Genomic DNA, 55,918 nt, shown 5'->3' with positions numbered 1-55,918 from the left:
CAGCGTTCCGCCTCGTCCATGACGTGGGACGACACGAGGATCGTGGTGCCTCTGTCGGTGGCGATGGTGTGGAAGAGGTTCCACAGGTCCCGGCGCAGTACGGGGTCCAGGCCGACTGTGGGCTCGTCGAGGACCAGGAGTTCGGGGGTGCCCAGGAGGGCTACCGCCAGGGAGACGCGGCTGCGTTGGCCGCCGGAGAGGTTTGCCGCGAGGGCGTCCGCGTGGGTGGTCAGGTCCACCTCCGCGATGGCTCGGGTCACGTCCTCGTGGCGGCGGGTCGCTGTGGGGCCGCGGCCCGGGGAGAGGATCGCGGCGAAGTACTCCAGGTTTTGGCGGACTGTCAGGTCGTCGTAGATCGACGGGTCCTGGGTCACGTAGCCGATTCGGGAGCGGAGGGCGGGGGTTCCTGCCGGGTGGTTCAGGACGTTCAGAGTGCCTGTGACTTGTGCCTGGGTGCCGACGATTGCTCGCATCAGGGTGGATTTGCCGCAGCCTGAGGGGCCCAGGAGGCCGGTGATTTGGCCTCGAGGGACGGTGAAGGTGAGGTCTTTCAGGACTGTTCGGTGGCCTCGGGTGGTGGTGAGGGAGGTGGCTTCGATTGCGGGGGTGGGGGGTGGGGTTTGGGGTGGTGGTTGAGGTGGGGGCTCGTTATTCATCATGTGATGATTATGTGGGGTGGGGGATGGGCTTCGTCAAGGGGTGGGGGGTGGGGGTGCGGGTGGGGGCGTCCGTGTGGGGCCCTGCGGGGCGTTCCCCAGTCCCGCCCCTTCCCGAAACCGGGGCTCCGCCCCGGGCCCCGGAGGTAGGTGTCCGCTTCGGGTGGGACGGGCCGCTGCCGAATCGGCGCTTCGCGCCTCGTCCTCAAACGCCGGACGGGCTGGAAGGGTGGTCCGGGGCAGGACGGAAAGGTCCTCGTGGGACGGGCCAAGGTCCCCACGGGACGAGCCAAGGCGCCCCCGGGACGGGCCAACGCGCCCCGGGACAGGCCAAGGTGCTCCTGGACGGGCCAAGGCCCCCGCGGGACGAGCCAAGGTGCCCCCGGGACGGGCATCCGTCGATCGGTGGAAGCCCGGCCCTCGTCCTCAAGCTGCGGACGGGCTGATTGCTTGCCCGACGCGGGCGTCAGTGGGGGGCGGGTGGGTTGCGTACGACGGTGATGTCTACGGCGTAGGCCTCTTCCACCTCGGTGTTGGGGAAGAGGCTGGTCAGGTGGGCCCGTTCTGCCGACAGGATCGGGGCCGACTGTTCTGGGCCCAGGTTTGCGAAGTACGAGCGGCTGCCCAGGTGGGCCAGGTGTACGGACAGAGGGATTCGGCGGGTCCAGTGCAGGCGGCGGTGGGTCGGGGCCAGGCCCGGGGCCACCGCTTCGATCGCCGCTGCCGCGTCGCTGCTGATGCCGCTCGCGTGGTAGCCGGGCAGCCGGGACTTCAGGCGGGCCTCCTGCTCCGCCGCCCAGGCGACGTCCGGGTCCGGCGTGTTCCACCACACCGCGAGGGCGCCGCCGGGGCGCAGTACGCGCAGGGCCTCCGGTATCGAGGTCGCCGGGTCCGTCCAGTGGAAGGCCTGGGCGTACGTGATGAAGTCCGCCGACGCGTCGGCCAGGGGCAACGCGTCCCCCACCGCACGCAGCAGCGGGGCGTCCGGCAGCCCCGCCCGCAGCTGTGCGCCCATGCCCGGGCCCGGCTCCACCGCGATCACACTCGCCCCACGGTCCCGCAGCAGGCGGGTGGCGATGCCCGTGCCCGCCCCCACGTCCACCACCGTGGCCCCTGCCAGGGGGCGTCCCGCCAGTTCTTCGAGCGTGGTGAGGAGTTCGGGTGGGTAGCCGGGGCGGGCCGCCGCGTACTGGGCCGCCACCGTGTCGAAGGAGAGGGCGGGGGGAAGGGGTCCGCTCTTGTTCGGGGGACCGCTCTTGTTTGAGGGGGCGCTCTTGTTCGGGGGCGCGTCCGGGCCCAGGTGCGGGCTCGGGTCCCGGCTCAGGTCCCGGCTCAGGTTCACGCGGTCGTCGTCGCTCGGCATGGCGTCATCCTCGCCTCGCCGCCCGGCCCTTCGCCGGGGTTCGGGCGGCTTCGTCCGGCTGTCGCTCCGCGAGTGCCCCCCGGCCCGCTACTTCCGGCGCTTCCGCTTCGACGGGTTCTTCGTCCTGCGTGACGTCCGCTTCTCGTACTGCTCCCGCGCCGTCTCGTACTCCTGGCGGTGCAGCTTCTCGCCGGGGGCTTCCTTCAGGGCGCGGAAGAAGTACGCGAGGAGGGAGCCGACGAAGCCGATCATCATCAGGCTGCGCATCGACGCCACCGACTGCGGGTCGTGGCGCTTGGCGAAGCCCTCCCACGTACGCCGGAACGCGATCGCGCTGCAGATCGCGAACATGATCACGACGAGGAGGTTCACGAACGCGCCCACGTCCGCGATCTCCAGGCCCTGGTAGGCGAAGCGCAGCACGAGGCAGCCCGCGACGGCCGCGGCCAGCGAGCCGACCGCGACACCGGCGCGGCGCAGGCCGTAGCGGTCCGTGTGGTCGACCCAGCTGGTGCCGAAGAAGCGGATGGGCTCGGGCCGGGGCCCCGGCGCGGTGCCCTCGGACGACGGCTCGATACGCGGTTCGGCACGCGATTCGTCACGCGGTTGGTCACTCACGCGTCGATTATCGCCCGGTCGGGCAGGCAAACGGTCAGCCGGAGCCGCACGGGAGCGATCAAAGCCCGTCCGGCGATGGAGGACGAGCGCGAAGCGCGAATGGCGGGGAGAGGGGCGCAGCCCCATAGTCACCCCCCGAGCCGCCCCACGTCCCCCGGGGCCCAGGGGCCAGGCCACGCCGAAGACGTCCCCCGCCTTGCCCCGCCCACGCCCCCGGCCGCTAGTTTGTGCGGACAGGCATGACGCACGGGGGACGACCGGAACGGAGGTCGAAAGGTGTCGCTCCGCTCAGGGGATCCTGAGGAGATCGGTGGCTATGCGCTCGAGGCCCGCCTGGGCGCGGGCGGCATGGGCACCGTGTTCCTCGGGCGTACGGCGTCGGGGCGACCGGTCGCGATCAAGCTGATCCACCAGCAGTTCGCGGACGACGACGAGTTCCGCATCCGGTTCCGGCAGGAGGTCGCCGCGGCGCGCCGGGTGAGCGGCGCGTTCACCGCCGCCGTCGTCGACGCCGACCCCGAGGGGCCGCACCCGTGGATGGCCACCTCGTACATAGACGGCCCGACGCTCGCGCAGCGCATCGCGCGGCGCGGGCCGATCGGCGGGGCCGAGCTGCGTTCGCTCGCCATCGGGCTCGCCGAGGCGCTGCGCGACATCCACCGCGCCGATGTCGTCCACCGTGATCTGAAGCCGTCCAACGTGGTCCTCTCGCCGGAGGGGCCGCGCGTCATCGACTTCGGCATCTCGCGCGCGGCCGACCAGCAGACGCTGACGATGACGGGGCGCGTGATCGGTACGCCGCCGTTCATGTCGCCGGAGCAGTTGCAGAACCCGCGCGGGGTCGGGCCGTCCTCGGACGTCTTCTCGCTGGCCACGCTGCTGGTGTACGCGTCCACGGGGCAGGGGCCCTTCGACGCGGACTCCCCCTATATGACGGCCTACCAGGTCGTCCACGAGCCGCCCGCCCTCGGCGACGTACCGCACGCCCTGCGCACCGCCGTCGAGCCGTGCCTCACCAAGGACCCGGCCGCCCGGCCCTCCGTCGACGAACTCCTCGTCCTGCTGCGCGACCTGCCCGCCGACCTGGAGGTCGTCGTGGGCGGCGGGCGCACCCGGGACACCCGGACCCAGCATCATCTGTCCCGGGACACGGGCGGGGGGCGGAACACCGGCCGCTCGGACGGCACCGCGGCGACGGCCTCCGGCGAGGGCATCGGCGTGGGCACGGACGGGGACGAGGACGCCGCCGCGTCCCCCTCCCCCGACCCGGAAGCCGCCTCGTCCTCCTCCCCCGTCCACCGTCGCCGCTGGCGCCCCGCCCTCGCGGCCGTCGCCGCCATCGCCGTCCTCGGCGCGGGCCTCGCCCTCCTCGCCCGGTCCTCCGACGACAGCCCGGACGCCAAGGAGGAGGACAAGGGCCGCAACGTGGCCGCGACCGGCCCGGCCCTGCCCGACGGCTTCCGGCCGTGGCGGCAGGACGTGCCGGCCGGAACGGCGAAGATCCCCGACGAGGTGCGCTGTCTTCCGCACGGCGACTCCGTGTACTGCGGGGGCGGCGGCTCCGTCGCCACCCGCGTCCGGGTCGCCGACGGCAAGCGGCTGTGGAGCGTGGGCGGGCCGGGCGTACCGGTCCAGGACACCTCGCTCGCCGGGCTCGCGGGCGGCGGCCGTACCGTCGTCGGCTACCGCTTCGCCGCCGAGGGGTCGGGGCCCGACGAGGTGGTCGCCCTCGACGCCGCGCGCGGCAAGGAGCTGTGGTCCGCGCCGTTCGGCGCCCGGTCCTCGTCCGTCGTGGGCCCCGGCGCCGCGGACGCCGTGGTGGCCGGGTCGACCGTGCTCACGGCCGACGCGGACGGCACCCGGATCGAGGGCAGGGACGCGCGGTCCGGCAGGAGTCTGTGGACGGTCCCGTTCCCCGCGGGCAGCCAGTGCGCGCCGCTCGACGCGGGCGGCCACGCGTACGTGATGTGCGTGCCGAAGGCGGAGCTCGCCGACGGCCCGGCGCGGCGGGCCACGGTCCGTGGTGTCGACCCGGCATCGGGCGAGCCCGGGCGGGCCGTCGCGCTGGACGGTCCGGTGCAGCCGCTCGGCGCGCTGGACGGGCGGCTCGTCCTGGTACGGCAGCGGGCGGGCGAGGAGATCGGCGTCATCACGTACGACGCGGTGCTGCGCGTGGACGCGGCGCGCGGCAAGGCGACGACGACCCGGCTGTCCAAGACGTACGGCGGGACGCCCGCGCTCGTCGGCGGCTCGGTGTACTTCACGGAGCAGAGCGGCCGGGTCAGCGCGGTCGACGCCGGTTCCGGCCGGTTCCGGTGGGCCCGGCACACGGGTGTCGAGGGTGCGGCGGGGCCGACCGCCGGTCCTGGCGCGCTGTACTTCGGTTCGAGCGGCGGCCGGGTCGCCGCACTCGTCCCGCGCGACGGCCGCCGCCTCTGGTCCACCGACCCGAAGGTCAACGGCGACGGCGGCCTGCGCACGGGCTCCCGCGTGACGCTCGCGGGCCGGGTGGCGGTGGTGTCGGGGTCGGGCAACCTGCTGTACGCGTTCGACACGGCGAAGCCGCCGAATTCGGACTGAGGGGGCCTCGCCCGGGAGCGGGGCCCGCACGAAGAAGCCGCCGAAGCCCGGATGCCCGGACCTCGGCGGCCTCATGTCGTCGGTGGCCGTGGCGCCTCAGCCCCGCGCGGCGCACCGCCGGGCTGAGCCGGCCTCACTCGTCACTGCCGCCCCGCCCTCGCCTCTCAGCACCGCGGCGCCACGTACCCGTTGCTCCCCGTCCGCACATACGTGTCGGACACATACCGGCTGTTGCCGATCTTGTCCCATATCTGTGAGGTGCCGGTCGGGCCCGTGACCGTCTCGCCGGGACGCTGGCAGCTGATGGAGACGCGGCTGCCCGCCTGGACGCGGCCGACCTTGGCGTAGGAAGTGCCGGGGCCGGAGCGGACGTTGACGTCCGCGACGACGGGGTAGCTGCGGGCCGCCGCCTCGGCGCTCACCTCGGCGATGTCGGTCCCGTCGAGCTCGGCAGCCCCTGCTGCCCCAGCCGTCACCGTGAGTTCCTCACTGCTCATCCTGCTACCCCATATCCCCCGTGAAACGGGCGGCGCGGGCCGCCCATGGCATGTACCTCACACCATAGACGCGCCCGCGCATCACACCAGTTGCAGGACAAAGCGGGACAGTCTCCACCAGCCCGCGGAGGGGGTGCGTCAGCCCAGCTTCGACACGTCCCGCACCGCGCCCTTGTCCGCGCTGGTCGCCATCGCCGCGTACGCCCGCAGCGCCTGCGAGACCTTGCGCTCGCGGGACTTGGGGGCGTACACGCCGCCCAGGGCCTCGCGGCGGCGGTCCAGTTCGGCGTCGTCCACGAGGAGCTCGATCGAGCGGTTCGGGATGTCGATGCGGATGCGGTCGCCGTCCTCGACGAGGGCGATCGTGCCGCCGGAGGCCGCCTCCGGGGACGCGTGGCCGATGGACAGGCCCGACGTGCCGCCGGAGAAGCGGCCGTCGGTGACGAGCGCGCAGGCCTTGCCGAGGCCGCGGCCCTTCAGGAAGGACGTGGGGTAGAGCATCTCCTGCATGCCGGGGCCGCCCTTGGGGCCCTCGTAGCGGATGACGACGACGTCGCCCTCGACGACCTGCTTGTTGAGGATCTTCTCGACGGCTTCTTCCTGCGACTCGCAGACGACTGCGGGGCCTTCGAAGGTCCAGATCGACTCGTCCACGCCCGCCGTCTTCACGACGCAGCCGTCGACCGCCAGGTTGCCCTTGAGGACGCCGAGGCCGCCGTCCTGGGAGTAGGCGTGCGCGACGTCGCGGATGCAGCCGTTCGCGGCGTCCGTGTCGAGGGTGTCCCAGCGCTCGGACTGCGAGAAGGCCTCGGCGGAGCGCACGCAGCCGGGGGCCGCGTGCCACAGCTCGACGGCCTCGGCGGAGGCCGAGCCGCCGCGGATGTCCCAGGCGTCCAGCCACTCCTTGACGGAGGCGGAGTGGACGGTGTGCACGTCCTCGTTGAGCAGGCCGCCGCGGTACAGCTCGCCGAGGATCGCGGGGATGCCGCCCGCGCGGTGCACGTCCTCCATGTAGTACGTCGTGGTCGGCGCGACGTTCGGCGCGACCTTCGCCAGGCACGGGACGCGGCGCGAGACGGCGTCGATGTCCGACAGGTCGTACCCGGCCTCGGCCTCCTGGGCGGCGGCGAGCAGGTGCAGGATCGTGTTCGTGGAGCCGCCCATGGCGATGTCGAGCGCCATGGCGTTCTCGAAGGCCGCGTGGGTGGCGATGTTGCGCGGCAGGACGGAGGCGTCGTCCCCCTCGTAGTACCGCTTGGTCAGCTCGACGACCGTGGCGCCCGCGCGCTCGTACAGCGCCTTGCGGGCCGTGTGCGTGGCGAGGACCGAGCCGTTGCCCGGCAGGGACAGGCCGATGGCCTCGGTCAGGCAGTTCATGGAGTTGGCGGTGAACATGCCGGAACAGGAGCCGCAGGTCGGGCAGGCATTCTCCTCGATGCGGAGGATGTCCTCGTCCGAGACGTTCTCGTTCACCGCGTCGCTGATCGCGTTGATCAGGTCGAGCTTTCGGACCGTGCCGTCGACCAGCGTGGTCTTGCCGGCCTCCATGGGGCCGCCGGAGACGAAGACCGTCGGGATGTTCAGGCGCAGGGCCGCCATCAGCATGCCGGGGGTGATCTTGTCGCAGTTGGAGATGCAGATCAGCGCGTCCGCGCAGTGCGCCTCCACCATGTACTCGACGGAGTCCGCGATCAGGTCGCGGGACGGCAGCGAGTACAGCATGCCGCCGTGGCCCATCGCGATGCCGTCGTCCACGGCGATCGTGTTGAACTCGCGCGGGATGCCGCCCGCCTCCTGGATGGCCTCGCTCACGATGCGGCCGACGGGGGCCAGGTGCGTGTGGCCCGGCACGAACTCGGTGAAGGAGTTGGCGACGGCGATGATCGGCTTCCGGCCGATGTCCGCGCCCGGTACCCCGGAGGCCCGCATAAGGGCGCGCGCGCCCGCCATGTTGCGGCCGTGGGTGACTGTGCGGGACCTCAGCTCGGGCATCGTCGCTCGCTCCTCAAGAGTCATGCTTCGGGGCATGTGTGACTTACGGCCGAGCGTACGCCGCTGATCCAAGATCCGGACAGGGTGTCCGGATGGCGGGACGGCCGTCTCACCGGCGGAACCCCCTCGCCGCGACGGCCACGACCGGCCGCACCCGCGCGGCTACGGCCCGGTCAGATGCCCCTGCACCACCGGCGCCACCCGCACCACGATCTGTTCCACGTCCGCCGACGCCAGCGGCTCGACCTGGATGACGTACCGCAGCATCGCCGTCCCCACCAGCTGAGCCGCCGCCAGCTCGGCGCGCAGCTCGGCGTCGGGCAGGTCGAGGCGCTCGGCGATGCGGGCCAGGAGCTGGGTGGAGATCAGGCGGCGGAAGACCGTGGCGGCCGTTTCGTTGTTGACGGCGGAGCGGACGATCGCGAGCAGCGGCGTACGGGTCTTCGGGTCCTCCCAGACGCCGAGGATGAAGCGGGTCAGGCGCTCGCCGACGTCGTCGAGCGGGCCCTCCGCCACGGCGGCCGGCGCCCCGAGGGCGGGTGCGAAGGCCACCTCGATGGCGGCGGCGAAGACCTGCTCCTTCGTGCCGAAGTAGTGGTGCACGAGCGCCGAGTCCACGCCCGCCGCCTTGGCGATGGAGCGCACGGACGCCTTCTCGTACCCGCGCTCGGAGAACTGTTCGCGGGCCGCGTCCAGGATCACCTCGCGCATGGCGGGGCCCTGCTCGGCCTGGGTGCGGGAGGGGCGGCCCCGGCGCCGGGGCGCGGGGGCGGGGCTCTCGCCGGTCACGACCGCGGCACCTGCACCGCCGACGCCAGGTGCAGGCGGGTGAAGGCGAGCGCCTCGGCGAGGTCGGCCTCGCGCTCCGCGCTGGACATGGCGCGCCGGGTGTTGACCTCGATGACGACGTGGCCGTCGAAGCCGCTGGTCGCGAGGCGTTCGAGCAGTTCGGCGCAGGGCTGGGTGCCGCGCCCTGGCACCAGGTGCTCGTCCTTCGCGGAGCCCTTGCCGTCGGCGAGGTGGACGTGGCCGAGGCGGTCGCCCATGCGGTCGACCATCTGGAGGGCGTCGACGCGGGAGGTCGCGGTGTGCGACAGGTCGATCGTGAAGTGGCGGTAGTCGTCCTTGGTGACGTCCCAGTCGGGGGCGTACGCGAGCATCTCGCGGTCGCGGTACCGCCAGGGGTACATGTTCTCCACGGCGAAGCGCACGTCGGTCTCGTCGGCCATCCGCCAGATGCCCTCGACGAACTCGCGGGCGTAGCCGCGCTGCCAGCGGAACGGCGGGTGCACGACGACCGTCGACGCGTCCAGCTTCTCGGCGGCGGCGCGGGCGCGCTGGAGCTTCACCCAGGGGTCGGTGGACCAGACGCGCTGGGTGATCAGCAGGCACGGCGCGTGCACGGCGAGGACCGGGATCCGGTGGTAGTCGCTGAGGCGGCGCAGGGCCTCGATGTCCTGGCTGACGGGGTCCGTCCACACCATGACCTCGACGCCGTCGTAGCCGAGGCGCGCCGCTATCTCGAAGGCCGTCGCCGTCGACTCCGGGTACACGGAGGCCGTCGACAGGGCGACCTTCGCATCCGGGATGCGCACGACTGGTTCCACCACGGGGACAGCGTACGGGGTGCGTTTGTCGGGTGGTCCTGGCATGGGGGCCTATTCGCCGTGGGGTTCTTCACCATGGGCGGGTGCGGGTGGTCGGTGACTGGTTCGCGCGGTTCCCCGCACCCCTGAAGGGGCAGCTCGCCCCTTCAGGTCGTCGGCATGTGGTCCAGGCGGCGCAGGATCACGCCCTCCCGCAGCGCCCACGGGCAGACCTCCACGGACTCCACGCCGAAGAGGTCCATCACGCCCTCGGCGACGAGCGCCCCGGCGAGCAGCTGTCCGGCGCGTCCCTCGGACACTCCGGGCAGCTCGGCCCGCTCGGCGGTGGTCATGGCGGCGAGCTGCGGCACCCAGTCCTCCAGGGACTTGCGCTTCAGCTCCCGCTGTACGTAGAGGCCTTCCGTGGAGCGCGCGGCGCCCGCGAGCCGGGCCAGTTGCTTGAACGTCTTCGAGGTGGCGACGACGTGGTCGGGGTTGCCGAAGCGGCTGAACTCGCCGACGGTGCGGGCGATCTGGGCGCGGACGTGGCGGCGCAGGGCTCGCACGTCGGCCGGGTCGGCCGGGTCGGTGGGCAGCCAGGCGGCGGTCAGGCGGCCGGCGCCGAGCGGCAGGCTGGCCGCGGCGTCGGGCTCCTCGTCGATGCCGTACGCGATCTCCAGGGAGCCGCCGCCGATGTCCAGGACGAGCAGCTTGCCCGCGGACCAGCCGAACCAGCGCCTGGCGGCCAGAAAGGTCAGCCGCGCCTCCTCCGCTCCGGTGAGGACCTGCAGGTCGACGCCCGTCTCGGCGCGGACGCGGGCGAGCACGTCGTCGGCGTTGGTCGCCTCCCGCACGGCCGAGGTGGCGAACGGAAGGAGGTCTTCGACGCCCTTGTCCTCCGCGGCCTGGAGCGCGTCACGCACCGTGGCGATGAGCAGGTCGACGCCTTCGGGGCCGATGGCGCCCGCCTCGTCGAGGAGTTGGGCAAGGCGCAGGTCGGCCTTGTGGGAGTGCGCGGGCAGCGGTCGCGCGCCGGGGTGGGCGTCCACCACCAGCAGATGCACCGTGTTCGAACCCACGTCGAGGACACCGAGTCTCATGTACGGAACGCTACTGCGCCCACGACCGTTCCCGGCGTCCGGGCGGGCGTCACTGGTCTCCGGGGACACACGGGCGCGCATACCCTGGAGACGTGCCAAAGACGAAAAAGGCGAAGTCCGACAAATCGAAGCCGTCGCAGTCATCGGAGTCCTCGAAGTCGGAGAAGGCCGAGCGGGCGGAGAAGGCCGAGCGGAAGGCCAAGGAGGCCAGGAAGGCCGAGAAGGCGAAGAAGGCCGGGAAAGCCGCGAAGGCCGCCAAGGCCGGGGCGGCCGCAGGCGGCGCGGTCCAGGACGAGCAGGGTCTGGACTTCGCGCGCGCCTGGGTGGAGTTCCCGGACCCGGCGGACGACGAGCAGGTCTTCCGCTGCGACCTGACGTGGCTCACCTCCCGCTGGAACTGCGTCTTCGGCAGCGGCTGCCAGGGCATCAAGGCCGGCCGCGCCGACGACGGCTGCTGCACGCTGGGCGCGCACTTCTCCGACGAGGACGACGAGAAGCGGGTCGCGGGTTACGTGGCGCGGCTCACTCCGGACATCTGGCAGCACCACGACGTGGGCACCGCGTCGGGCTGGGTCTCGCAGGACGAGGACGGCGAGCGCCAGACCCGGCCGTACAACGGCTCGTGCATCTTCCAGAACCGGCCCGGGTTCGCGGGCGGCGCGGGCTGCTCGCTGCACATCCTGGCGCTGAAGGAGGGACGCGAGCCGCTGGAGACCAAGCCGGACGTCTGCTGGCAGCTGCCCGTCCGGCGGACTTTCGACTGGATCGAGCGGCCCGACGACACGAAGGTCCTTCAGGTGTCCATCGGGGAGTACGACCGCCGGGGCTGGGGTCCTGGAGGACATGACCTGCACTGGTGGTGCACGTCGGCCACCTCGGCGCACGGCGCCGGGGACCCGGTGTACGTCTCCTATCGGCCCGAGCTGATCGAGCTCATGGGCAAGGAAGGCTATGGCCGCCTGGTTGAGCTGTGTGAGGAGCGGCTCGCCTCGCAGCTGCCGCTGCTCGCGCCGCATCCCGCGGATCCCGTCCGGGGCTCCTAGTCGCCGTCGGGCGGTTCGCCGGTGGGCGGGTGCGGGACGGTTCCGCGCTGAGCGCGCCCACGCGGCGGAGCCGCAAAATGTCGCAGCCCCGCGCCCCTCTGCTGCCGCCGCCCACCTCAGACCTGGCCCAGGCTCAGCCCTGGCCGGGGTCACCGCCTGAGGGTGGTGTCGTCGGGGCCGGGTCCGACGGGGTCGGGGTGGGGTCCGTGGGTGGTGTGCTCGTCGGGGTGGGGTCCGGGTCGGGCGGGGTGGGCGTGGGGTTGCCCTGGGTGGGGGTCGGGTCGGGGTCGGAGGGGCCCGGGCGGGTTGCCGTGGGGCGGGGGCCCGGGTTGCCGGGGCGGGGCGGTGGGGTGGAACTGCCGTAGCCCTCCAGGGAGATGACCGCTCCGGTGGGGGCGATGGTGACGCGGGCGCTCCAGTGGCCCGCGGGCTCGCGGTCGGCGTCCACGTACACCCTGATCGTCACGGACTCGCCGGGCGAGAGTGTGCCCGAGGACTGGCTGAGGGCGAGCCAGGACGCTCCGGTGCTCGCGGACCAGCGGACCGGTGAACTGCCGCCGCCGGTCAGCGTGATGAGCGTGACGCCGCCGTGCGAGCGGGCCTGGACGCCGATGCGTCCGGCGCCGGGGGCCGCGGGCCCGCCGGGGCTGATGACCTCCACGGAGACACCGGGTCCGCCGCGGCCGTCGCGGAAGCGGTCGGGGGTGGTGCGGGCGTTGCCCGCGTTCTCGTAGTCCTCCCTGCCCCGGGGGCCGTCGCCGGGGCCGTCGTCGGCCTCGGCTGCGCTGGCGGAGCGGCCGTCGCGGCCCTCGCCGGTGAGCGGCGCGCCGCGATAGGCCGCCCAGAGGGCGAGGACGGGGGCGGCCACGACGGTGGCGACGACCGTGGTGGTGACGGCACGCGCGCGCAGGCGTTCGCGGCGGGCGGCGTGGTCCTTGGGGTCCATCGGGAAGCCGCGCCGGTCGAAGCGCGGGCCGCCGCCGCGGGGCCTGCCCTTGGCGCGCGGGGTGTGGGCCATGGCGTGGTGCAAGGCGGTGCGCGGGGCGGCGATGACGGGCAGCGCGGCCGGGGTGACGGCGGTGCCGGGCCAGGCGCTTGAGGCCGTGCGCTCGGCGGTGCGGCGGCACTGCGGGCAGTCGTCGACGTGCCGGACGAGCTCGCGGCGCAGGGCGGTGCCGAGCAGGACCTGGTTGTCGCCGGTGAGGCGGGCCACGATCGGGCAGGTGCCGGTCTCGACGACGGCGAGGGCCGCGCGGGTGCGCTCCACCTCGCAGGCGGCGGAGGCGAGCAGGTCACGGGCGGCGGCCGGGTCGAGGCCGAGGACGGCGGCGACCTCCTTGGCCGAGAGCCGGTGCCGGACGGCGAGCTCCAGGGCCTCGCGCTGCTCGGGCGTGGTCCCGGCGGCCTCGGGCCAGGCGAGCTGGGCCAACTCGCGGCGGCGGGCGCGGGCGGTCTCGTCGACGGGGGTGGCGGGGGCTCCGGGGGCGGCGGAGGCCTGGCCGCCGGGCCCGGCGGAGGCCTGGGCTGCCTGGGCGGCGGGGGACTCGGGGCTGGGCGCCGGGGCGGACGCGCTCGCCCCGGACGGGTCGCCCCCGGACGAGCCGCCCCCCGGCGAGCCGCCCCCGGACTGCGCTCCATGGCGGCCGCGCTGCTTCGCCTCGGCGAGGGCGCGCAGGCACATCCAGCGGGCGAGCGCGTAGAGCCACGCACGGGTGTCGCCGTCGGGCCGGGCGCCGCGCCGCTCGGCCAGCACGAGGACGTCACCGAGCGCGGCGGTCGCCGCGTCGTGGTCGCACAGCACCGACAGGCAGTACGTGAACAGGCCGTCCAGGAACGGTTCGTAGTGCGCGGGCGGCGACTGGGTGACCGTGCGCGGCACCACCCGCTTGCGGGCGCCCGGATGCGCCCGGTGCGCGCCGGTGGTGTACGTGGGAGTTTCCGGGCTGCTGCTCATCACCCGTGCGAAGTTAGGCGCATGATGCAGGCGCCTTCTGCCCCCTTGAGCACATTTAATCCTTACGGGTGAACAGATCGCTCAAAAGGGGACAGGAAGACATGATTCCTTTGTCCGTTCGAGAGGTAAGGGCTCGGGAGGTCGGGCGGCGCCCGGAGCCGTCGGCGAGCATGGCCCGCGGCCACTGTCCGGTGCCGCTCACAGCCGCCGTCCGGTGCCGCCCACGGCCGGTCGCCGGTGCCGCCCGCGTTGTCAGTGGTGGCGGCTACGGTTCGTGCATGGCTGCCCGTACGAAATCCAGTAAGGACCGGCCGTCCTACCGCTGCACGGAGTGCGGCTGGCAGACGGCCAAGTGGCTCGGCCGCTGCCCCGAGTGCCAGGCTTGGGGGACGGTCGAGGAGTACGGCGCGCCCGCGGTGCGCACGACGACCCCCGGCCGGGTCACCTCCTCCGCGGTGCCCATCGGCGAGGTCGACGTCCGCCGCGCCACCGCACGCTCCACCGGCGTGCCCGAGCTGGACCGCGTCCTCGGCGGCGGCCTGGTGCCGGGCGCCGTGGTGCTGCTCGCGGGCGAGCCGGGCGTCGGCAAGTCCACGCTGCTGCTCGACGTCGCGGCGAAGGCGGCCACGGACGACCACCGCACGCTCTATGTCACCGGCGAGGAGTCGGCCAGCCAGGTCCGCCTGCGCGCCGACCGCATCAGCGCCATCGCGGACCACCTGTATCTCGCCGCCGAGACCGATCTGGCCGCCGTCCTCGGCCACTTGGACGCGGTCAAGCCCTCGCTCCTGATCCTGGACTCGGTGCAGACGGTCGCCTCGCCGGAGATCGACGGCGCGCCCGGCGGCATGGCGCAGGTCCGCGAGGTCGCGGGCGCCCTGATCCGCGCGTCCAAGGAGCGCGGCATGTCCACGCTCCTGGTCGGCCATGTCACCAAGGACGGCGCCATCGCGGGCCCGCGCCTCCTGGAGCACCTGGTCGACGTGGTGCTGCACTTCGAGGGCGACCGGCACGCCCGCCTGCGCCTGGTCCGCGGCGTGAAGAACCGGTACGGGACGACGGACGAGGTCGGCTGCTTCGAGCTGCACGACGAGGGCATCACGGGCCTGGCAGACCCGTCCGGCCTGTTCCTGACCCGCCGCGACGAGCCGGTCCCCGGCACCTGTCTGACGGTGACCCTGGAGGGCCGCCGCCCCCTGGTCGCCGAGGTGCAGGCGCTCACCGTCGACTCCCAGATCCCCTCCCCGCGCCGTACCACGTCCGGCCTTGAGACGTCCCGGGTTTCGATGATGCTGGCGGTCCTTGAGCAGCGCGGCCGCATCAGCGCCCTCGGCAAGCGCGACATCTACAGCGCCACGGTCGGCGGTGTGAAGCTGTCGGAGCCCGCCGCCGACCTCGCCGTGGCGCTCGCCCTCGCCAGCGCCGCGAGCGACACTCCGCTGCCGAAGAACCTCGTCGCGATCGGCGAGGTGGGCCTAGCGGGCGAGGTCAGACGGGTCACCGGCGTGCAGCGCAGACTGGCCGAGGCCCACCGTCTGGGCTTCACACACGCGCTCGTGCCCGCCGATCCGGGCAAGGTCCCGTCCGGTATGAAGGTCACCGAAGTCGCCGACATGGGCGACGCGCTGCGCGTCCTTCCGAGATCGCGTCGTCAAGAGGCCCCACGGGAGCACGAGGACCGCCGGTAGACTTTGCCCTGGTCTCGCCCATCCGTACGAAGCAAGGCGTATCGAGGCGTGTGGGGGAGGGCTTGGACAACCTGCGACCGGAGGAGTGCAGTGGCAGCCAACGACCGGGCAGCGGTTCCCGGCAAGCCCGGTGGAGGCTCCGGTGCCGACGGGCTGATGCGCGCCTCCCTGAGCGCGGTCGCGCCGGGCACGGCCCTGCGCGACGGCCTGGAGCGGATCCTCAGAGGCAACACGGGCGGGCTCATCGTGCTCGGCTCGGACAAGACCGTCGAGTCGATGTGCACGGGCGGCTTCGTCCTCGACGTCGAGTTCACCGCCACGCGCCTGCGTGAGCTGTGCAAGCTCGACGGCGGCATCGTGCTCGACAAGGACATCACGAAGATCCTGCGCGCGGGCGTGCAGTTGGTCCCGGACCCGACCATCCCCACGGAGGAGACGGGCACCCGGCACCGCACCGCGGACCGGGTCAGCAAGCAGGTCGGCTTCCCCGTCGTGTCGGTCTCGCAGTCCATGCGCCTGATCGCGCTCTACGTGGACGGGCAGCGCCGCGTCCTTGAGGACTCGGCGGCGATCCTGTCACGTGCCAACCAGGCCCTCGCCACCCTGGAGCGGTACAAGCTCCGCCTCGACGAGGTCGCGGGCACGCTGTCCGCCCTGGAGATCGAGGACTTGGTGACGGTCCGGGACGTCACCGCGGTCGCCCAGCGCCTGGAGATGGTGCGGCGCATCGCCAAGGAGATCGCCGAGTACGTGGTCGAGTTGGGCACGGACGGCCGCCTCCTGACCCTCCAGCTCGACGAGTTGATCGCGGGCGTGGAGCCCGAGCGCGAGCTGGTCGTCCGGGACTACGTGCCGGAGCCCACGGCCAAGCGCTCGCGCACCGTGGACGAGGCGCTGGCCGAGCTGGACTCCCTCACCCATGCCGAGCTGCTCGAACTGCCCACCGTGGCACGGGCGTTGGGGTACACGGGCTCCCCGGAGACGCTGGACTCCGCGGTGTCGCCGCGCGGCTTCCGGCTGCTCGCAAAGGTGCCCCGGCTGCCCGGCGCCATCATCGACCGGCTCGTCGAGCACTTCGGCGGCCTGCAGAAGCTCCTCGCCGCGAGCGTCGACGACCTCCAGACGGTGGACGGGGTCGGGGAGGCGCGGGCGCGGAGTGTCCGCGAGGGGCTCTCGCGGCTCGCGGAGTCGTCGATCCTGGAACGGTACGTGTAGCCGTCCGGCTCGGTTCACGACGGGGCTCCCACCCCCACCCGCGGGTGGGGGACGCCCGCGGGCTGGAGACACCCGCGGGTGGGGGACGCCCGCAGGTGGGGGACATCCCCCGGGCAGGCGGGAGACGCCCCCGGCGGGAGCGCCCCCGCCCTAGTCCTTCGTCAGCAGGAACGACGCCTGGTCGCTGCCCAGGCCCGCCGCCCGCGCCTCCACCAGGTACGTGCCCGGCTTCGCGCCGCCCGCGGGCGGCGTCGCGCACTGCGGGGCGCTGGCCTTGCGGTCCCACTCCAGGGAGTGCGTCACATGGCCGTTCGCGGGCACCTTGAACAGCAGGGTCGCCGCGGCCCCGGGGCAGTCGTTCGAGGACCACATCGCGTCGTCCGCCCCGGCCAGGGTGATCGTCACGACGGTGCCCTTGCCGCCGAGGTCGACCTTGCAGGCCTTCCCGCCGCTGTTGACGGCGGTCAGCTCCAGCTCCGGCTTCTGCCCGGGCGCGTACGAGTTCCGCACGCTGCGCAGCTTCAACTTGACCGCGCCGGGCGTGCAGTCGGCGAGGGAGGACCCGGCCGGGAGCCGCGCGCCCGACCCGCCGCCGCCCTTCGCGTCGCCCGAGCCGCCCGAGCCGCCCGAGCCGCCCGAGCCGCCGGAGTCGCCCTCGGAGTCCCCGCCGGAGCCCGAGCCGCCGGAGCCCTTGGAGTCGCCGGAGTCGCCGGAGTCGCCGGAGCCGTCGCCTCCGCCGTCCCCCTCGCCCTCCGACTCGTCCCGGCCGCCCGGGTGTTCGCTGATCGCGGGCCCGGAGCCGGAGGGTCCAGGCGTGATGGACGTCGCGGGGCCGTTGCCCGACGGACCGTCAGCGCCGTTGTCCCCGCCGCCTCCGCCCGAGGCTAGGGCCCATACGACAAGCAGCAAGAGGAGTCCGACGACGGACAGCAGGACGGCCCTCCGACGCCAGTAGATGGAGGAGGGAAGCGGCCCGATCGGATTGCGCAGAGATCCCACGCCCAAACCTTACGAGAGAACCGGGCGTTGTCCTGCCCCACCCGCCGCCTCAGGCCACAACTTTTGCGGATCATCATCCCGGACAGGCCCGCCCGACGGCCCTCGGACACCCCCGCGGCGGCCCCTCGCCACTCCCCCGACGGCCCCTCGACGGCGCCCACCCCTGACTTTCGTCAGGTCCACGATGCGCCCATCGCCGGATGTGACGGTGCCGGACCACTGCGTACGGTCCGGAATCATGGACACCATGGATTCTTCCGGCCTCTACCTAGACGTCACCGAATTCGCCCATGACACCCCGTCGTGGGTGCGGCACCTCGCGGAGGTGTGGACGGAACTCGGTCTGCTGCTCTTCGGCGTGCTGTTCGTCGTGGCCTGGTGGCGGGCGCGGCGCGGGGACCCGCGTGCCGTCGCGGTGGCGGTCCTCGCGCCGCTCGGCACGGCCCTCGCGTACGTCATCAGTGAGACCGTGAAGTCCTTCATCGAGGAGGAGCGGCCGTGCCGGGCGGTGTCCGGCGCGCTCAAGCCGCTCGTGGAGTGCCCGCCGCACGGCGACTGGTCGTTCCCGAGCAACCACTCGACGATCGCGGGCGCCGCCGCCGTGGGCCTCGCCCTCGCCTGGCCCCGGATCGCCGCCCTGACCCTGCCGATGGCGGTACTCATGGCGTTCTCGCGGGTGTTCGTGGGCGTGCACTACCCGCACGACGTGGCCGTCGGCCTGGTCCTCGGCGCGGTCGTGGCGTTCCTCGCGGTCAAACTCGCCGCCCGGCCCGTGGCACGGATCACGGAGACGATGCGGGGGTCGCGGACCGGCGTGGTCAGGTGGTTCGCGGGCGAGGGCACGCGCCCGGCGACCGCTCCGGCCGCGGGGGCCGGGCAGTACGTGCCGCCGCAGTCCGGCCCGTACGAGAACTCGCTGCCGTACCGGCCCGCGCGCGCCGAGCAGCCCCAGGAGCAGACGATGACGCTGCGCCGCCACCAGGACGCGTACCAGGACACGTACCAGGATCCCTATCAAGGGCAGGGCGGCTACCAGGGGCAGCAGGGACAGGACGCGTACCAAGCGCAGGACGCGTACCAAGCGCAAGGCTCGTACCAAGGGCACGGCCCCTACGGCCAGCAGCCGCAGTACCGGCCCCAGGGCCCCGACCCCCGGTCCTGATACGGGAGTTCGGCGCCCTCACCCCAGCGCCCTCACCCCGGCGCCGGCTCCCCCGCGCCGTCGTCCGTCACCAGGCCCGCCTCGTACGCGACGACCGCCGCACGGACGCGGTTCTTGACCTCCAGGCGGTCGAGGACCGCGCTGACGTACGCCTTGACCGTGCCCTCCACCAGGTGGAGGCGCGCGGCGATCTCCGGGTTGGACAGGCCCGCGCCGACCAGGCCGAGCACCTCGCGCTCACGGGGCGTCAGAAGCGCGACGCGGGCGCGCGCTTCGGCTCCGCGCGCCAGTCGGCGGGCGCCGAAGCCGTCGATGACCTGCCGCGCCACCCGCGGCGAGAGGAACGCGGCGCCGCCCGCCACCGCCCGTACGCCCGCGATGAGTTCGTGCGGGTCGCCGGACTTCAGCAGGAAGCCGGTGGCGCCGCCGCCGAGCGCCCGGGCCACGTACGCGTCCTCGGAGAACGTCGTGAGCATGGCGACCGCCGTGCCCGGCAGGGTCCGTACGATCTCCTCCCCCGCCGCCAGGCCGTCGAGGCGTGGCATCCGGATGTCCAGGAGCGCCACGTCGGGGCGGTGCGCCCGGGCCAGTTCGACCGCCTCGCGGCCGTCGGCGGCCTCCGCGACCACCTCGATGTCGGTGCCCGCCGCGAGGATGGCGCTCACGCCCGCGCGGATCATCGCCTCGTCGTCCGCGAGCAGGACCCTGATCACCGCGCCCACGCCGCCTCCCGCCGCATGCTCCGGTCCGCGCCCGCCTTGGGGATCACTGTCTTGTCCACCAGCCTTCCGTCGTCGAAGCAGAGCCTGAAGTGCGTGAGGGAGGTGAAGAGCTCCCCGCTGGAGCGGTAGTAGCGGCAGTCCGCGCCCGGGGGCGGCGGGGTCGGCGCGCGCTCCACCGGCGGGTCCGTGACGCTCCGGTCCGGGAGCACGGCGGCGACCTCGGACCGCGGCTGGCCCACGCGCAGGGCCGCGTAGTCGGCGGGCCGCAGGACGGAGTGCGTCTTCGTGTACGCGTACCAGGTGAACGCCCCCGCGACGAGCACGGTGCCGATGGCGACGGCGGCGCCGAAGGTGAGGGCGGTGCGGCGGCGGGCGTGGGCGAGGAGGGTGCCCGGGGGCGGGGGCGTCGGCTCGGGCGCCCCCGGACCGGGTGCCGCTCCGGCCACCGGCAGGCTCGCCCGGACGCGGAACCCGCCGCCCCGCGGACCCGCCGTCAGCGTGCCGCCGCCCGCCGCGACCCGGGCCCGCAGGTCGGCCAGGCCCGAGCCGCCCTCCGGCGGGGCCTGCCGGGGTGGATCGCCGTGCGGGGGCGGGCCGTTGGTGACCTCGATCGTCGTGGTGGCGCCGGTGCCGGTGGCCGTGACGGTGACCGGGGCGCCCGGCGCGTACTTCGCGGCGTTGGTCAGGGCCTCCTGGACCACGCGGTACGCGACGCGCCCGGCGCCGGCGGACGCCTCGGTGCCGTCGTCCTCGTACCGCACGGGAAGGCCCGACTCCGCCGCCCGCGCGACCAGTTGCGCCACCGTCTCGCCGGGCGGGGCCAGCGGGGCCGTCTCGTCGCCCTCGTCCCGGAGCACGCCGATGATCTCGCGCAGCCGGTCGGTGGCCGTCGCGGCGGCTTCGCGCAGGTCGGACGCGGCGGCCCGGTGGTGGGCGGGGAGGTCGGCGGCCACCTGGAGGGCGCCCGCGCGGACCGCGATCAGGCTCAGTTCGTGGCCGAGGGAGTCGTGCATGTCCTGGGCGATGCGGGCGCGTTCGCGCAGCCGGGCCCGGTCGGCGACGATGCGCTGCTCGCGCTCCAGCTGGTCGGCGCGCGCCCAGCCCGCGGCGGCCAGCTCCCGGCCCTGGCGCCAGTAGCGGCCCGCGAGCCAGGGGAAGACCACGCCGAACAGCAGCGTGCCCATGAGCACGAGCCACTCCACGACCGGGTCCACGTCCCGGACCAGGATCCTGACCGTGCCCGCCGCCCAGACCGCCGCGAAGGCGAGCAGCGCCGGGCGGGCGCGGGTGCCGTGCCGGCCGAGCAGCAGCGCAAGGACGGCGAGGGCCGGGCCGTACGAGACCGAGAACAGGGCGGGGGCGGTGAGAGCGAGGGCGGCGGCGAGGAGGAAGGCGGTGGCCGGGCGGGCACGCCAGGTCGCCGTGGCCGCGGCCAGGACCGCGAGGCCCGCGCACTGGGCCCACAGCGGGCGGGGCTCGTTCAGCCCGATCGCGTCGGCGCTCACCGCGGGCACGGCGAGGGCCGCCCAGAGGGTGACGTCCAGCGTGCGGGGGCTCTTCACCCCCTCGACGGTACGTGCCGCGGGGTGGCCGCCGCCCCTGCCGATCGTCAGGTCTCCCCGCCCCGCCAGGGGCGCCAGCCGTGCCGTTGGCGCGTACCCCACCGCCACCATGGCAGGATCGTCGGCATGCCGACCGCCCTCGCCGCCGATCTCGTCAGCGCCGGCACTGCCGACGCCCGTTCGCTGGACGAGCAGTTCCACTCCCCTGTCATCGCCTGGTTCGAGGCCAACGCGCGTGATCTGCCGTGGCGGCGGGAGGATGCCGGGCCCTGGGGGGTCATGGTCAGTGAGTTCATGCTGCAGCAGACGCCGGTGAGCCGGGTGCTCCCCGTGTACGAGCAGTGGCTGGCCCGCTGGCCGCGCCCCGCCGACCTGGCCAAGGAGGCGCCCGGGGAGGCCGTGCGCGCCTGGGGGCGGCTCGGGTATCCGCGGCGGGCGCTGCGGCTGCACGGGGCGGCCGTCGCCATAACGGAGCGGCACGGCGGCGACGTACCGGCGCAGCACGCGCAGTTGCTCGCGCTGCCCGGCATCGGCGAGTACACCGCCGCGGCCGTCGCCTCGTTCGCGTACGGGCAGCGGCACGCCGTGCTCGACACCAATGTGCGGCGCGTGTTCGCGCGCGCCGTGACCGGCGTGCAGTACCCGCCGAACGCCACCACCGCGGCCGAGCGCAAGCTGGCCCGCGCGCTGCTGCCCGAGGACGAGCGCACCGCGTCCCGCTGGGCCGCCGCCTCCATGGAGCTGGGCGCGCTGGTGTGCAGCGCCAAGAACGAGAACTGCGCGCGCTGTCCGCTGGCCGCGCAGTGCGCCTGGCTGGCGGCCGGGAAGCCCGCGCACGAGGGGCCCGCCCGCCGCGGCCAGACGTACGCGGGCACCGACCGCCAGGTCCGCGGCAAGCTCCTCGCGGTGCTGCGCGAGGCCGTCTCGCCGGTGCCGCAGTCCGCGCTCGACCGGGTGTGGGACGAGCCGGTGCAGCGGGGCCGCGCGCTGGACGGCCTGGTCTCCGACGGCCTGGTGGAGCCGCTGCCGGACGGGTACTACCGGCTGCCGCTGACCTGACGTCTGCCGGGCCCGGCCTTCACATCACAGCCCGCTGACAGGAAACAGCGACGAAACCGGCGACAAAAAGGGCATCCACGCCCACACCCGCCTGCTGGTTTACGTCCGGCCTACTTCTGTTACACAACCTACGTACAGCCGTGCGTCCGCCGCTGGCTGCTCCGCACAACGCCGTGACACGCCCTCCGTAACTTCTTACCCGTACCGCACAGGCAAGGGATCAGCGGTCGAGAGGCACCCGGGAATCGGCCGGGGGCAGCCGGGGATGAACGGGATCGGAGGCGGTTGGGTATGGCGCACGGCGAGGTGCTCGAGTTCGAAGAGTACGTCCGCACTCGGCAGGACGCCCTGCTGCGCAGCGCCCGGCGGCTCGTCCCTGACCCGGTCGACGCCCAGGACCTGCTGCAGACGGCGCTCGTACGGACCTACGGCCGCTGGGACGGCATAGCCGACAAGCGGCTCGCGGACGCCTACCTGCGCCGCGTCATGATCAACACGCGGACCGAGTGGTGGCGCGCCCGCAAGCTCGAAGAGGTGCCCACCGAGCAGCTGCCGGACGCCTGCGTCGACGACTCCACGGAGCAGCACGCGGACCGCGCCCTGCTGATGGACATCATGAAGGTGCTCGCCCCCAAGCAGCGCAGCGTCGTGGTGCTGCGACACTGGGAGCAGATGTCCACCGAGGAGACGGCCGCCGCACTCGGCATGTCGGCCGGCACGGTCAAGAGCACGCTGCACCGCGCGCTCGCACGGCTCCGCCAGGAGCTGGAGAGCCGTGCCGCCGACGAGTCGGCAGGGCCTGCTGCGCGGATGTTCGAACGTGAGGAGCGGGAGCGTTGCGCGGCCTGAGTGCCCGGACCGGACCAGCAGGCCGGGACACGAAAGAGTGGAAGGCGGGGAGTGCGGCGGTGGCCGTGCTCGCCGCCCTCGGCCTTTCGCTCGCCGTGACCGGCTGCTCCACGGGCGGCTCCGGCACCCGCGACGAGGGCCCGGCACACGTCGGCGCCGTGCCGTCCACCGCTCCGTCGGCCGCCCCGTCGCCGACCCCGAAGAGCGTCGACGCGGTCCAGCTCGTCAAGGACGACCCGAAGGTCAGCCTGGCCGTCAAGCGCGACCTGAAGCCGTGCGCCGCCGACGAGTACCCGGTCGACGTCGCCTACGGCAACCTGACCGGAGCAGCGTCGGACGACGTCGTCGTGAACGTCCTGACCTGCGGCGACAGGGTGGGCATCGGCAGTTACGTGTATCGCCCCGACGGCAAGAAGTACGAGAATGTCTTCGCCGACGAGCAGCCGCCCGTGTACGCCGAGATCGACCGCGGCGACCTGGTCCTCAGCAAGCAGCTGTTCGGCAAGGACGGCTCGGTGGCGGACCCGACGGGAGAAGAGATCATCACCTACCGCTGGTCGACGAGCCACTTCACCGAGCAGAACCGCACCCGCAACAACTACAGCACCACGGCGGACGGCGAGACGTCCAAGCCGTCGTCGGACTGACACACGGACCTGACCGCCACCCGAGCCCGGGCCGCCCCCGGCCCCCGGACCCCCGACCGCCCCTGAACCGAGACCGGAACTGAGAGCACCCGATGGCAGAACACACCCATGTCCTGTTCGTCGAGGACGACGACGTCATCCGCGAGGCCACGCAACTCGCCCTGGAGCGCGACGGCTTCGAGGTCACCGCCATGCCCGACGGCCTGTCGGGCCTCGAGGCGTTCCGGGCGGACCGGCCCGACATCGCCCTGCTCGACGTGATGGTGCCCGGCCTCGACGGCGTCAGCCTCTGCCGCCGCATCCGGGACGAGTCGACGGTGCCGGTGATCATGCTGTCGGCGCGGGCGGACTCCATCGACGTCGTCCTCGGCCTGGAGGCGGGCGCCGACGACTACGTGACCAAGCCGTTCGACGGCGCCGTCCTGGTGGCCCGCATCCGCGCCGTCCTTCGGCGCTTCGGGCACGCCAGCGGCCCCGGCTCGGCCGCGCCCGCCGCCGAGCGGGGCCAGAGCCCCGACGGCGGCGTGCTGAGCTTCGGCGACCTGGAGATCGACACCGAGGGCATGGAGGTGCGCCGGGGCGGCGAGCCCGTCGCGCTCACGCCGACGGAGATGCGGCTGCTCCTGGAGTTCTCCTCCGCGCCCGGCACCGTGCTGTCCCGCGACAAGCTCCTCGAGCGCGTCTGGGACTACGGCTGGGGCGGCGACACGCGCGTCGTCGACGTGCATGTGCAGCGGCTGCGGACGAAGGTGGGGCAGGACCGCATCGAGACGGTCCGCGGGTTCGGATACAAGCTCAAGGCGTGAGCTCGCGGCGTGGGGGGACACAGGGGTCTGCCATGGGCAGGGGCATGAACGGGGCGCGGTCCGCGTCCGGCGAGGGGGCGCGGGCCCGGTTCGCGTCCGGTGACGGGCCGCGGGGGCGGCTGCGAGGGCTGCGGGCGCGGCTGCGGCGGCCGGGCGGGCCACGCGGACCGCGCGGACCGCGGGACCTGTCGTGGCCGGAGCGGCTGCGGTCGCTGGTCGGCGCCCGGCTGCGCACCGGCGTGCGCTGGAAGATCGCCGCCGCCATCGGCCTGGTCGGCGCGCTCGTCGCGGTGGCGCTGAGCCTCGTCGTGCACAACGCCGCCTGGGTGTCGATGCTCGACAACGCCCGCGACCTCCAGGACGAGCGCGTCCAGATCGCCCAGCGCAACTACGAGGCGCGCCGCACGACCAACGCCATCTACGGCACCAAGATCGACGACCCGCAGCTCCCGAAGGAACTGCGGCAGAAGGTCCTCACCGGCCGCCGCGCCACCTTCGTGCAGGAGCACGGCGACGGCGTGCCCGACATCTGGGGCGCCGTGCCGCTCAGCGACGGCCACGTCCTCTCGGTGCACAGCCGCTTCGCCGACCGCAACACCACGATCATGAAGGACCTCGACCAGGCCCTCGTCATCGGCTCCATCACGGTCGTCTTCGGCGGCTGCGCGCTCGGCGTGCTCATCGGCGGCCAGATAGCCCGGCGCCTGCGCAAGGCGGCGACGGCCGCGGGCGAGCTGGCCCAGGGCAACACCGACGTGTCCGTACGCGACGCCATCGGCGGGTACGTCCGCGACGAGACCGACGACCTCGCCGAGGCCGTGGACGCCATGGCCGACGCGCTCAAGCAGCGCCTCGAAGCCGAGCGCCGGGTCACCGCCGACATCGCGCACGAGCTGCGCACCCCCGTGACCGGGCTGCTCACCGCCGCCGAGCTGCTGCCGCCGGGGCGGCCGACCGAGCTGGTCAAGGACCGGGCGCAGGCCATGCGCACGCTCGTCGAGGACGTACTGGAAGTGGCCCGCCTCGACTCCGCGTCCGAGCGGGCCGAGCTGCAGGACATCACGCTCGGCGAGTTCGTCAGCCGCCGCATGGCCCTGCTGAGCCACGACGTGCGGGTGACGATCGTGCACGAGTCGGAGGTCACCACCGACCCGCGCCGTCTGGAACGCATCCTCGGCAACCTCGTCGCCAACGCCGCCAAGCACGGCAAGCCGCCCATCGAGGTCAGCGTCGAGGGCCGGGTGGTCCGGGTGCGCGACCACGGCCCCGGCTTCCCCGAGACGCTGCTCGCCGAGGGCCCCTCCCGCTTCCGCACCGGCTCCGCGGACCGGGCGGGGCGTGGGCACGGCCTGGGCCTGACGATCGCGGCCGGGCAGGCACGGGTGCTCGGCGCCCGCCTCACCTTCCGCAACATCCGGCCGCCGGGGGCCTCGCCGGAGGAGGCCGCCGAGGGGGCGGTGGCGGTCCTGTGGCTGCCGGAGCACGCGCCGACCAACACCGGGAGCTATCCGATGCTGCAACTGCCGGAGAAGCCCGCGAAGTGGCAGAAGTAGCCGACCGGGGTTGAGCCGGTCCGGGGAAGCCCGGTGCGCGGACCGTGCGCCGAAGGGGCGCGGGGAACCGCGCGACCAGCCACGACGCACCCGCGGGTGGCATACCGGACTTCCAGTGGAGCGCTCAGCAGCCCCAGTCCTTGTCCAGGTCGAGGTCGCCCTCGCGCTCCTGGGTGAACGAGAACCAGTTGCCGGAGTCGTCGCGGAAGATCGCCTCCACTCCGTACGGACGCTCCTGCGGCTCCTGGAGGAACTCCACGCCGCGCGCCTTCAGCTTCTCGTAGTCCCCGTGGACGTCGTCCGTGCGCAGCGCGGCGCCGCGCCCCACGTGCTCGGCGCGGTACTCGCTCGGGGTGAGGCCGGTCTGGCGCTTGAAGGACGACGAGAACGTGCCGACGCTGGTGAAGCCGACCAGCATGCAGATGTCCGTCACGGAGAGGTCGGCCGAGCGGAGCATGTCCTCGGCCCGCTCGATGCGGCGGCGCGACAGATACTGCCCGGGCGTCTCCCCGTACGCCTCCTTGAAGGCGCGCAGGAAGTGATGGCGCGAGTAGCCCGCGTGGGCGGCGACCGCGGTCAGGTCGAGGGCGGGGTCGGCCCAGTCGCGGTCCATCGCGTCCTTGGCGACGCGGAGCCGGCGGAGTCTCTCCACGCCTTCGATGCTGGCACGCGGCACTGACAACGGCCCCCCGGCACCGAAGTGCCGGGGGGCCGCGGACCGGGCGGACCAGCGGGTCAGACGGCCTCTGCAACCGGCTCCCGCTCGCCGCGCGCGGAGTCCCCATCCGCGTCACCGGCCGGCTTCTTGTCCGCGGGGGCCGCGCCCCGCAGCGGCGTCTCCTTCACGAAGAACGCGGCGATCAGCGCGGCCGCGGCCATCGCGGCGGCGAGCAGGAACGCCACGTGCGTACCGGCGGACACCGCGTGCTGGTAGGCCTCCCGCGCCGCCTCCGGGAGCTTGGCGAGGCTCGCCGCGTCCAGTTGGGCGGAGTGCTCGGTGACCTTGGCGACGCCGCCGCCCCCGGCCTCGGCCATCTCGTCCTGGACGCGGTTGTTGAACAGGGCGCCCATGATCGCGACACCGAAGGACGAGCCGAGGGTGCGGAACAGCGTTGCCGAGGACGAGGCGACGCCCATGTCCTTCATCTCGACGCTGTTCTGCGCGACCAGCATGGTGATCTGCATCAGGCAGCCCATGCCGGCGCCGAGCACGGCCATGTAGGTCCCGGTCGTGACGCGCGAGGTGTCGGTGTCCATCTGCGCGAGCATGAAGAGCCCGACGGCCATCAGGACGCTGCCGGCGATCGGGAACACCTTGTACTTGCCGGTGGCGGTGGTGAACCGCCCCGCGACCATGGAGACCGCCATCATCGCGAGCAGCATCGGCATCAGGAGCAGCCCGGAGTTGGTGGCCGACGCGCCCTGTACGGCCTGCTGGTAGAGCGGCAGGAAGAGCATCGCGCCGAACATCACGAAGCCGGTGAGGAAGCCGATCACGGACATCAGGGAGAAGTTGCGGCTGCGGAAGATGTGCAGCGGCATGACCGGCTCGGCGGCCTTCTGCTGGACGAACCAGAAGCCGACGAGGGCGGCGGCGCCGAGCCCGATCAGCTCCATGATCACGGCCGAGCCCCAGGCGTACTCCGTACCGCCCCAGGTGGTGACGAGGACGAACGAGGTGATGCCGATGGTCAGCAGCGCGGCGCCGAGGTAGTCGATGCGGCCCTCGGCGCGCTTCTTCGGCAGGTGCAGCACGGCGCTCACCATGAACAGGGCGACGATGCCGAGCGGCAGGTTGATGTAGAAGGCCCAGCGCCAGCCGAGGTGGTCGGTGAGGGTGCCGCCGACGAGCGGACCGCCGATCATCGCGACCGCCATCACGCCGGTCATCATGCCCATGTACTTGCCGCGCTCCCGCGGCGGCACCAGTTCCCCGATGATCGCCATGACGCCGACCATCAGGCCGCCCGCGCCGAGCCCCTGGATCGCCCGGAAGCCGATGAGCTGCCCCATGTCCTGGGCGAGTCCGCTGAGCGCGGAGCCGACCAGGAAGATCACTATGGAGGCGAGGAAGGCGCCCTTGCGCCCGTACATGTCGCCGATCTTGCCCCAGATCGGGGTGGAGGCCGCGGTCGCGAGGGTGTACGCGGTCACGACCCACGACAGGTGCTCCAGGCCGCCGAGGTCACCGACGATCGTCGGCATCGCGGGGGCCACGATCATGTTGTCGAGCATCGCGAGCAGGATCGCGACCATCAGCGCGAAGATCACCACCCGTACGCTGCGTGGCCGCGGCTCGGCCGCCGCGCCCTGGTCCGTCACCGATTTCCCTGCCATGGTCACCACTCCCCGCTACTTACTTGCCGCCCGGCAAGTTGGCTACAGTAGGGGAAAGTAGACCCCTAACTAGCCGGGCGTCAAGTAAGTTCTGGCGGTGCCGGGGAGAAGTGCGAGGATCGCCACCATGAGCAGCACAGGCAGGCAGCGGCGCCGCGGGGACACCCGCCAGCGCATTCAGGACGTGGCGCTCGAACTCTTCGCCGAGCAGGGGTACGAGAAGACCTCACTGCGCGAGATCGCGGAGCGCCTGGATGTCACGAAAGCGGCCCTGTACTACCACTTCAAGACCAAAGAGGACATCCTCACCAGCATCTTCGACGATCTGACGCGGCCCATCGACGAGCTGATCGTCTGGGGCAAGGAGCAGCCGCGCACGCTGGAGACCAAGCGCGCGATCCTGACCCGCTACAGCGAGATCCTCACCGACGCCGCCCCGCTCTTCCGCTTCATGCAGGAGAACCAGGCGACGATGCGCGACCTGAAGACGGGTGAGAGCTTCAAGGACCGGATGCTCCAACTCCTGGAGATCCTCAGCCACGACGACCCGTCGACGCCGATGACCGCGCAGGTGCGCTGCTTCAGCGCGCTGTTCACCATGCACGGCGGCATGTTCGTCCTGAAAGGCAACGATGGCGACCCCGAGGAGAAGCGGAAAGCCATCCTCGAAGTCGCCATCGATCTGGTGACCCAGGCGCACAACGGCACCTGAGCCGGGGCGTCACACGCGGGGGATCAGACGCGGACGCCCCGCTTACGCGGGCTCTGCTCGCGCGGGAACGGGGTCAGACGCGGACGCCCTGCCCACGCAGGAACGCGACCGGGTTGACGGCCGAGCCGTAGTTCGGCGTCGTGCGGATCTCGAAGTGCAGGTGCGGGCCGCTGGAGTTGCCGGTGTTGCCGGACAGGGCGATGCGCTGGCCGGTGGTGATGGCCTGGCCCGGGCGGACCTCGACCTTCGACAGGTGCGCGTACTGCGAGAACGTGCCGTTGGCGTGCTTGATCACCACGGCGTTGCCGTACGCGGGGCCGTCACCGGCGCCGTTGCCGCCGGCCTTGACGACGGTACCGGCGTGCACGGCCTTGACGACGGTGCCGACCGGCACGGCGAAGTCCTGGCCGGAGTGCTTGTGGGACCACATGTTGCCGCCGAGGCCGAAGCTCGCGGACAGGCGGTAGTTGTCGACCGGGTCCTGCCAGGCGGCGGCCTTCTTCGCGGCGGCCAGCTTGGCCCGCTCGGCCTTCTTCGCCACGGCCTGCTTCGCCTGCTCGGCGGCCTTGGCCTGGGCGACGGCCTGCGCGCCCACGGAGGACGCGGTCACGGACCGCTCCCCGCCCTTGGTGTCGGCGGCGGCCGCGATCCCGGCTCCGAGCACCGTCGTGACGCCGACACCGGCGGCGACGACGGCCGCCCGGGTGCGACGCAGGGACGGGCCGGAATGGTGGGACTTGGCGCGCTTCGACATGGGGGAACCTCCGGGGCAAGGCAGGGGGACGGCGGCACGGGGCGTACCGGCTGTACGGGGGTGCTGCGGGCAAAAGGGAATCCGGCACGCTCACTGCGCATGCCGGACGGCCATCCCTTGGTAACCCCCACCCCGTCCCGGCCCCAAAACGCCCCTCTACTAGCGGCGGCCGTACCGGGGCCCGCCCGCGACGGCCGCCGAAGCCGCCGGTTCCAGGCCGAAAGTCCCGTCCGGGCGGCCGAAAAGCACCACTAATCCGCCTCGTATGTGATGTATGCCCTGTGCGTCATGTCACCGGAGCGGAAGATCCACCACCCGCGGATGTGACGCCCACTACGCTCTCGGCCATGGATCCCGCGGCCATTGGCGTCCGTATCGCGTCCGGTGTCGTCACCCCGCTGATCAGGAAGCTCTTCGTACGACCCGGGCCGGGCGCGGGCCTGGTGGCGGAGCCCGTACGGATCGACGCCCTGGTGTCCTTCCGCGGCGAGCGGCGCGACCTCGCCGAGCAGGACGTGCGCCGCCTCGTCACCGCCCTGGTCCGCCAGGCCGTGCGCACCGGCGAGCGCCCCCTCCCCCACGACGAGGAGGAAGCCGTCGGCCACGCCCTGACCCGGACGCTGCTCGCCCTCGGCACCCTCACCCTCACCGACGCGGAGGCGGTGTCCCTGGGCCACGAGGAGCTGGCGGCCAGGCTGCGGCGGGCGGACGGGGACGCGACCCGGGACCTCTCGGCGGACGCCGCCCACCTCCACCAGCGCCTTCTCGACACGGCCTGCCTGCACATCCTGAACTTCTTCACCCAGCGGTCCACGTTCGTCGCCCGCACCCTCGTCGAGCAGAGCCGCCGCCAGGCGGAACTCATAGTCAAAGTGGACGAGCTGATCGCCCGGGACCCCCTCCCCGGCGCGCGGGACGCGGCCTTCGAGCAGCGGTACCTCGCGTACATCGCGAAGAAGCACGGCAAGCTCACGATCTTCGGCATCGACCTCGCCGACTCGCCCGGCAAGTGGCCCCTGGACGCGGCCTATCTGAGCCTGACCGCCACCGAGCACGGACGGCACCTGGGCGACGTCCGGGTCGGAGACGACTGGCACCAGGTCTTCGAGGCCCACCTCGACCCGGCGCCCCGCCCCGCCGACGAGGCCCTCGCCACCCACGACCGGGTGCTCCTGCGCGGCGAGGCGGGCTCCGGCAAGACCACCCTGATCCAGTGGCTCGCGGTCTCCGCGGCCCGCCAGGACCCGGGCTCGGGCGAGGGGCGCATGGCCTACCTCCACGACCGCGTCCCCTACGTCCTGCCCCTGCGCACCCTCACCCGCCACGGCGAGCGCCTCCCCGCCCCCAAGGACTTCCTGTCCGCCGTCGGCTCCCCCCTCGCGGGCACGCAGCCCGACGGCTGGGAGGCCCGCGTCCTGACCTCGGCCCGCGCCCTGGTCCTGGTCGACGGCATCGACGAGGTCCCCGACGGGGAGCGCGCCCGCACCCGCGCGTGGCTCGCGGACCTGATCGAGGCCTACCCCGGCAACCGCTGGCTGGTGACGTCCCGGCCCTCCGCCGTCCGGGAGGACTGGCTCACCGACGAGGACTTCACCGAGCTGACGCTCGCGCCGATGAGCGGCGCGGACGTGACCGCGTTCATCCGGCGCTGGCACACGGCGGCGGCGACGGGCGCGGAGGACGACCTGGCCCTGCGCGCGTACGAGTCCCAGCTCCTCGAAGCCGTGCGGACCAAGCCCGACCTGGGTCTGCTCGCCACCAACCCGCTGATGTGCGGCCTCGTCTGCGCCCTGCACCGCGACCGCCGCGGCTTCCTCCCCCTCGGCCGCAAGGACCTCTACACGGCCGCCCTGTCCATGCTCCTGATCCGCCGCGACCGCGAACGCCACATGGCCGTGCCCGAACTCCGCGAGGAGCCCCAGCTCCAGCTCCTCCAGCGGCTCGCGTACTGGCTGATCCGCAACGGCCGTACGGCGATGGACCGCACGCGCGCCACCACGATCATCGGCGACGCGCTGCCCGCCGTACCGGAACTCGCCGCCCTGGGCGACGCGGAGGCCGTCTACACCCACTTCCTCCACCGCAGCGGTCTGCTCCGCGAACCCGGCCCGGGGACGGTCGAGTTCGTGCACCGCACCTTCCAGGACTTCCTGGGCGCGCGGGCCGCGGTGGAGGAGGGCGACTTCGGCGTACTCGCCGGGCACGCGGCGGACGACCAGTGGGAGGACGTCATCCGCATGGCGGTGGCGCAGGCCCGGCCGCGGGAACGGGCGGAGTTGCTGGGGGACTTGCTGGCGCGGGGGGATTCCTACGCCGATGGCTCCCCCGCCCGCAAGCGGGCGCACCTCCTCGCCGCGGCCTGCCTGGAGCACGCGGCGGAGCTGGCCCCGGCGGTGCGGGCGGAGGTGGAGCGGAGGACGGCTGAGCTGATTCCGCCGCGGACAACCGTGGACGCGCGGGAGTTGGGGGCGGTGGGGCCGGTGGTCCTTGATCTGCTGCCGGGCCTTGAGGGCCTGAGCGAGGAGGAGGCGCGGCTTGTCGCGGTCGCGGCGACCCATGTCAACTCGGAGGCGGCGATCCCGCTCCTCGCCCGGTACGCGGACGACCCCAACTACGGCGTGCGCAGACAGCTGATCTGGGGCTGGAGCCGCTTCGACTGCCGGTCGTACGCGGACGCCGTGATCAGCAAGCTCGACGACGACAGTACGTACTTCACGCTCCGCACGGACGAGCAGGTCGAAGAGTTCTTGAGGCTCGGCCTGCGCACCAGGCTCCTGGACATCCGCGAGTCGGTGTCGGGCAAGGCCGCGTCCCGCCTGCTCACCGGGTGCGAAGACACCTCCCTGATCCTCGCGGCCACGCACCTCGGCACCCTGTCCGCACACGTCGACGGCCCCGGCCACGCGCCGTCCGGACCATCCCTGCCCGGCGTCACGGAGCTGATCCTCAGAGGTGTGGACAAGGCGGGCCTGGAAACGATCGACGTGGAACGCGTCCAGACGCTCTTTCCCCGCCTCGGCCGCCTGCTCGTCCCGGCCCCTTGGGATGGCCAAGTCCGTTCATCGCCCGTCGATTTCACGGTCGAGCCGTACTGAGCCCCCCGACCCGAACACCCACCCCACCCCCACACGTTCGGATGATCCACCCCCGATCCCCCTCCCGGACCCCACCCCCCGAGCGACCCTCGACCCCATGCGCAAGGACACCGACACCATGGCCTCCGCCCCACCGGACCCCGTCCCGTCGGCGTACGACGACTTGTTGGCGCAGGCCGGCGGCGGCGTCGCGGCCGCGCACACGCGTGCTCAGCGGGCCGTGAACGCCGAGCTGGTGCAGGCTTACTGGCAGATCGGCAGGCTTCTCCTGGCCCGGCAGGAGCGGGTGGGCCAGGAGGAGGCGGGCCGGGACACGGACCTCGTGGCGCGCCTCGCCGCCGACCTGAAGGCGGCCCACCCGACCCAACGCGGCTTCTCCCGGCGGAACCTGACGCACATGCGCAAGCTGGCCCGCACCTGGCCGGGCCAGATCGCGCAGCGCCCCGTCGCGCAGCTCCCCTGGGGCCACATCACCGTCCTGATGGAGCGCCTGGAGACCCGCGCGGAGCTGGAGTTCTACGCCGTCGAGGCGGTCCGGCACGGCTGGTCGCGCGCCGACCTGGACCGGGCGATCCGCGAGCACCGGCACCGCACGCGGGCGGGTGCCCCGCTGGACCTGGACGTGACGCTCCCGGAGGGCTCCCCCGCGCTCGCGGAGCTGGCCGGGGACCCGTTCCGCCTGGACTTCCTACGTCTCGACGGACACGGTGTCGACGCGGCGGGGGCGGGGCACCGTTGAGCCACCGCCGGCCCGCGCGCCGTGGCGGGCCACGGCGACGACGGTTTCCCGCAGCCGCTCGACGTACAGCCGCATGTTCTTGGCCGCGAGGTCGGTGTCCGGGTAGCGGCCCGCGAACTGCAGGCCCTCGTGGAGCCGGTTGACCCAGGCGCACGCCTTGTCCCCGTACGACACCCTGACCAGGCCGTACGCCTTCAGCTCGGCCCAGCGCGCGGAGCCGACGATGCTCCGGGCGTCCACGAACGAGACGATCGAGTACAGGTCGGACGACGTCGGCCGGAACTCCGAGCCGAGCAGCCGCAGGACCCGGGCGATGGGCATCCGCGCCAGTGACCTGTTGGCCCGCAGCTCCCCGCGCACACAGTGCAGGGCGCTCTCGAAGTCACGCGCCCGCGCCGCGGGAACCTCGATGGGCGCGCCACCGACGTACCAGCCCACGGAGTCCAGCCACTGCGACTTCACGCGGGTGTGGAACGGCACGATCGTGCGGTAGACGGGCTGCCCGCTGATCTCGTGGGCGATGAGACTGGTGGCGGCGAGGACGCCGACGAGGGTCCCGCCGAAGGGACGGCAGTACGCCTCGAACGCGGCGGCGTCGTCCGCGTCCACGAGCTTCTCCTGCATGAGTTTCTGGGTGGGCATCGGGGCGGCGGGATCAAGGCCGGGATCGACGGGGAATTCCGGCAGCTTTCCCCCGCACCGTTTGATGAATTCCCGCCACCGGTCGACGATCGCGTGCGTTCCGTCGATACGGTCCGCGTCCGCGCGCTCGCTCTCGCAGAAGTCGATGTAACTGCTGATCGGCGTCCGCTCCACAGTGCGGCCTTCCAGACCGGCCGCGTAAAGCTCATGGATCTCGGCGGGGATCCGCTGAAGGGAGTACGAGTCGACATTGCTGTGGTCGAACGCCAGGTACACGCTCGTGCAGTCCTCCCGCACCACCGCCGTGTAGAGGAAGTTCGGCCAGTTGAGCGCGTCCGCGACCACGTCGAAGCGGTCCTGGAGCCGCTGGACCAGTTTGTCCGCGTCGGGGAAGTCGCCGACGACTTCGCGGCGCAGCGACACGGCTTCGGCGGCGAAGGTGAACCGGCGCATCTCATCACCGACCCAGCGGAATCCGCTGCGCAGCGTCTCATGCCGGAGCGTCCAGTTCCGCAGGGCGTCCTGGAGTACGTCGAGATCGACGGCGCCCGGAATGTCGAAGGCCGTACCGAGCCAGGTCGGCACGAACAGTCCGTCCGCGCGCACGGCCCGCGCCGTCCGGACGTGGGACTCCTGGACGTACGCCGGTGGCCGGGAGTCGTCCGGCAGGTCGGCCGCCCGGTCGACCGTCGCCGGGTCGAGTGTCCATTCGACGAGTCGTCCTGGGCGTACCTCGCAGCGCTGGAGGTCGGTCATGCGCACTGGGCGTCTCCGTTCATCGGGCGTGGGGGGTTCGGGAACGCGCCCTCTGGGCCACAGCGGAAGCGTGCCGCTCGGGGCCCAACGAGATCCCCCACCGCCGGGAAACGCCGGACCGTGGAAGCCGTGGAAAACCGGAGTGTGGAAGCCGTGCACATACGTGGAGACCGTGGAAAGGCATGGAGACCGTGGAAACGCATGGGAAAAGGGGCTGCCCCGGACCGATTGCTCGGTCCGGGGCAGCCCCGCTGCGCGCCCTGTGCGGGCTACGCCTCCTTGCTCAGGTTCGGCCCGCCGCTGCCGGCGGACTCGATCGGCGGCACGTCCGGGAGCGCCGCCTTCTCCTCGCCGCGGAAGGTGAACGTGGCGTTCTCGCCCTCGCCCTCCGTGTCGACGACCACGATGTGGCCGGGGCGCAGCTCACCGAAGAGGATCTTCTCGGAGAGCGTGTCCTCGACCTCGCGCTGGATGGTGCGGCGCAGCGGCCGGGCACCCAGGACGGGGTCGTACCCCTTCTTGGCGAGGAGCTCCTTCGCGGACTGGGAGAGCTCGAGGCCCATGTCCCGGTCCTTCAGGCGCTCGTCCACCTTGCCGATCATGAGGTCGACGATCTCGAGGATGTCGCCCTGGCTCAGCTGCGGGAAGACGACGACGTCGTCCACGCGGTTGAGGAACTCGGGCCGGAAGTGCTGCTTGAGCTCGTCCGAGACCTTGTTCTTCATGCGCTCGTAGTTGGACTTCGTGTCGCCCTGGGCGGCGAAGCCCAGGTTGAAGCCCTTGGAGATGTCCCGCGTGCCGAGGTTGGTCGTCATGATGATGACCGTGTTCTTGAAGTCCACGACCCGGCCCTGGGAGTCGGTCAGACGACCGTCCTCCAGGATCTGGAGCAGCGAGTTGAAGATGTCCGGGTGGGCCTTCTCGACCTCGTCGAAGAGGACGACCGAGAACGGCTTGCGGCGGACCTTCTCCGTGAGCTGACCGCCCTCTTCGTACCCGACGTAGCCGGGGGGCGAGCCGAAGAGGCGCGAGACCGTGTGCTTCTCGCTGAACTCCGACATGTCGAGGGAGATCAGCGCGTCCTCGTCACCGAAGAGGAACTCGGCGAGGGCCTTGGACAGCTCGGTCTTACCGACACCGGACGGGCCCGCGAAGATGAACGAGCCACCGGGGCGCTTGGGGTCCTTCAGACCCGCTCGCGTACGCCGGATCGCCTTCGAGAGCGCCTTGACGGCGTCCTTCTGGCCGATGACGCGCTTGTGGAGCTCGTCCTCCATGCGCAGCAGCCGGGAGGACTCCTCCTCGGTCAGCTTGAAGACCGGGATGCCGGTGGCGGTCGCGAGGACCTCGGCGATCAGCTCGCCGTCGACCTCGGCGACGACGTCCATGTCGCCGGCCTTCCACTCCTTCTCGCGCTTGGCCTTGGCGGCCAGGAGCTGCTTCTCCTTGTCACGCAGGGAAGCGGCCTTCTCGAAGTCCTGGGAGTCGATGGCCGACTCCTTGTCGCGGCGGACGCCCGCGATCTTCTCGTCGAACTCGCGGAGGTCCGGCGGCGCGGTCATCCGGCGGATGCGCATCCGGGATCCGGCCTCGTCGATCAGGTCGATCGCCTTGTCCGGCAGGAAGCGGTCCGAGATGTACCGGTCGGCCAGGGTGGCGGCCTGGACCAGGGCCTCGTCGGTGATGGAGACGCGGTGGTGCGCCTCGTACCGGTCGCGGAGGCCCTTGAGGATCTCGATGGTGTGCGGCAGCGACGGCTCCGCGACCTGGATGGGCTGGAAGCGGCGCTCGAGAGCGGCGTCCTTCTCCAGGTGCTTGCGGTACTCGTCGAGCGTGGTGGCGCCGATGGTCTGGAGCTCACCGCGGGCCAGCATCGGCTTCAGGATGGAAGCCGCGTCGATCGCGCCCTCGGCGGCACCCGCGCCCACGAGCGTGTGCAGCTCGTCGATGAACAGGATGATGTCGCCGCGGGTGCGGATCTCCTTGAGGACCTTCTTCAGGCGCTCCTCGAAGTCACCGCGGTAGCGCGATCCTGCGACCAGGGCGCCGAGGTCCAGGGTGTAGAGGTGCTTGTCCTTGAGGGTCTCGGGCACCTCGCCCTTGACGATGGCCTGGGCGAGGCCCTCGACGACGGCGGTCTTGCCGACGCCGGGCTCACCGATCAGGACCGGGTTGTTCTTCGTGCGGCGGGACAGCACCTGCATGACCCGCTCGATCTCCTTCTCGCGCCCGATGACCGGGTCGAGCTTGGACTCACGAGCGGCCTGGGTGAGGTTCCGGCCGAACTGGTCGAGGACCAGGGACGTGGAGGGCGTGCCCTCGGCAGGACCGCCGGCGGTGGCGGTCTCCTTGCCCTGGTATCCGGAGAGCAGCTGGATGACCTGCTGCCGCACCCGGTTGAGATCGGCGCCCAGCTTGACCAGGACCTGGGCGGCGACGCCCTCGCCCTCACGGATCAGGCCGAGCAGGATGTGCTCCGTGCCGATGTAGTTGTGGCCCAGCTGAAGGGCCTCTCGGAGCGAGAGCTCCAGGACCTTCTTGGCACGGGGGGTGAAGGGGATGTGCCCGGACGGGGCCTGCTGCCCCTGCCCGATGATCTCCTCCACCTGCTGGCGGACCGCCTCGAGCGAAATCCCGAGGCTCTCCAGGGCCTTAGCGGCGACACCCTCACCCTCGTGGATCAGGCCCAGGAGGATGTGCTCGGTGCCGATGTAGTTGTGGTTGAGCATCCGGGCTTCTTCCTGAGCCAGGACGACAACCCGCCGCGCGCGGTCGGTGAACCTCTCGAACATCGTTAATCGCTCCTCAGAGCGGTCAGGCAGTAAGGGGACGCTCCCCTCCCTGTCCTTCCGCAGCTTAGTCCCGCAAGCGGGGACCGCTCATTCCAACTGCCGACACCCGTCCGGATCACCCTCACTACCGTAGGGAACGGTTCCTGACTCCAACGCCGACACATGCTCCAACCTGATGGTGCGAGACGATGTTCCCGCAGGCCAAGCAGATACCCTCGCCATCAGTACGCCGTTGGCGAACGTGAGACGCCTGAACGCTGCGTGTCGCCCCTCCCCACTAGGGATGTCTTACCCGTATGCACTGACACTCCATGCAGCGCGCACCGGTTCCCTCCGCTACGGGCGAACACCCTTGCGCTGCGAAGTACGCCATCACGCCCCCTTTTCTGCCACCGTACGCAGTCGCTACGGCACCCAGCGTGACGTGAGCCGTAACTCCAGTGTGCCCCGCGCTGTTGCTCCGAACATGGCCCTCAGCGTTCCTCACCCCAGGCCGCCGGCCGACCGGCGCGCGGCGCCGGATCCGGCGGGACGGCGTGTGCCGCGCCAGTGGGACGCGGCGGCGGCCGGATTCTGGGATCCGACGGCGGTGCGGTGCTGGTACGAGAACGGGCTCGGCTGGTCCGTGGCTCCCGGTCCGGACGTCCGGCTCATGACGGGGCTGCGTTTCGACGTACTGGAACTGCCCGCTCAGGCCGGTTTCGCGGCGCTGCGGCAACTGGGCCCGAAGGCACCCGTGGCTCTGCACGGGGAGACGATGCGGCTCCTGGTGGCCGCGGGCAGCGCGGACGAGCTGCCGGGGCTGCTCGACTGGCTGGAGTGGGGGGACATCCCCCTGGATCTCAGGGCGATCGGCGCGGGCGGTCTGATCGACGCGCCCGTCCCGCCCGGCACCGTCGGCCCGTCGGGGGCCGCCGTCTGGCTGCGGCCCCCCGAGCCCGGCCACGAGGTGGAGAGAACCCTGCCGTCACTGACGGCCCTGCCCGCCCTGGCGCCGAGCGCCGCTCTGGCCACGGACGGCAGCGGAACCGACCCCCATTCCGGCTCCGCCGCGGGCTCCGATCTCGTACGGCTCGTGGACACGGCGGCCACCGCGTGCCACCGGGTCCGGCTGCGGCGTGCGAGCAGTCAGCCGTTGGCCTTGTCGTAGGCCTCACGGATGGACGCCGGGACGCGGCCGCGGTCGTTGACCTCGAAACCGTTGTCCTTCGCCCAGGCGCGGATCGCCGCCGTGTCCTGGTTGCCGCCGCCCACGGCAGCGGCGCGCGCCTTGCCACGGCCGCTGGCACGGCCGCCGGTGCGGCGCCCGCCCTTGAGGTAGGGCTCAAGGAGACCGCGGAGCTTGTCCGCATTGGCGGTGGTGAGATCGATCTCGTACGACTTGCCGTCCAGCGCAAACGTCACGGTCTCGTCCGCCTCGCCGCCGTCGAGGTCATCGACAAGAAGGACCTGAACCTTCTGTGCCACCGGATTTCCTTTCATCGATAACTTCAGGGCCGGACCATGCGGGGTGAGCCGCCGAATCGCCGCCCCCTGTTATATGCAGCACTGCAGTACGTCGGAAAGCAAACCGCTTTTCCCGGAAAAACACAAACCCCTGGGAGAGACCGACTGCACGAGATCCCGGGAAACATGCGCGTTTCGGACATAGGGCACCTGGGCAGGTGACTGCCCGGAATACCTCGGTCACGATCACAGATGCAGAAGCATCCGGCTGTTGCCCAAGGTGTTCGGTTTCACTCGTTCGAGGCCGAGGAACTCGGCGACGCCCTCGTCATAGGAACGCAGCAGCTCGCTGTAGACATCAGTGTCGACGGTATCGACGGGCGTCTCGCCGATCTCCACGAAGCCGTGCTTGGCGAAGAAGTCGACTTCGAAGGTGAGGCAGAATACCCGCCGGACACCGAGCCAACGAGCGGTCTCAAGCAGCTTTCCGAGCAGCTGATGACCGACGCCCGCGCCCTTGACCTGTGGATTCACCGCGAGCGTCCGTACTTCGGCAAGGTCTTCCCACATCACGTGCAACGCGCCGCAGCCGACCACCGTCGTCCCATTGCCGTTGCCGTCCGCGCGTTCCGCGACCCAGAACTCCTGGATGTCCTCGTAAAGTGTGACGGTCGCTTTGTCGAGCAGGACACCCCCGCGGACGTACGAGTCCAGCAGGTCCCGGACGGCGGGTACATCGGCGGTGCGGGCCCTGCGCACGGAGACGCCATTTGCCGGGAGCGTGCCGTGCGCCCCGAGTTCGCCGGGCGCCGGGGGGAGTTCGTCGGGCTGTGCTGGCATGAGCGGACGCTATCGTTCGGGCCCGGACCCGGGGCCGCCGGGGTTCTCCGGCCCTTCCTGGCCTCCCGGGCCCCCCGGTCCACGTTTCGCCGCTTCGGCTTCGGCTTCGGCCTTGCGATCCGCTTCGTCTTCCCTGCGAACCGTGTCGCCTTCCACCATGCGAACGGCGTCGCTGAGCGCTTCCCGCTGCGACGGCGACATCATGCCGAAGAAGGCGACGAGAGCCGCCGCCGGGTTGTCACTCTGCGACCAGGCGTCGTTCATCAGTGCGGCGGCATACGCGGCCCGCGTGGAGACCGCCTCATATCGATAGGCCCGGCCTTCCGCTTCGCGGCGTACCCAGCCCTTCTGATGGAGATTGTCCAAAACGGTCATGACCGTCGTGTACGCGATGGACCGTTCCTGCTGAAGGTCTTCCAGGACTTCTCGAACGGTCACGGGGCGGTTCCACTTCCACACCCGCGTCATCACTGCGTCTTCGAGTTCTCCCAAGGGGCGAGGCACAGCTGAACAATAGTGGGCGAGGCCACTATTGGCGTGATGGACGTGGCATACCGGTCATTTCCGCAACAAAAAGGGCGCACGACTCGATGGAGTCGTGCGCCGGGACGGCGCCCCGCGCCCCGGCGGGGGCTCAGGGGCCGCGGAGCGGCGGTCGTTCAGGCGTCGCCGGTCTTCGTGGTCTGCCGGACGCCCTCGGTGCGGGCGATCGCCGCGTCGACGGCGGCGTCCTCCTTGGCCTTGTTGGCGCCGCCCTGGGTCTTGACGATCGTCACGATGAGGCCGATGAAGAACACGGCCATCACTACGGGGGGCACGAGCGCGGAGACGTAGTCCATGCCCCCCAGCGTAGCTAGCCCGCCGCGAGGCGCTGCGACGGGGCGGCGGGCGGGGCCGGGCGTTTGGGCGGGAACACCTCGGCCGGTGTCGGCACGGGGCGGGGGCGCTCCTGCGGGGCGGCGGGGCGCTCCGCGGGGGTACCGGGGCGGGGCGCGGGCTTCTTCTCGTCGGCGGCGGCGAGGCCGCCGGGCAGGGCGAGGAGGCGGGTGCGGGACGGGGGGACGGTGGGGCGGGGCTTGATCCGTGCCGTCTCGTCGGCGGCTTCGGGCGAGGGCGCCTCCGTGGTCGCCGCGGCCGCCGCCGACGCCGCGAGGCGGGCTCGTACGGCTCGTTCGGCGAGCACGCGGCAGCGGTCGAGGAGCGCGGCCGCGTGCGGGTTGCCGCGCAGGGCACGCAGGGCCGCGAGGTCGTCCGCGCCCGGCCGGTACCCGGTCGCGAGCACGTCCTCCAGGAGTTCCAGATACCCGGCCGCGGTGCCGGGCAGCGCCGCCCGGTAGCGCGCGAGGTCGGCCACCAGGAAGGCGCGCAGCCGGGCGCCCTCGCGCACCGCCTCGTCGATGTCGTCGGCGAGGCGCACGCAGTCCTGCACGGCCTGGTCGTCAAGGGCACGAACGGTGCTGGGGTGCAGGGCGTGGGCCAGCGCACGGCGGAGCACTCGCAGCTCCTGCGCACCGAAGGCCATGCCGCCCCGGGATCCGTATGGCGTGGGCATGGGGTGACGATACGCGCTAAGGGAACAAAATCCTCTTAACGGACACCTTGGCGTGGCCTGGGGGCCTTGGGGGACGAGGGGGGTTCGGTGCTTGTGGGTGTCCCGTTGCCGTGGGTCGGGGGCGCCCTCGGTCGCGCTGCGCGCTCGGCCTCAAGCGCCGGACGGGCTGGGCCGGCGTCGGCGTCCCCTGCGGGTGGGACAGGGTGCTCCCGGTCGGCCTTCGGCCCCGTCCTCAAGCGCCGGACGGGCTGGGATGGTGCTGCCCGTCGGCCGGGTCGCGGCGGGGCGAGCGCGGCTTGTCAGTCCGGGCGGCGGCGGGTCGTGGCGAAGGCTACTGCGCCTATTCCCAGGGCTCCTGCTGCCGCGGCCACTATCCAGAGGACGACGCCTGCCCCGGTGTCCGCCATGCGGTCCGTGGGGGTGGCCGGGGGCGTGGTCGAGGTCGGCGTCACCGTTGGTGGGGGTGTCGTCGGGTGAGTGGGGGACGGGAGTGACAGGGACGCCGAAGTGGAGGTGTCCGCGTCGGCCGTCGCTGTCGCCGGGGCCCCCACCAGTGCCACCAGCGCGGCCGCCGTCACGACACCTCGGCGTGCCTTGCCCCTCATCCGCCCCACACTCTTCAGCCACCCACACCAGACGCCCGGTCAGAACCCCTCCCAGCACAGACTCTTGGACGGGGGCGCTGGTTGTCCCGCGGACGCGAGAAGTTGGCGCCGAGGCGCCGCACCCGGCGGCGTGAAACGCGCGGTCAGCCGCGCGACACGTTCCGTTCGTAGACGAGGCGGAGGCCGATCAGCGTGAGCCACGGCTCGTGGTGGTCGATCACGGACGCCTCACCGAGCACCATCGGCGCGAGCCCGCCCGTCGCGATCACGGTCACGTCCTCGGGATCGGCGTCCGGCCCCGCGAGCTCGCGCGCCATCCGCCGTACGACACCGTCGACCTGGCCCGCGAAGCCGTACAGGATGCCCGCCTGCATGGCCTCCACGGTGTTCTTGCCGATGACGCTGCGCGGCCGGGCCAGCTCGATCTTGCGGAGCTGCGCGCCGCGTACGCCGAGGGCCTCCACGGAGATCTCGATGCCGGGGGCGATGACGCCGCCCGCGTACTCCCCGCGCGCGGACACCGCGTCGAACGTCGTCGCCGTACCGAAGTCCACGACGATCGCGGGGCCTCCGTAGAGCTCGACCGCGGCGACCGCGTTGATGATGCGGTCGGCGCCGACCTCCTTGGGGTTGTCCATGAGGATCGGGACGCCGGTCTTGATGCCGGGCTCCACGAGGACGGCGGGCACGTCTCCGTAGTAGCGCCGGGTGACCTCGCGGAGCTCGTGCAGGACGGACGGGACGGTGGCGCAGATGGCGATGCCGTCGATGCCGTCGCCGAGTTCGTCGCCCAGGAGCGGGTGCGTGCCCATCAGGCCCCGCAGGAGCACGGCGAGTTCGTCGGCGGTGCGGCGGGCGTCGGTGGAGATGCGCCAGTGCTCGACGACGTCCTCGCCGTCGAACAGGCCGAGGACGGTCTGCGTGTTGCCTACGTCGATGGTGAGCAGCATCAGCTGTCGGCCTCTCCGGAGACCCGCGCTTCGCGGAGGTCCAGGCCGATGTCGAGGATCGGCGACGAGTGCGTGAGGGCGCCCACCGCGAGGAAGTCGACGCCCGTGCGCGCGTACGTCGCGGCGTTCTCCAGGGTGAGGCGGCCGGAGGACTCCAGGAGCGCGCGGCCCGCGACGAGGGCGACGGCCTCCTCCGTCTCGCCGGGCGTGAAGTTGTCCAGGAGGATCAGGTCGGCGCCCGCGTCAAGGACCTCGCGCAGCTGGTGCAGGGTGTCCACCTCGACCTCGACGGACACGCCGGGGAACATCTCCCGTACGGCCTTGAAGGCCTGCGCGACGCCGCCCGCGGCGACCACGTGGTTGTCCTTGACGAGGGCCGCGTCGGCGAGCGACATGCGGTGGTTGACGCCGCCGCCCGCGCGGACCGCGTACTTCTCCAGGGAGCGCAGGCCGGGGGTCGTCTTGCGGGTGTCGCGGACCTTGGCACCGGTGCCCTCAAGGGCGTCCGCCCACGCGCGCGTGGCGGTGGCGATGCCGGACAGGCGGCACATCAGGTTCAGCGCGCTGCGCTCGGCCGTCAGCAGGTCGCGGGTGCGGGTGGTGACGCTCAGGAGCACGTCACCGGCCTCCACGCGCTCGCCGTCCTCGAAGTGCCGCTCCACCTCGAACTCGTCCTCGCAGACGACGGACAGGACGGCTTCGGCGACGCGCAGGCCCGCGACGGTGCCCGCCTGGCGCGCGGTGAAGTCGCCGGTGGCCACGGCGTCCTCGGGGATCGTGGCGACCGTCGTGACGTCCACGGCGTCCGGCGAGAACTCCATGTCCTCGGCGATGGCCAGGTGCGCGATGTCCTCGACCTGGACGGGGTCGAGGCCCGCGTCCTCCAGCATCCGGGCGAGCGACGGGTCGAGGCCGCACTCCATCGCGTCGTGCGCCGCGTCGCCGCAGCCGCAGCCGTCGCCGCAGCCGCCGGTGCCGTCGGCGAGGGGGAGGTCGGTGGTGCTCACGTCGGTCACTGCTCCTGGGTGCTGGGGAAACGGGCGTTGTCGGTGGTACGGGTGTTGAGGGTCCTGTCGGGGTTCAGACGGACGACGATGTGGCGTCGCCACGCCGCGTCGTCCCGCTCCACGTGGTCCTCGCGCCAGTGGCAGCCACGAGTCTCCTCGCGCTGCCGTGCCGCCGCCACCAGGACGCGGGCGACGCACAGCAGGTTGGTGGTCTCCCAGGCGTCCACGCCGGGCTCGGCGGTCTTGCCGTCCTCGGCGAGCGCGCCCGCCGCGTCCGCGTGCACGGCGGCGAGCCGGTCGGCGGCCTCGGCGAGGGAAGCGGCGGAGCGGAGCACTCCGGCACCCTCGGTCATCACCCGCTGGATGGTGAAGCGGGCCTCCGGGGGCAGCAGCGGGTGGGTGGGCCGCAGCGGGGGCTCGGGGTCGGCGGGCACGCGCGCGTGGAGGGTGCCGTCGGCGTGCCGCGCGACGATGTCCTCCACGATGCGCTCGGCGTAGACCAGGCCCTCCAGGAGGGAGTTGGAGGCGAGCCGGTTCGCGCCGTGCACTCCGGTGCAGGCGACCTCCCCGCACGCGTACAGGCCCGCCACGGTCGTGCGGCCGTGCGGGTCGGTGCGGACGCCGCCGGAGGCGTAGTGGGCGGCCGGGGCGACCGGTATGGGCTCGGTGACGGGGTCGATGCCGTGGCTGCGGCAGGCCGCGAGGATCGTCGGGAAGCGCGCCGCCCACATGTCGGCGCCGAAGTGGCGGGCGTCCAAGTACATGTGCGAGGTGCCCCGTTCCTGCATGCGGCGCGTGATGCCCTTGGCGACGATGTCGCGCGGCGCCAGCTCGGCCAGTTCGTGCTGGCCCACCATGAAGCGCACGCCGTCGGCGTCCACCAGGTGGGCGCCCTCGCCGCGCACCGCCTCGGAGACGAGCGGCTGCTGGCCCTCCGCGTCGCCGCCGAGGAACAGGACGGTCGGGTGGAACTGCACGAACTCCAGGTCGGAGACCTCGGCGCCCGCGCGCAGGGCGAGCGCGACGCCGTCGCCCGTGGACACGGACGGGTTGGTGGTCGCGGAGAAGACCTGGCCCATGCCGCCGGTGGCGAGCACCACGGCGGGCGCGCGGACGGCGCCCACGCCGTCGTGCTGGCCCTCCCCCATGACGTGCAGGGTCACCCCGGCCGTGTGTCCTTCGGCGTCCGTCAGGAGGTCGAGGACCAGGGCGTTCTCGACCGTCGGTATGCCGCGCGCGCGGACCGCCTCGACGAGGGCGCGGGAGATCTCCGCGCCGGTCGCGTCGCCGCCCGCGTGCGCGATGCGACGGCGGTGGTGGCCGCCCTCGCGGGTGAGCGCGAGGCCGCCGTCGGCCGACTCGTCGAAGTGGGCTCCGGTCGCGATCAGTCGGCGTACGGCGTCGGGGCCCTCGGTGACGAGGATGCGCACCGCCTCGTCGTCGCACAGGCCCACGCCCGCCACGAGGGTGTCGTCCAGGTGCTGTTCGGGGGTGTCGCCCTCACCGAGGGCCGCCGCGACGCCGCCCTGCGCCCAGCGCGTGGAGCCGTCGTCCAGGCGCGCCTTGGTGACGACGACGGTCTTCAGGCCGGCCGCCGAGCAGCGCAGGGCGGCGGTCAGACCGGCCACTCCGGAGCCGACGACCACGACGTCGGCGTCGAGCGACCAGCCGGGCGCGGGGGCGTACAGCCGTATGCCAGTGGCACTCATGCGGGGGCTCCGATCCGGGTCGGGCGGGTGGCTGTGGTGCCGCACGGGCCCGTGCTCATGCGGGGGCTTGTGCGCGGGCGCGGGCGGGGGCTCATGCCGGGGCTCCGAACGTCAGCGGGATGTTGTCGATCAGGCGGGTCGTGCCGACCTTGGCCGCGACGGCCAGGATCGCCTCGCCCCGGTGGCCGGAGCTGATCTCCTGGAAGTCGGCCGGGTCGACGAGCGCCAGGTAGTCCAGGACGAGCGGCGGTCGCAGCCGCCTGGCCTCGTCGAGGACCTGCAACGCGGCAGCCCGGACGGCGGCGGGACCCGCGGGTCCCGCGGGGACGGCCTGGGCGACGGCGTGCGCGTCGGCGGCCGCGCGGGCCTCGCCCAGCGCGTTGAGACCGTCCACGCGCGCGTGGGTCGCGGGGGCGAGGGCGGCCCGGGCGCGCAGCGCCTCCTGTGCGGCGTGCCGGTCGCGGCCCGCGAACAGGGCGCGGGACAGCGCGAGCGCGGTGCGGCGCTCCCCGGGCGACAGGTAGCGGTTGCGGCTGGAGCGGGCGAGGCCGTCGTCCTCGCGGACCGTGGGCACGCCGACGATCTCCACGTCGAAGTTCAGGTCCCGCACCATGCGGCGGATCACGGCGAGCTGCTGCGCGTCCTTCTGGCCGAACAGCGCCACGTCGGGCGCGGTCAGGTGCAGCAGCTTGGCGACGACGGTGAGCACGCCGTCGAAGTGCCCGGGGCGCGTGGCCCCTTCGAGGACGGTGCCCATGGGGCCCGCGGTGACCCGGACCTGGGGCTCGCCGCCGGGGTAGACCTCCTCCGCGGCGGGGGCGAACACGACGTCCGCACCGGCCTGGGACGCGGTCTTGATGTCGGCTTCGAGGGTGCGCGGATAGCGGTCCAGGTCCTCGCCCGCGCCGAACTGCAGCGGGTTCACGAAGACCGTGACGACGACCTCGCCGTCAGGACCGGCCGCCTGCCGTGCCGTGCGGACCAGCGTGGCGTGGCCCTCGTGCAGGGCGCCCATGGTCATGACGACGGCGCGGCGCCCGGCGCGGGGGCGGGCGCGGAGGTCCGCGGTGGTGTGCAGGAGGGTGGTGTCGCGGGGGGCTTCAGGGGCGGTGGGCACGTCCGGGGGCGTCTGGGGCACCTGGGGCTGCTCCTGGAGCTGCTCCTGGGGCCGTTGTGGCTGCTTGGGCTCCTGAGGCCGATTGGGCTCCTGAGGCTTCGTCTCCTCGCTCATCGGTCCCCTCCGTTCGAATCGCCCGAGCCGCCTGAACCGTCCGAGCCTTCCGAACCGTCCGGGCCATCGCCACGGAACCCGTCGGTGCCGCGCGGGCCGCCCGAGCCGCTCGGGTCACTCGGCCCGCCCGGACCACCCGGACCACCCGGCCCGCCCGGACCACCCGGCCCGCCCGGACCGGAGCCACCATGGCCCCCCGCCCCGTTCACCCCGCCCGCCAGCACCCCGAGCAGGTCCTCGGCGAGTTCCGGCTTGAGCAGGCCGTGGGCGAGGGCGCGGTCGGCGGTCGCGCGGGCCATCGCCAGATACCCGGCGACGGTCTGCGGCGCGTGCTTGCGCAACTCGGCGACGTGCGCGGCGACCGTGCCCGCGTCCCCGCGCGCGACGGGCCCGGTGAGGGCCGCGTCACCGGAGCGCAGGGCGTTGTCGAGGGCCGCGCCGAGCAGCGGGCCGAGCATGCGGTCCGGGGCCTCGACACCCGCGTCCCGCAGCAGCTCCATGGACTCGGCGACCAGCGTGACCAGGTGGTTCGAGCCGAGCGCGAGGGCCGCGTGATACAGCGGGCGGGCCTCTTCGGCGATCCACTCGGGCTCGCCGCCCATCTCGATGACCAGCGCCTCCGCGGCGAGCCGCAGTTCGTCGGGGGCGGTCACGCCGAAGGAGCAGCCGGCCAGGCGCTGTACGTCAACGGGGGTGCCGGTGAACGTCATCGCCGGGTGCAGCGCGAGGGGCAGGCCACCGGCGCGCAGGGCGGGTTCGAGGACCTTCGTGCCGTACCGCCCGGAGGTGTGCACCAGGAGCTGGCCCGGGCGCACCGCACCCGTCTCGGCGAGGCCCTCGACCAGGCCGGGCAGGGCGTCGTCCGGCACGGTGAGCAGGACCAGGTCGGCGCGCTCGAGGACCTGGGCGGGCGAGACGAGCGGGACGTCGGGCAGCATGACGGCGGCGCGCCGCACGGAGCTGTCGGACACCCCGGAGGCGGCCACCGGGCGGTGCCCGGCGAGCTGGAGCGCCGCCGCGAGCGCCGGGCCGACGCGGCCCGCTCCGACGACGCCCACGGTGAGCCGCGCGGGGCGGTCCCTGGGGTCCGATCGGGGGTCGGGACGCTGCTCCGGCCGGTGGGATGCGTTCACGCGATGAGGCCTTCCGTTCCAGTCCGCTCGGGGTACCGGACGATTTCTCGTCATGCTAACGCTATCCGTCGGCGGGGCACCGTCGGCTGTCCACAGGCTGTGGGCATTCGTACGACCACGCGCGATGATCTGTGGATGACCGCACACGACAAGCCGGACGCCCCCACCGAGCCGGACGAGTCTGCCGAACCGCGCGATTCCGCCACACCGGACGAGCCCACCGAACCGGACGGCCGCGCGCGCAGGATCGCCGCCGCCCGCGGCGCCGAACGCCTCCTGACCCGCTCCCCCATGACGGTGAGCCTGGCCGAGCACCTCACAGCCCTGGCCGAGGGCGTCGCCGACGTCACGGACCCGGACCGGACGAGCGACCTGTACGGCGACGGCGTGGTCGCCGACCTGGAGGACGAGGTCGCGCGGCTGCTCGGCAAGGAGGACGCCGTCTTCTTCCCCACCGGCACCATGGCCCAGCAGGTCGCGCTGCGCTGCTGGGCGGGGCGTACGGGCAACGCGACCGTGGCCCTGCACCCCCGTTCTCACCCGGAGGTGCACGAGGCGGGCGCCCTCTCCGTAGTGAGCGGTCTGCGTACCGTGCACCCCACGGACGAGCCGCGCTGCCCCACGGCCGGCGAAGTGCGCGACTTCGAGGAGCCGTTCGGGACGCTGATGCTCGAACTGCCGCTACGGGAGGCCGGTTTCGTCCTGCCCAGCTGGCAGGAGCTCACGGACGTGGCGGCGGCGGCACGCGAACGGGACGCCGTCGTGCACCTCGACGGGGCGCGCCTGTGGGAGTGCGTCACGCACTTCGGCCGCCCGCTGCCGGAGATCGCGGCGCTCGCGGACAGCGTGTACGTGTCGTTCTACAAGTCGCTCGAAGGCATCGCGGGCGCGGCGCTGGCCGGACCACGGGCGCTGACCGACGAGGCGCGCTCCTGGCGGCACCGGTACGGCGGCCTGATGTTCCAGCAGTTCCCGACCGCCGTGTCGGCCCTGCTCGGCCTCAAGCGGGTCCTGCCGCGCCTGCCGGAATACGTCACCCACGCGCGCGTGGTCGCTGAGGCCCTGCGCGAGGGGTTCACGGCCTCGCGAGTGCCCTGGTCACGCGTGCACCCCGATCCGCCGCACACCCACCAGTTCCAGGTCTGGCTGCCGTACGAGCCCGACGTCCTGAACGAGGCGGCGCTCACGCAGGCCGAGGAGACCGGGACCCAGCTGTTCTGGCGCTGGTTCCCGGAAGGACCGCCGGGCCTGTCCGTCACGGAGGTCACCGTGACCGGACCAGGCCTGGCGTGGACACCCGACGACGTCAGGGCAGCGGTCGCGGAGTTCGTGCGCCGCCTCCCCTGAGACCGCGCAGCAGCCGCCCGAGCGCTGCCCGGAACCGCCCGTGCGCGGGACGCTCGTGGACGACGGCGTCGAAGCGCCCGTACTCCCGCACCTCCCGCACGACCTGCCAGTCGCAGACTCCGGGCGCTGGCGGCGTCCGCTCCCCGAGCTGAGAGGCGCGGTAGCTGTCGAGGAGGTATTGCTGGGTGACACTCATGACGAAGACCTTTCACCAGAAATAGTACTTAACGGACGCCAGAAGGCGCCAAGAAGTAGGCGCCGAGAGACGGTGGGGGACTGTCGGAGCCCGTCCGGCGGTTGAGGACGAGCGCGAAGCGCGACAGAGGGGGCCACAGGCCGACGGACCGGCCATGTCGGGGGCGACACCATCGGCGCCCCGGTGAGCCGCCGGATCCCGGCGACAACCCCACCTTGCGCCCGGCCGGCAGGCCACGTCGCGTCGATTGACGCCAGTCGTCAATCGGCCACGGCGTTGTCAGTGGCGCGGTGCACCATGGGGTCATGAGCGTGAGCATCGACATCACCGGCCTGACGCCGGAGCGGGTCCATGTCGTGCCCTCGCCCCTCGCCGAGCTGGGCATGGCGCTGCACGCGCTGTCCGAGCCCGGTCACCACCCGGGGCTGCAGGGCTGGGCGACGGCCGTCTCCACGCGCCTGGACCCGTGCCTCGCGGACCGCATGTGCGAGGCGGACTTCCTGTGGCGGACGACGTTCTCGGACGTCTTCGCGCCGTTCGCGGGCATCCCCGGCAAGAGCACCCTCCCGGGCGCCACCCTCGCCGAGGAGCTGGACCTCCTGGACAAGCTCACGGACCAGCAGTTCGTGGACGCCGCCCTGGAGTTCACCTGCCAGCTGGCGTACGACACGGATCGCGCCACGGACCCGCTGACCGACCCGGACATGCGCCGGCACGCCCTGGATCTCGCCGCCGCCCGCGGCGACCACCAGGTGCGGTTCACCAAGCGCCTGCTCGACGACCCGCCCGCCGTGCGGGCCTGGTTCCGCCAGCTCATGGAGGACTGCGACGAGGCGTTCTTCGCGGACACCTGGTCGCGGGTCAGCCATCAGCTCGCCGCGGACGCCCGGCACAAGACGGATCTGCTGCGCCGCAAGGGCCTGGGCGAGGCGCTGAGCGCCATCTCCGGAGCGGTGGCCCTGGACGAGGAGGCCCGCAGGATCACCATCGACAAGATGGCCGTGGGCCAGACCAGGACGGGCGAGGGCGGCCTGGTCCTGGTGCCGACCAGCCTCGGCTGGCCCCATCTGCTGGTGCTGCACCGGTTCGGCTGGCAGTCCTCGATCACGTATCCGGTGAACTCCCCGGGCCTCGCCGCCCCCGCCTCCGTGGAGCAGCTCACGCGCCGCATGGCCGCGCTGTCCCACCCGGTCCGGATGCGCCTGTGCCGCCACCTGGCCCGCGGGTCGTACACCACGGGTGAGCTGGCCGACGCGCACGGCATGACGGCCCCGGAGATATCCCGGCACCTGAGCGTCCTGAAGAAGGCCGAGCTGATCACGACCCGCCGCCGCGGGCGGTACGTCCAGCACCAGCTCGACCTGGGTGTGGTCTCCCGCCTGGGCAGCGAGTTCATCGAGGGCGTCCTGCGCTGACGCCGCACGGCGAGCCGCCCCCGCGCGGGATCAGCCCACCCTCACCACCAGGGCGCGGGACCAGCCCGTCCCGAGAGCGAGGCGCGGGATCAGCCCGTCCCGCCCCCCGCCCGCACCAGCCCCGTCTCGTAGGCCAGCACCACCACCTGCACCCGGTCGCGCAGCCCGAGCTTGGTCAGGATGCGGCCCACATGCGTCTTCACGGTCGCCTCGGACAGCACGAGCCGCGCCGCGATCTCGCCGTTCGAGAGGCCCTGGGCGACGAGCACCATGACCTCGCGCTCGCGCTCGGTCAGGCGCCCCAGCTCCTTGTGGTGCGGCTGGCTGCCGGTGCCCGGCAGCATCGGGGCGAAGCGGTCGAGCAGCCGTCGCGTCGTGGACGGCGCGACGACCGCGTCGCCGCTGTGCACGGCCCGGATGGCGGCGAGCAGTTCGGCGGGCGGCACGTCCTTCAGCATGAAGCCGGAAGCGCCCGCCTTCAGCCCAGAGAAGGCGTACTCGTCGAGGTCGAAGGTGGTCAGGATCAGCACCTTCGGCGGCTCGGCGGCGGCACAGATGCGCCGCGTCGTCTCCACGCCGTCCAGCTTCGGCATCCGGACGTCCATCAGGACCACGTCGACCGCCGTGGAGCGCAGCTCCTGCAGCGCCTCGACGCCGTCACCGGCCTCCGCGACGACCTCCATGTCCGGCTGTGCGGCGAGCACCATCCGGAACCCGGTGCGCAGCAGCACCTGGTCGTCGACGAGCATCACGCGGATCGACATCAAGGAGTCCCTTCACGGCCTTAGTGCACGGCCTCCGTGCGTGGCCTTCATGGATGGGTCGTCCGTCCATCATCGCGGACAGAGCGGGGGCTGGGTGCGGGGGCTCGGTGCGACGCCCTGTGGGGGCTCGGTGGGGGGCTCGGTACGGCGGCCGCGCGGGCCGCGCCCCGCGCACGCACGGCATGCGCGGCGGCACGGCCCGACAGCACTGACAGGTGTCAGTGTGCGGGTTTCAGTGGCAGCAGCGCACTGATGCGAAATCCGCCGCCCGGACGCGGCCCCGCGTCCAGGGTGCCGCCGACCATGCCGACGCGCTCGCGCATGCCGATCAGGCCGTGGCCGCTGCCGTCGGCGCCGCCGTCCTCGTACAGCTCGTGCGGCGCGCCCTTGCCGTCGTCCTCGACGAGCAGCCCCAGGCCGTCGTCGAAGTAGACGAGCCGGACGCTCGCCCCGGCGTTCTCGCCGCCGTGCTTGCGGGTGTTGGTCAGCGCCTCCTGGACGATGCGGTACGCGGTGAGCTCGACACCGCTGGGCAGCGGGCGCGGGGTGCCCTCCACCCGGAAGTCGACCGGCAGACCCGCGCCGCGCACCTGCTCTATCAACTCGTCGAGCTGTTCCACGTCCGGCTGCGGGACGTACTCGCCGCTCTCCTCGGGCTCGCCGGTGCGCAGCACGCCGAGCAGCCTGCGCATCTCCGCGAGCGCCTGGCGGCCGGTGCCCGAGATGGTGGCCAGGGCCTGCTTGGCCTGGTCGGGCGCGGCGTCGAGGACGTACGCGGCGCCGTCGGCCTGCACCACCATCACGGAGACGTTGTGCGCGACGACGTCGTGCAGCTCCCGGGCGATGCGGGCGCGCTCGGCGGCGACCGCGACCTTGGACTGCGCCTCGCGCTCCTTCTCCAGGCGGTCCGCGCGCTCCTCCAGCTGGGCCAGGTAGGCGCGGCGGGTGCGGATGGAGTCGCCGAGCACCCAGGCGAGCGCGAACGGCACCACCATGAAGACCATGAACAGGAGGTTGCCCCAGACCCCCGACGACGCCTCCGGCCAGCGCAGCTGCGACAGCGGAGCCGCCGCGAGCCCGCCGGCGAGGGCGAACCGCGAGGCCCACCGCGGGCCGTCCGCGGCCGCCGTGTAGATGATCACGAGCATCGCGAAGTTGGCGGGCCCGGGCTCCACGTCGAAGACCATCTGCAGGACGCCGATCCCGGCGGCGAGCAGCAGCATCCGGTCGGTCCACCGGCGCCGCAGCGCCACCACGAGGCACAGGCCGATGATGACCGGTATCGACGCGAGGGCCGGGTCGCGGCCGTCGGCCTCCGCGACGGCCACCGCGCCAAGCCCGGAGATCCCGAACAGGACGAACGCCCAGAAGGCGTCGACTCCCGTCGGGTGTCTGCGGAGAAAGTCATAGAGGCGCTGCACGTAACCCAGCGTAGGCAGCCCGTCGGGCCCCTCGGGTCAACCGGAGGTCCGATCCGTACGGCCGCCTCGTACTCCCCAAGGTGGAGGCCCGCTTACCCTTCTCGCTGTGACGAATGAGGCACGGGGAGCGCCGCGGGCGCCAGTCGGCGCGCCGCGCGCCTGGCGGGAAGCCATGGAGGAGGCGCTGTACGGCCCGGAGGGCTTCTATCGGCGCCCGGAGGGACCCGCGGGCCACTTCCGCACCTCCGTGCACGCCTCGCCCCTGTTCGCGGCTGCCGTGGCCCGGCTCCTGTGCCGCGTCGACGCCGCGCTGGGGCACCCCGGGGAGCTGGCGTTCGTGGACATGGGCGCGGGCCGCGGCGAGCTGACGGCGGGCGTCCTCGCGGCGCTGCCCGCGGACGTGGCGGCACGCACGCGCGCGTACGCGGTGGAGCGCGCCGAGCGCCCCGAGGGCATCGACCCGGTGATCGAGTGGCGCGCGGAGCCCCCGGCCGACGTGACCGGCCTGCTCTTCGCCAACGAGTGGCTCGACAACGTCCCCCTGGACGTGGCCGAGCGGGCCCCCGACGGGGCGGCGCGCCAGGTCCTCGTGCACGCCGACGGCACCGAGGAACTCGGCGATCCCGTGGCGGGGCCCGACGCCGCGTGGCTCGCGCGCTGGTGGCCGCTCGGCCCGGAGGCGGGCCTGCGCGCGGAGATCGGCCGTCCCCGGGACGAGGCGTGGACGGCGGCCCTCGCGACGCTCACGCGCGGCCTCGCGGTCGCCGTCGACTACGCCCACACCCGCGCCGACCGGCCGCCCTTCGGTACGTTGACGGGCTTTCGCGCGGGCCGCGAGGAGCCGCCCGTCCCGGACGGCAGCCGCGACATCACCGCGCATGTCGCCCTGGACGCGTGCGCCCTGCCCGACGCCCTGCTGCTCACCCAGCGCGCCGCCCTGCGCGCCCTGGGGGTCTCCGGCGACCGCCCGCCCCTGACCCTCGCCACCAGCGACCCGGCGGGCTACGTACGGGCCCTGGCCCGCGCGGGCGAGGCCGCGGAGCTGACGGCGGCGGGCGGCCTCGGCGACTTCGGCTGGCTGACGCAGCCGGTCGACATGCCCCTGGGGGACGTACTCACACCCTGACTACGTGTCGATGACTGCTTGCCGATGCCTACGTGTCGATGACTACGTGTCGATGACTACGTGTCGATGACTACTTGTCGATGTCGCCGACCACGAAGAACAGCGACCCCAGGATCGCCACCATGTCGGCGACGAGCTGCCCCGGCAGGAGTTCCGCCAGGGCCTGGATGTTGTTGTACGAGGCGGAGCGCAGCTTCAGCCGGTACGGGGTCTTCTCGCCCTTGGACACCAGGTAGTAGCCGTTGATGCCGAGGGGGTTCTCGGTCCAGGCGTACGTGTGGCCCTCGGGGGCCTTGAGGACCTTCGGCAGCCGTTGGTTGATCGGGCCCCGCGGGAGGTCGACGACACGGTCCAGGCAGGCGTCCGCGAGGTCGAGGGCGTTGTGGGTCTGCTCCAGGAGGCACTCGAAGCGGGCCAGGCAGTCGCCCTCCTCGCGGGTCACCACCTTCAGGACGTCGCCCAGGTCGCCGTACGCCAGGTACGGCTCGTCGCGGCGCAGGTCGAAGTCCACTCCGGAGGCGCGGGCGATGGGACCGCTCACTCCGTAGGCGTGCACCGCCTCTCCGGAGAGCACGCCCACACCGCGGGTGCGCCCCCGGAAGATCTCGTTGCCGAGCACGAGCCGGTCGTACACGTCCATGCGCGACCGCACCGAGGCGACGGCCGCCCGCGCGCGCGTGGTCCAGCCCGCGGGCAGGTCCTCCTTGAGGCCGCCGACCCGGTTGAACATGTAGTGCATGCGGCCGCCGGAGATCTCCTCCATGACGTTCTGCAGCTCTTCGCGCTCCCGGAAGGCGTAGAAGACCGGGGTGATGCCGCCCAGCTCCAGCGGGTACGAGCCGAGGAACATCAGGTGGTTCAGGACCCGGTTCAGCTCCGCGAGGAGCGTGCGCGTCCACACCGCGCGCTCGGGCACCTCCATGCCGAGCATCCGCTCGACGGCCATGACCACGCCCAGCTCGTTCGAGAACGCCGACAGCCAGTCGTGGCGGTTGGCCAGCATCACGATCTGCCGGTAGTCGCGCGCCTCGAAGAGCTTCTCCGCGCCGCGGTGCATATAGCCGATGACCGGCTCCGCGCGCTCGATCCGCTCGCCGTCGAGGACGAGCCGCAGCCGCAGCACGCCGTGCGTGGACGGGTGCTGCGGGCCGATGTTGAGCACCATGTCGGTGCTCTCGGCGGCACCGCCGATGCCGAACGTGGTCTCGGCGGGTTCCGTCGTCCGCGGCGGCCGCGTGCTGGGCGTGTGCTCCGTCGTGGGGCTCATGCCCACAGTCTGTCGTACGCCCGGCGCGGCGCCACGGTCAGATCCCGTACGCGGGGCCGCACCGCGGTCGGATCCCGTACGTAGGCTTGAGGCATGGAGACCGGGACGGGGTCGGGGCCAGGGGGAGCCACGGGGGAGCGCGAGACGCCGCCCGTGTGGACCGGGCTGCCGCGCGGAGTGCTGACCATGCGCCGGATGCTGCTCGTGGTGTGGCTGGTGCCGCTCGGGGTGGCGCTCGGCGTGCTGCTCGGCCTGTTCGCCGGGCCCGGGTGGGCGGCCTTCGGGGCGCTGCCGCTCGCGCTCACGGCCTGGGGCTGGGTGCTGCTCGGGCGCAACTGGCGCTCGTGGCAGTACGCCGAGCGGGCCGACGACCTCCTCATCAGCCGGGGCGTGCTGTGGCGCGAGGAGACGATCGTGCCGTACGGCCGCAT

The 55,918-nt window shown here is 72.8% G+C and carries 49 protein-coding genes (2 of these 49 cut by a window edge); 18 read left to right on the top strand and 31 right to left on the bottom strand.

The features are described 5' to 3' along the window. From ACZ6BG_RS35695 to ACZ6BG_RS35685, 3 genes are all read right to left on the bottom strand, one after another. A protein-coding gene (locus ACZ6BG_RS35695; protein ID WP_469009506.1) for an ABC transporter ATP-binding protein crosses the window boundary here: on the bottom strand, positions 1-659 show its 5' portion. The gene continues 133 nt to the left of window position 1, outside the view; the window shows 659 of its 792 coding nt (coding positions 1-659); the start codon lies at positions 657-659; the stop codon falls past the left edge of the window. A gap of 463 nt (positions 660-1,122) precedes the next feature. After that, positions 1,123-2,019: a class I SAM-dependent methyltransferase gene (locus ACZ6BG_RS35690; RefSeq protein ID WP_469009504.1), complete on the bottom strand. Its 897-nt coding sequence runs from the start codon at positions 2,017-2,019 to the stop codon at positions 1,123-1,125. Positions 2,020-2,106: 87 nt separating this feature from the next. After that, the gene (locus ACZ6BG_RS35685; protein WP_469009545.1) at positions 2,107-2,595 is read right to left on the bottom strand and encodes an EamA/RhaT family transporter; all 489 of its coding nucleotides are present in this window, start codon (positions 2,593-2,595) and stop codon (positions 2,107-2,109) included. A 318-nt stretch (positions 2,596-2,913) separates the two neighbouring features. Here ACZ6BG_RS35685 and ACZ6BG_RS35680 point away from each other — a divergent pair, with 318 nt between their 5' ends. Further along, positions 2,914-5,217 (top strand): serine/threonine-protein kinase, encoded by a 2,304-nt coding sequence (locus tag ACZ6BG_RS35680; RefSeq protein WP_469009502.1) that lies wholly within the window; start codon positions 2,914-2,916, stop codon positions 5,215-5,217. Between the two features lie 164 nt (positions 5,218-5,381). Here the strand turns inward: ACZ6BG_RS35680 and ACZ6BG_RS35675 are convergent, their stop codons facing one another. From ACZ6BG_RS35675 to ACZ6BG_RS35655, 5 genes are all read right to left on the bottom strand, one after another. After that, complete coding sequence (locus tag ACZ6BG_RS35675; protein WP_469009500.1) at positions 5,382-5,714, bottom strand: SH3 domain-containing protein; 333 nt, start codon at positions 5,712-5,714, stop codon at positions 5,382-5,384. A 138-nt stretch (positions 5,715-5,852) separates the two neighbouring features. Further along, positions 5,853-7,706: a dihydroxy-acid dehydratase gene (ilvD, locus tag ACZ6BG_RS35670; protein ID WP_469009498.1), complete on the bottom strand. Its 1,854-nt coding sequence runs from the start codon at positions 7,704-7,706 to the stop codon at positions 5,853-5,855. Positions 7,707-7,868: 162 nt separating this feature from the next. Then, positions 7,869-8,495, bottom strand: a complete 627-nt coding sequence (locus ACZ6BG_RS35665) for a TetR/AcrR family transcriptional regulator (RefSeq protein WP_469009497.1) — start codon at positions 8,493-8,495, stop codon at positions 7,869-7,871. Continuing rightward, positions 8,492-9,316: a sugar phosphate isomerase/epimerase family protein gene (locus ACZ6BG_RS35660; RefSeq protein ID WP_469009494.1), complete on the bottom strand. Its 825-nt coding sequence runs from the start codon at positions 9,314-9,316 to the stop codon at positions 8,492-8,494. The genes ACZ6BG_RS35665 and ACZ6BG_RS35660 overlap by 4 nt, the downstream gene beginning before the upstream one ends. Before the next feature lie 143 nt (positions 9,317-9,459). After that, positions 9,460-10,392 (bottom strand): Ppx/GppA family phosphatase, encoded by a 933-nt coding sequence (locus ACZ6BG_RS35655; protein WP_469009491.1) that lies wholly within the window; start codon positions 10,390-10,392, stop codon positions 9,460-9,462. 92 nt (positions 10,393-10,484) lie between these two features. Here ACZ6BG_RS35655 and ACZ6BG_RS35650 point away from each other — a divergent pair, with 92 nt between their 5' ends. Then, complete coding sequence (locus ACZ6BG_RS35650) at positions 10,485-11,435, top strand: DUF3109 family protein (protein WP_469009487.1); 951 nt, start codon at positions 10,485-10,487, stop codon at positions 11,433-11,435. Between the two features lie 133 nt (positions 11,436-11,568). Here the strand turns inward: ACZ6BG_RS35650 and ACZ6BG_RS35645 are convergent, their stop codons facing one another. Beyond that, positions 11,569-13,389 carry a BACON domain-containing protein gene (locus tag ACZ6BG_RS35645; RefSeq protein WP_469009485.1) on the bottom strand — a complete coding sequence of 607 codons (1,821 nt, stop codon included), beginning with the start codon at positions 13,387-13,389 and terminating at the stop codon, positions 11,569-11,571. Between the two features lie 278 nt (positions 13,390-13,667). On the opposite strand from ACZ6BG_RS35645, the gene radA reads away from it, so the two are divergent. Beyond that, positions 13,668-15,077, top strand: a complete 1,410-nt coding sequence (gene radA / locus ACZ6BG_RS35640) for a DNA repair protein RadA (RefSeq protein ID WP_469009483.1) — start codon at positions 13,668-13,670, stop codon at positions 15,075-15,077. Between the two features lie 90 nt (positions 15,078-15,167). Further along, the gene (disA, locus tag ACZ6BG_RS35635) at positions 15,168-16,292 is read left to right on the top strand and encodes a DNA integrity scanning diadenylate cyclase DisA (protein ID WP_030361002.1); all 1,125 of its coding nucleotides are present in this window, start codon (positions 15,168-15,170) and stop codon (positions 16,290-16,292) included. A 150-nt stretch (positions 16,293-16,442) separates the two neighbouring features. On the opposite strand, the gene ACZ6BG_RS35630 is transcribed toward disA, so the two are convergent. After that, entirely contained in the window at positions 16,443-17,291 is an 849-nt protein-coding gene (locus tag ACZ6BG_RS35630) for a hypothetical protein (RefSeq protein ID WP_469009480.1), read from the bottom strand. A gap of 238 nt (positions 17,292-17,529) precedes the next feature. On the opposite strand from ACZ6BG_RS35630, the gene ACZ6BG_RS35625 reads away from it, so the two are divergent. After that, positions 17,530-18,453: a phosphatase PAP2 family protein gene (locus tag ACZ6BG_RS35625; protein WP_469009479.1), complete on the top strand. Its 924-nt coding sequence runs from the start codon at positions 17,530-17,532 to the stop codon at positions 18,451-18,453. Between the two features lie 32 nt (positions 18,454-18,485). Here ACZ6BG_RS35625 and ACZ6BG_RS35620 read toward each other — a convergent pair whose 3' ends face one another. Continuing rightward, positions 18,486-19,166: a response regulator gene (locus tag ACZ6BG_RS35620; RefSeq protein WP_469009543.1), complete on the bottom strand. Its 681-nt coding sequence runs from the start codon at positions 19,164-19,166 to the stop codon at positions 18,486-18,488. Further along, a complete protein-coding gene (locus ACZ6BG_RS35615) occupies positions 19,163-20,737 on the bottom strand; it encodes a sensor histidine kinase (protein WP_469009477.1) in 1,575 nt (524 codons plus the stop codon). Before ACZ6BG_RS35615 ends, ACZ6BG_RS35620 begins: the two co-directional genes overlap by 4 nt. A gap of 126 nt (positions 20,738-20,863) precedes the next feature. Between ACZ6BG_RS35615 and ACZ6BG_RS35610 the strand changes: the two genes are divergently transcribed. The 5 genes from ACZ6BG_RS35610 (at position 20,864) to cseC (ending at position 25,651) form a co-directional block, all read left to right on the top strand. After that, positions 20,864-21,796: an HhH-GPD family protein gene (locus ACZ6BG_RS35610; RefSeq protein WP_469009475.1), complete on the top strand. Its 933-nt coding sequence runs from the start codon at positions 20,864-20,866 to the stop codon at positions 21,794-21,796. A gap of 291 nt (positions 21,797-22,087) precedes the next feature. Beyond that, entirely contained in the window at positions 22,088-22,645 is a 558-nt protein-coding gene (locus ACZ6BG_RS35605; protein ID WP_030361008.1) for a SigE family RNA polymerase sigma factor, read from the top strand. Positions 22,646-22,704: 59 nt separating this feature from the next. Beyond that, positions 22,705-23,292: a hypothetical protein gene (locus tag ACZ6BG_RS35600; RefSeq protein WP_469009472.1), complete on the top strand. Its 588-nt coding sequence runs from the start codon at positions 22,705-22,707 to the stop codon at positions 23,290-23,292. A 92-nt stretch (positions 23,293-23,384) separates the two neighbouring features. Beyond that, positions 23,385-24,098 carry a two-component system response regulator CseB gene (gene cseB / locus ACZ6BG_RS35595; RefSeq protein WP_469009470.1) on the top strand — a complete coding sequence of 238 codons (714 nt, stop codon included), beginning with the start codon at positions 23,385-23,387 and terminating at the stop codon, positions 24,096-24,098. A 32-nt stretch (positions 24,099-24,130) separates the two neighbouring features. Beyond that, the gene (gene cseC, locus ACZ6BG_RS35590; protein WP_469009468.1) at positions 24,131-25,651 is read left to right on the top strand and encodes a two-component system sensor histidine kinase CseC; all 1,521 of its coding nucleotides are present in this window, start codon (positions 24,131-24,133) and stop codon (positions 25,649-25,651) included. A gap of 124 nt (positions 25,652-25,775) precedes the next feature. On the opposite strand, the gene ACZ6BG_RS35585 is transcribed toward cseC, so the two are convergent. Next, positions 25,776-26,264 (bottom strand): helix-turn-helix domain-containing protein, encoded by a 489-nt coding sequence (locus tag ACZ6BG_RS35585; RefSeq protein WP_469009540.1) that lies wholly within the window; start codon positions 26,262-26,264, stop codon positions 25,776-25,778. Between the two features lie 122 nt (positions 26,265-26,386). Continuing rightward, positions 26,387-27,988, bottom strand: a complete 1,602-nt coding sequence (locus tag ACZ6BG_RS35580) for an MDR family MFS transporter (RefSeq protein ID WP_469009466.1) — start codon at positions 27,986-27,988, stop codon at positions 26,387-26,389. Between the two features lie 127 nt (positions 27,989-28,115). On the opposite strand from ACZ6BG_RS35580, the gene ACZ6BG_RS35575 reads away from it, so the two are divergent. After that, positions 28,116-28,700 carry a TetR/AcrR family transcriptional regulator gene (locus ACZ6BG_RS35575; RefSeq protein ID WP_469009463.1) on the top strand — a complete coding sequence of 195 codons (585 nt, stop codon included), beginning with the start codon at positions 28,116-28,118 and terminating at the stop codon, positions 28,698-28,700. A 73-nt stretch (positions 28,701-28,773) separates the two neighbouring features. On the opposite strand, the gene ACZ6BG_RS35570 is transcribed toward ACZ6BG_RS35575, so the two are convergent. After that, on the bottom strand, positions 28,774-29,454 hold the full coding sequence (locus tag ACZ6BG_RS35570; RefSeq protein ID WP_469009459.1) for a M23 family metallopeptidase: 681 nt from the start codon (positions 29,452-29,454) through the stop codon (positions 28,774-28,776). 347 nt (positions 29,455-29,801) lie between these two features. Between ACZ6BG_RS35570 and ACZ6BG_RS35565 the strand changes: the two genes are divergently transcribed. Both ACZ6BG_RS35565 and ACZ6BG_RS35560 read left to right on the top strand, forming a co-directional pair. Then, the gene (locus ACZ6BG_RS35565; RefSeq protein WP_469009457.1) at positions 29,802-32,549 is read left to right on the top strand and encodes an NACHT domain-containing protein; all 2,748 of its coding nucleotides are present in this window, start codon (positions 29,802-29,804) and stop codon (positions 32,547-32,549) included. Positions 32,550-32,646: 97 nt separating this feature from the next. Then, the gene (locus tag ACZ6BG_RS35560) at positions 32,647-33,288 is read left to right on the top strand and encodes a DUF1016 N-terminal domain-containing protein (protein WP_469009455.1); all 642 of its coding nucleotides are present in this window, start codon (positions 32,647-32,649) and stop codon (positions 33,286-33,288) included. Here the strand turns inward: ACZ6BG_RS35560 and ACZ6BG_RS35555 are convergent. Then, positions 33,238-34,692 (bottom strand): condensation domain-containing protein, encoded by a 1,455-nt coding sequence (locus tag ACZ6BG_RS35555; protein WP_469009452.1) that lies wholly within the window; start codon positions 34,690-34,692, stop codon positions 33,238-33,240. The genes ACZ6BG_RS35560 and ACZ6BG_RS35555 overlap by 51 nt on opposite strands. A 263-nt stretch (positions 34,693-34,955) precedes the next feature. After that, positions 34,956-37,478 carry an ATP-dependent Clp protease ATP-binding subunit gene (locus ACZ6BG_RS35550; RefSeq protein ID WP_030361019.1) on the bottom strand — a complete coding sequence of 841 codons (2,523 nt, stop codon included), beginning with the start codon at positions 37,476-37,478 and terminating at the stop codon, positions 34,956-34,958. Positions 37,479-37,944: 466 nt separating this feature from the next. On the opposite strand from ACZ6BG_RS35550, the gene ACZ6BG_RS35545 reads away from it, so the two are divergent. Further along, a complete protein-coding gene (locus ACZ6BG_RS35545; RefSeq protein ID WP_469009450.1) occupies positions 37,945-38,628 on the top strand; it encodes an SCO3374 family protein in 684 nt (227 codons plus the stop codon). Here the strand turns inward: ACZ6BG_RS35545 and ACZ6BG_RS35540 are convergent. The 10 genes from ACZ6BG_RS35540 to ACZ6BG_RS35495 all read right to left on the bottom strand — a co-directional run bounded on the left by ACZ6BG_RS35540 (position 38,607) and on the right by ACZ6BG_RS35495 (position 47,876). Further along, the gene (locus tag ACZ6BG_RS35540; protein ID WP_030361021.1) at positions 38,607-38,945 is read right to left on the bottom strand and encodes a histone-like nucleoid-structuring protein Lsr2; all 339 of its coding nucleotides are present in this window, start codon (positions 38,943-38,945) and stop codon (positions 38,607-38,609) included. The two genes, ACZ6BG_RS35545 and ACZ6BG_RS35540, sit on opposite strands and share 22 nt — an antisense overlap. Positions 38,946-39,170: 225 nt before the next feature. Beyond that, a complete protein-coding gene (locus ACZ6BG_RS35535) occupies positions 39,171-39,764 on the bottom strand; it encodes an amino-acid N-acetyltransferase (protein WP_469009445.1) in 594 nt (197 codons plus the stop codon). Positions 39,765-39,773: 9 nt separating this feature from the next. Beyond that, positions 39,774-40,268 (bottom strand): BlaI/MecI/CopY family transcriptional regulator, encoded by a 495-nt coding sequence (locus tag ACZ6BG_RS35530; RefSeq protein WP_469009441.1) that lies wholly within the window; start codon positions 40,266-40,268, stop codon positions 39,774-39,776. Positions 40,269-40,423: 155 nt separating this feature from the next. Further along, the gene (locus ACZ6BG_RS35525; RefSeq protein ID WP_469009438.1) at positions 40,424-40,603 is read right to left on the bottom strand and encodes a hypothetical protein; all 180 of its coding nucleotides are present in this window, start codon (positions 40,601-40,603) and stop codon (positions 40,424-40,426) included. Between the two features lie 14 nt (positions 40,604-40,617). Then, a complete protein-coding gene (locus ACZ6BG_RS35520; RefSeq protein WP_469009436.1) occupies positions 40,618-41,316 on the bottom strand; it encodes a hypothetical protein in 699 nt (232 codons plus the stop codon). Positions 41,317-42,064: 748 nt separating this feature from the next. After that, positions 42,065-42,871 (bottom strand): type III pantothenate kinase, encoded by an 807-nt coding sequence (locus tag ACZ6BG_RS35515; protein WP_469009433.1) that lies wholly within the window; start codon positions 42,869-42,871, stop codon positions 42,065-42,067. Then, entirely contained in the window at positions 42,871-43,878 is a 1,008-nt protein-coding gene (gene nadC / locus ACZ6BG_RS35510; protein WP_469009430.1) for a carboxylating nicotinate-nucleotide diphosphorylase, read from the bottom strand. The genes ACZ6BG_RS35515 and nadC overlap by 1 nt, the downstream gene beginning before the upstream one ends. A gap of 5 nt (positions 43,879-43,883) precedes the next feature. Further along, positions 43,884-45,587 (bottom strand): L-aspartate oxidase, encoded by a 1,704-nt coding sequence (locus ACZ6BG_RS35505; RefSeq protein ID WP_469009426.1) that lies wholly within the window; start codon positions 45,585-45,587, stop codon positions 43,884-43,886. Between the two features lie 91 nt (positions 45,588-45,678). Continuing rightward, positions 45,679-46,818, bottom strand: coding sequence for a pantoate--beta-alanine ligase (panC, locus tag ACZ6BG_RS35500; RefSeq protein ID WP_469009422.1), 1,140 nt, complete (start codon positions 46,816-46,818; stop codon positions 45,679-45,681). Beyond that, positions 46,815-47,876 (bottom strand): Rossmann-like and DUF2520 domain-containing protein, encoded by a 1,062-nt coding sequence (locus ACZ6BG_RS35495; protein WP_469009539.1) that lies wholly within the window; start codon positions 47,874-47,876, stop codon positions 46,815-46,817. Before ACZ6BG_RS35495 ends, panC begins: the two co-directional genes overlap by 4 nt. A 210-nt stretch (positions 47,877-48,086) precedes the next feature. Here ACZ6BG_RS35495 and ACZ6BG_RS35490 point away from each other — a divergent pair, with 210 nt between their 5' ends. Continuing rightward, positions 48,087-49,298, top strand: a complete 1,212-nt coding sequence (locus tag ACZ6BG_RS35490; protein ID WP_469009419.1) for a threonine aldolase family protein — start codon at positions 48,087-48,089, stop codon at positions 49,296-49,298. Here the strand turns inward: ACZ6BG_RS35490 and ACZ6BG_RS35485 are convergent. Continuing rightward, positions 49,258-49,494: a hypothetical protein gene (locus ACZ6BG_RS35485; RefSeq protein WP_469009416.1), complete on the bottom strand. Its 237-nt coding sequence runs from the start codon at positions 49,492-49,494 to the stop codon at positions 49,258-49,260. The genes ACZ6BG_RS35490 and ACZ6BG_RS35485 overlap by 41 nt on opposite strands. A 305-nt stretch (positions 49,495-49,799) precedes the next feature. Here ACZ6BG_RS35485 and ACZ6BG_RS35480 point away from each other — a divergent pair, with 305 nt between their 5' ends. Then, positions 49,800-50,909, top strand: coding sequence for a DUF5937 family protein (locus ACZ6BG_RS35480; protein ID WP_469009415.1), 1,110 nt, complete (start codon positions 49,800-49,802; stop codon positions 50,907-50,909). Positions 50,910-50,998: 89 nt separating this feature from the next. Here ACZ6BG_RS35480 and ACZ6BG_RS35475 read toward each other — a convergent pair whose 3' ends face one another. Both ACZ6BG_RS35475 and ACZ6BG_RS35470 read right to left on the bottom strand, forming a co-directional pair. Then, on the bottom strand, positions 50,999-51,673 hold the full coding sequence (locus ACZ6BG_RS35475) for a response regulator transcription factor (RefSeq protein ID WP_030361035.1): 675 nt from the start codon (positions 51,671-51,673) through the stop codon (positions 50,999-51,001). Between the two features lie 218 nt (positions 51,674-51,891). Continuing rightward, positions 51,892-53,094 carry a sensor histidine kinase gene (locus tag ACZ6BG_RS35470; RefSeq protein WP_469009410.1) on the bottom strand — a complete coding sequence of 401 codons (1,203 nt, stop codon included), beginning with the start codon at positions 53,092-53,094 and terminating at the stop codon, positions 51,892-51,894. 172 nt (positions 53,095-53,266) lie between these two features. Here ACZ6BG_RS35470 and ACZ6BG_RS35465 point away from each other — a divergent pair, with 172 nt between their 5' ends. Then, positions 53,267-54,220 carry an SAM-dependent methyltransferase gene (locus ACZ6BG_RS35465; RefSeq protein WP_469009536.1) on the top strand — a complete coding sequence of 318 codons (954 nt, stop codon included), beginning with the start codon at positions 53,267-53,269 and terminating at the stop codon, positions 54,218-54,220. Positions 54,221-54,290: 70 nt separating this feature from the next. On the opposite strand, the gene ACZ6BG_RS35460 is transcribed toward ACZ6BG_RS35465, so the two are convergent. Then, entirely contained in the window at positions 54,291-55,487 is a 1,197-nt protein-coding gene (locus tag ACZ6BG_RS35460) for an NADH-quinone oxidoreductase subunit D (protein ID WP_469009408.1), read from the bottom strand. Between the two features lie 93 nt (positions 55,488-55,580). On the opposite strand from ACZ6BG_RS35460, the gene ACZ6BG_RS35455 reads away from it, so the two are divergent. After that, positions 55,581-55,918, top strand: the 5' portion of a protein-coding gene (locus ACZ6BG_RS35455; RefSeq protein ID WP_469009405.1) for a PH domain-containing protein. Its footprint extends 178 nt past the window's final position; only the first 338 of its 516 coding nucleotides appear in the window; the start codon lies at positions 55,581-55,583; its stop codon lies beyond the right edge, outside the window.

It is taken from the genome of Streptomyces sp. NPDC041205, from assembly GCF_055591765.1.
This window is presented reverse-complemented; position numbering and strand designations above follow the sequence as displayed.

What these genes read in the sequence shown, in the direction of transcription:
- ACZ6BG_RS35690 (WP_469009504.1), bottom strand. Translation starts at nt 2,019, where the DNA reads ATGCCGAGCGACGACGACCGCGTGAACCTGAGCCGGGACCTGAGCCGG.
- ACZ6BG_RS35675 (WP_469009500.1), bottom strand. Translation starts at nt 5,714, where the DNA reads ATGAGCAGTGAGGAACTCACGGTGACGGCTGGGGCAGCAGGGGCTGCC.
- ilvD (WP_469009498.1), bottom strand. Translation starts at nt 7,706, where the DNA reads ATGCCCGAGCTGAGGTCCCGCACAGTCACCCACGGCCGCAACATGGCG.
- ACZ6BG_RS35655 (WP_469009491.1), bottom strand. Translation starts at nt 10,392, where the DNA reads ATGAGACTCGGTGTCCTCGACGTGGGTTCGAACACGGTGCATCTGCTG.
- ACZ6BG_RS35645 (WP_469009485.1), bottom strand. Translation starts at nt 13,389, where the DNA reads ATGAGCAGCAGCCCGGAAACTCCCACGTACACCACCGGCGCGCACCGG.
- radA (WP_469009483.1), top strand. Translation starts at nt 13,668, where the DNA reads ATGGCTGCCCGTACGAAATCCAGTAAGGACCGGCCGTCCTACCGCTGC.
- ACZ6BG_RS35625 (WP_469009479.1), top strand. Translation starts at nt 17,530, where the DNA reads ATGGACACCATGGATTCTTCCGGCCTCTACCTAGACGTCACCGAATTC.
- ACZ6BG_RS35610 (WP_469009475.1), top strand. Translation starts at nt 20,864, where the DNA reads ATGCCGACCGCCCTCGCCGCCGATCTCGTCAGCGCCGGCACTGCCGAC.
- ACZ6BG_RS35605 (WP_030361008.1), top strand. Translation starts at nt 22,088, where the DNA reads ATGGCGCACGGCGAGGTGCTCGAGTTCGAAGAGTACGTCCGCACTCGG.
- cseB (WP_469009470.1), top strand. Translation starts at nt 23,385, where the DNA reads ATGGCAGAACACACCCATGTCCTGTTCGTCGAGGACGACGACGTCATC.
- cseC (WP_469009468.1), top strand. Translation starts at nt 24,131, where the DNA reads ATGGGCAGGGGCATGAACGGGGCGCGGTCCGCGTCCGGCGAGGGGGCG.
- ACZ6BG_RS35585 (WP_469009540.1), bottom strand. Translation starts at nt 26,264, where the DNA reads ATGGACCGCGACTGGGCCGACCCCGCCCTCGACCTGACCGCGGTCGCC.
- ACZ6BG_RS35580 (WP_469009466.1), bottom strand. Translation starts at nt 27,988, where the DNA reads ATGGCAGGGAAATCGGTGACGGACCAGGGCGCGGCGGCCGAGCCGCGG.
- ACZ6BG_RS35575 (WP_469009463.1), top strand. Translation starts at nt 28,116, where the DNA reads ATGAGCAGCACAGGCAGGCAGCGGCGCCGCGGGGACACCCGCCAGCGC.
- ACZ6BG_RS35570 (WP_469009459.1), bottom strand. Translation starts at nt 29,454, where the DNA reads ATGTCGAAGCGCGCCAAGTCCCACCATTCCGGCCCGTCCCTGCGTCGC.
- ACZ6BG_RS35565 (WP_469009457.1), top strand. Translation starts at nt 29,802, where the DNA reads ATGGATCCCGCGGCCATTGGCGTCCGTATCGCGTCCGGTGTCGTCACC.
- ACZ6BG_RS35560 (WP_469009455.1), top strand. Translation starts at nt 32,647, where the DNA reads ATGCGCAAGGACACCGACACCATGGCCTCCGCCCCACCGGACCCCGTC.
- ACZ6BG_RS35550 (WP_030361019.1), bottom strand. Translation starts at nt 37,478, where the DNA reads ATGTTCGAGAGGTTCACCGACCGCGCGCGGCGGGTTGTCGTCCTGGCT.
- ACZ6BG_RS35545 (WP_469009450.1), top strand. Translation starts at nt 37,945, where the DNA reads ATGGCCCTCAGCGTTCCTCACCCCAGGCCGCCGGCCGACCGGCGCGCG.
- ACZ6BG_RS35535 (WP_469009445.1), bottom strand. Translation starts at nt 39,764, where the DNA reads ATGCCAGCACAGCCCGACGAACTCCCCCCGGCGCCCGGCGAACTCGGG.
- ACZ6BG_RS35525 (WP_469009438.1), bottom strand. Translation starts at nt 40,603, where the DNA reads ATGGACTACGTCTCCGCGCTCGTGCCCCCCGTAGTGATGGCCGTGTTC.
- ACZ6BG_RS35520 (WP_469009436.1), bottom strand. Translation starts at nt 41,316, where the DNA reads ATGCCCACGCCATACGGATCCCGGGGCGGCATGGCCTTCGGTGCGCAG.
- ACZ6BG_RS35515 (WP_469009433.1), bottom strand. Translation starts at nt 42,871, where the DNA reads ATGCTGCTCACCATCGACGTAGGCAACACGCAGACCGTCCTCGGCCTG.
- ACZ6BG_RS35505 (WP_469009426.1), bottom strand. Translation starts at nt 45,587, where the DNA reads ATGAGTGCCACTGGCATACGGCTGTACGCCCCCGCGCCCGGCTGGTCG.
- panC (WP_469009422.1), bottom strand. Translation starts at nt 46,818, where the DNA reads ATGAGCGAGGAGACGAAGCCTCAGGAGCCCAATCGGCCTCAGGAGCCC.
- ACZ6BG_RS35490 (WP_469009419.1), top strand. Translation starts at nt 48,087, where the DNA reads ATGACCGCACACGACAAGCCGGACGCCCCCACCGAGCCGGACGAGTCT.
- ACZ6BG_RS35485 (WP_469009416.1), bottom strand. Translation starts at nt 49,494, where the DNA reads ATGAGTGTCACCCAGCAATACCTCCTCGACAGCTACCGCGCCTCTCAG.
- ACZ6BG_RS35480 (WP_469009415.1), top strand. Translation starts at nt 49,800, where the DNA reads ATGAGCGTGAGCATCGACATCACCGGCCTGACGCCGGAGCGGGTCCAT.
- ACZ6BG_RS35475 (WP_030361035.1), bottom strand. Translation starts at nt 51,673, where the DNA reads ATGTCGATCCGCGTGATGCTCGTCGACGACCAGGTGCTGCTGCGCACC.
- ACZ6BG_RS35465 (WP_469009536.1), top strand. Translation starts at nt 53,267, where the DNA reads ATGGAGGAGGCGCTGTACGGCCCGGAGGGCTTCTATCGGCGCCCGGAG.
- ACZ6BG_RS35460 (WP_469009408.1), bottom strand. Translation starts at nt 55,487, where the DNA reads ATGAGCCCCACGACGGAGCACACGCCCAGCACGCGGCCGCCGCGGACG.